The sequence below is a fragment of the Streptomyces endophyticus genome, assembly GCF_035798155.1.
GTDB classification, from domain to species: domain Bacteria; phylum Actinomycetota; class Actinomycetes; order Streptomycetales; family Streptomycetaceae; genus Streptomyces; species Streptomyces endophyticus.
Map to the genome: position 1 here is coordinate 1 of NZ_JAOZYC010000128.1, position 56,726 is coordinate 56,726.

Here is a 56,726-nt window from a genome sequence, read left to right on the forward strand (position 1 = left end):
ACCGCCGCACCGGGCAGCCGCGCCCCAGCGGGCAGCCGGCGGCGATGCGGCGCGACGGCGACCGGCTCCGCTTCGTCGGTGCCGCGACCCGGCGGATCGCCCGCGGCCTGGACCTCGACGAGATCGTGATGGGCCTGTGCCGGGCGACCGTGCCCACGTTCTCCGACGCGATCCTCGTGTATCTGCGCGAGCCGCTGCCGGTGGGCGACGAGCGGCCGACCGGGCCCATGGTGCTGCGCCTGCGCCGCACCGACCGGATCCCGGACTCCACCGACTCCGCCACCGACCCGGACACCGACGGCGCGGGCCTCACGGTCCCCCTCACTCCACAGCTGGAACTGACCGCGGGAAGCGCCGAGTTGTGCGAGGTGCGCTCCGGTGGCGCGCTCGCCGAGGTGCTGCGCGGTGTGCGTCCGGTGTTCGCGGACTCGGCCGCGGCGCTCGCCGCACTGCCCGAACTCCTGGGCTCGGACCGGGCGTTGCCGAGCGGCCAGCGCGCGATCCTGGCCCCGCTGCGCGGCCGGCGCCGGGTGATCGGGGCCGCGGTGTTCCTGCGCCGCCCCGACCGGCTCGCGTTCGACGCCGACGACCTGCTGGTGGCGGGGCAGTTGGCGACGCACAGCGCGCTCGGCATCGACAAGGCGGTGCTGTACGGGCGCGAGGCGTACATCGCGGACGAGTTGCAGCGCACGATGCTGCCGGAGACGCTGCCGCGCCCGACCGGGGTGCGGCTCGCCTCGCGCTATCTGCCTGCGGCGGAGACGGCGCGGGTCGGCGGCGACTGGTACGACGCGATCCCGCTGCCCGGCAGCCGCGTCGCGCTGGTCGTGGGCGACGTCATGGGCCACTCGATGACGTCGGCCGCCATCATGGGCCAGCTGCGCACCACCGCGCAGACCCTCGCCGGACTCGACCTGCCCCCGCAGGAGGTCCTGCACCACCTCGACGAGCAGGCCCAGCGGCTCGGCACGGACCGCATGGCGACCTGCATGTACGCCGTGTACGACCCGGTCGCGCACCGCATCACCATCGCCAACGCCGGGCATCCGCCGCCCGTCCTGCTGCACCTCGGCGGGCGCTCCGAGGTGCTGCGCGTGCCGCCGGGCGCCCCCATCGGCGTCGGCGGCGTCGACTTCGAGGCGGTCGAGCTGGACGCCCCGGCGGGCGCGACGCTGCTGCTCTACACGGACGGGCTCGTCGAGTCGCGGCTGCGGGACGTATGGACCGGGATAGAGCAGCTGCGCGAACGGCTCGCCGCGACCGCGCAGTTGACCGGTCCCGACCATCCGCCGCCCCTTGAGGCGCTGTGCGACGACGTCCTCGACATGCTCGGCCCCGGCGACCGGGACGACGACATCGCGCTGCTCGCCGCCCGGTTCGACGGGATCGCGCCGAGCGACGTCGCGTACTGGACCCTGGAGCCGGAGGACGCGGCGCCGGGCCGGGCCCGCAGGCTGGCCCGCAGCGCCCTGGACCGCTGGGGCCTTGAGGAGCTCACGGACTCGGTCGAGCTCCTGGTGAGCGAGGTCGTGACGAACGCGGTGCGCTACGCCACGCGTCCGGTCACCCTGCGCCTGCTGCGGACCGACGTGCTGCGCTGCGAAGTGGGCGACGACGTACCGCAGTTGCCGCGGCTGCGGCAGGCGCGGGCGACGGACGAGGGCGGTCGCGGGCTCTACCTGGTGAACCGGCTCGCCCGGCGGTGGGGCGCGACGCGCCTGTCCACCGGCAAGGTCGTCTGGTTCGAGCTTCCGGTGCCGTAGATATGTGGCCATGTGCCACTACTGCGGATGCCGTGAGATCCCGCTCATCAAGGAGTTCATCGCCGAGCACGAGCGCGTCACCGACGCCGCGGGTGACGCGCTGCGGGCGTTGGAGCGCGGCGACGTGGCGGCCGCACGGACGCTCGTCGTCGCGATGGCGCGGGAGCTCTCCTCGCACTGGAAGGGCGAGGAGGACGGCCTGTTCGCGGTGATGCGGGACGATCCGGAGTACGCCGACTACATCGACGCTCTGGTCGCCGAGCACCGCGAGCTCGGCGCGCTGCTGCCCACCCTCGACCTCACGGACCCCGGCGACGTACAGCGTCTGAAGGACGAGACGGACGAACTGCACCGGCACATCGCCAAGGAGGAGGACGGCCTCTTCCCCGCGTCGCTGACGGCGCTGTCCGGGGACGGGTGGGACGCGTCGATGGCGGCGTGGCGCGCGGCGCATCCCTGGCAGGGCGCCTGAGCGGTCAGAACCCCACCGGCACATACCCGGCGGCCCGCCCCCGGTCGTCGAGCACCCGCCCCATCCGCTTCACCGTGCGCAGCGTCACCGTGCGGTCCTCGACGCGCAGGGCGGGGAACCGGTCGTCCAGGGCGGCCTCCAGGGTGGCCATGCCGTCCAGGTCGCGGAGCCAGACCTGGAAGAGCAGGTTGCAGGAGCCCGTGACCGAGGTGCACAGGCGCATCTGCGGGAGGCGGGCGAGGGCCGATCCCGTGCGGTCGAGTTCGCCGTGCGGGACGGTCGCCCGGTATGTGGCGAGGGCGGGCCAGCCCGCCAGTTGCTGGGCCAGATCGCAGCGCAGCAGGATCTCCCGGTCGCGCAGTTCGCGCGCGAGCCGGCGCCGCACGGTCGACTCGCCGACGCCGACGGCCTCCGCCAACTCGGCATATCCGGCACGGCCGTTCGCGCCCAGCTCCCGAAGGAGCGCCAGGTCGACCTCGTCGCGGGGCCGGAACGGGCGCGAGGGCGCGCCGGGCCCCGGCCCCGCCGTGGTGAGCCGCGCCCGCCCCGCCCGGTCGAGGGCGCGCACCTTCCAGCCGCTGCCCTCCTGGTAGAGCCGCATGCTCAGCCGGGTCCGCGTGCCGCGCACGCCCGGCAGCCGCCCCAGGTCGTCGCTGACCCGGCGCCCGAGCGCGGGCAGATCGGGCGCCGCGACCGAGAGCAGCAGATCGTAGTCACCGACCACGTGCTCCGCGCTGAACACCCAGGGAAGCCGGACGAGCCCGGCGGTCAGTTCCTCCAACTCGCCCGGTGTGCAGGTCACTTCCACGTAGGCGACCGTGGCCGTCGTCGGTCCCGCGTACGCCGTCACCCAGGCGAGGCCCGCCCGTTCGAGGCGGGTCCAGCGGCGGGCCGCGGTCGTCGCGTCGATACCGACGGCCGGGCCGACCCGGCTCCACGGGGCGCGCGGGTCGGTCTGGAGGGCGTCGATCAGGGCGAGATCGGCCTCCTCGAAGGCGGCGGATTCCGGCACCAGGCCGTACAGGCTGCCGTTTTCCAGCAATTGAGGCCCCTTCTCGCACGGCGGCCGGAGTCTGTCCCCACTTCCGAGCCGCCCCCCACACCAGCACGCCCACTCTAGAAGGAGTGCCTGTGGTCCCACCCTCGCAAGGCCCCGCACGTGAGCGTCTCGACAAGGGCGCCAAGCTCACGGTGACGCTGCTCTTCGCCGCCTGGCTGATCGACTACATCGACCGTCTGGTCATCAATCTGGCACTGCCCTCGATCGGCCACGAATTCGACCTCAGCCGCGCCCAGCAGGGCCTGGCGGTCTCCGTGTTCTTCGTGGCGTACGCCGTCTGCCAGATCCCGGGCGGGATGCTCGCCGACCGGTACGGCGCCAAGCGCGTCACCTGCTGGGCGCTGCTCATCTGGTCCGCGTTCACGGCACTCACCGGGCTCGCGGGCTCCTTCGCGATCCTGCTCGTGGTGCGCTTCCTGTTCGGCATCGCCGAGGGCATCTTCCCCGGTGCCTCGATGAAGGCCGTGAGCGAGCGGACCACGCCGGGCCAGCGGATGAGCGCCAACGGCGTCGTGCAGTCGTCGAACGCCGTGGCCGCCGTCATCGCCCCACTGATCGCCGCACCGCTCATCGCCCACTTCGGCTGGCGCTCGGCCTTCTTCACCGTCGCCGCAGTCGGCGTCTTCGTGTACGCGGCCGTCCGCCTGTGGCTGCCGGAGCGGGAACGGACGGAGGCCGACGCACGGCCCACCGGCTCCACCCGCACCGTGCTTCGCTCGGGGACCATGTGGGCGTTCGCCGGGATGTTCTTCGGCTACGACATCATCGTGTGGGGCCTGAACACCTGGGTGCCCTCGTACCTCAACCAGGAGCGCGGGCTCGCGCTGACCTCGGCGGGCGCGCTGTCGATCCTGCCCGCGGGCGCCGCGACCGTCGCCGTGATCGTCGGCGGCCGGCTCGCGGACCGCTTCGAGGGCAACCAGCGCAAGATCGTGGTGCCCGCGATGACGGTCTCCTCACTCGCCCTGATCCTCATGGCGACGGCTTCCGGCACGGCCGCGTTCATCGGCTGGATGACGGTGGCGATCGCGTCCGCCTCGCTGGGCTACATGCCGATCTTCGCGGTGCCGCTGCGCAGCCTGCCGCCCGAACTGACCGGCGCGGCCGCCGGGTTGATCACGTTCGGCGGGCAGGCCGGTGGCGTCGTCGCGCCGACCGCGATGGGGCTGCTCGCGGACTCGGCCGGGTTCGGCGCCGCGTTCGGCTTCCTCGTCGTCGGCGCGGTGCTCGCCGCGGTCCTCGCCTGCGTCACCCCGCAGACCACACTCACCTTCCGCCGGGCGCTGCGGCTGCCCGCCGAGCCCGAGCCCACCCCCGTACCCGTCCAAGGAGAGGCCCGATGACCGACACCACCCTCGACAGCCTGCTGCCGTCCCTGCGCGAGCTCTACCGGGACCTGCACGCCCACCCCGAACTCTCCCTCCAGGAGACCCGCACCGCCGGGATCGTCGCGGCCCGGCTGCGCGAGCAGGGCGGCTGGGAGGTGACCGAGGGCGTCGGCGGCACCGGCGTCGTCGGGGTGCTCCGGAGCGGCGAGGGCCCGACCGTGCTGCTGCGTGCCGACATGGACGCTCTGCCCGTCCTGGAGGCGACCGGCCTGCCCTACGCGTCCGTGGCGCGCGGTACCGACCGCGACGGCAACGACGTGCCGGTCATGCACGCCTGCGGCCACGACATGCACGTCACGTGTCTGCTCGGCGTGACGGCGCTCCTCGCGGCGGAGCGGGACGCCTGGCGCGGCACCGTCGTCGCCGTGTTCCAGCCCGCCGAGGAGATCGGCCGGGGCGCCAGGGACATGCTGGACGACGGGTTCGCGGAGCGTTTCCCGAGGCCGGACGTGTGTCTCGGGCAGCACGTCGGGCCGTTCCCCACGGGGGTCGCGGTGACCCGGCCCGGAGCGGTGATGGCGGCCTCCGACAGCTACCGCGTACGCCTCTTCGGGCGCGGCGGGCACGGTTCGACGCCCGAGTCGACGGTCGACCCTGTGGTCCTCGCGGCGGCCGTCGTGATGCGCCTGCAGACCGTGGTCTCGCGCGAGGTCGGCGCCTCGCAGACGGCCGTCGTGACGGTGGGCTCGATCCACGCCGGCACGAAGGAGAACATCATCGCGGACGAGGCCGAGCTGAAGCTCAACATCCGCTCGGTCGACCCGGTGGTGCGCGAGCGGGTGCTCGCCGCGGTGCGCAGGATCGTCCGGGCGGAGGCGGAGGCCTCGGGCTCGCCCAAGGAGCCGGAGTTCACCTCGCTCGGCTCCTTCCCCGTCACGGAGAACACCGACGACGCCACCGCCACGACGATCGACGGGCTGCGCGGGGCGCTCGGCGAGCACGGTGTGCTGGTGCTGCCGCAGCCGATCAACGGCAGCGAGGACTTCGGCCTGTTCGGCAAGGAGCTCGGCGTGCCCTCGGTGTTCTGGCACTTCGGCGGGGCCGACCCGGCCGCCTTCGCGGGGCTCGACGCGGGCACGCTCGCCTCGCGCGGCCTGCCCGCCGAGATCCCGGTGAACCACGCGCCGCAGTACGCGCCGCTTCAGGACCCCACGATCGAGCTGGGGGTGCGGGCCTTCCTCGCGGCGGCCCGCACCTGGCTCGGCTCCCCCGAGTAGCCCGCGTCAGTCTCTGCCGTTCCCGTTCCCGCCGCCGTTCTCCGGCTCGACCGGGTCGTCCGGCCAGCTCGCGGTCGGGCTGTCGGTCGGGACCGGGAGCGTCTGCGTCGGCTCCGTCGTCGGCGTCTCGCTCGTCGGTGTCTCGCTCGGCGACGACTGGGTCGGCGTCGGCTCGGTCGACTCCGACTTGCTCGGCGTCGGGTCGGTGGAGGGCTCCTCGGTCGGGGTGGCCGGGGCGGTCGTCGTGGGCTGGACGGCCTTGCCCATGTCGGTGTCCAGGTCGAACTTCCCGTTCGCACTGGACGAGTTGAAGGTGTACTGCGCCCAGATCTGGGCCGGGAAACTGCCGCCGTCGACACGGGGCAGGCCACCGGCGCCCTCCATGGACACGTGTGCGCCCGCCTCGGACGACTTCAGCGCGCCCTCGCCGAACAGGCCCACCGACGTGACCAGGTCCGGCGTGTACCCGGTGAACCAGGCCGACTTGTTGTCGTCGGAGGTACCGGTCTTGCCGGCGACCTGCTGGCCCTCGCGGACCGCGTTGTCGCGTACGGAGGTCTTCGCCGTGCCGTCGTCGACCACACCGGTCAGGACCGAGGTCACCGAGTCGGCGGCGCCGCGGCTGATCACCTGCTCGCCGACGGCGTCGTCGAGCGGGATCCTGTCGCCCTGCTTGGACACCGACTTCACGATCTGCGGCGTGACCTTCTTGCCGTGGTTGTCGAGCGTCGCGTAGACACCGGCCATCTCCATCGGGCTCGCGCCCATGGTGCCGAGGGTCTGCGCGGGGAACGGCTTGAGGTCGCCCGAGTCCATGCCGAGCTTCTTCGCCGTCGCCATGACCTGGTCCATGCCGACGTCGACGCCGAGCTGCGCGAAGACGGAGTTGATGGACTTGTTCATGGCGGTCTGGAGGGTGACCGGGCCGTAGCTCTTCTTGTCCTCGTTCGGCGGGGCGAAGCCGACCTTCTCGCCGTTGTCGACGACCGGGCGCCTGCTGGTGCCGTCGTAGATCGTGTCCGCGGTGATGTTCTGGCCGGACTGCGTGGTGGCCTTGTCCTCCAGGGCGGCCGCGAGGATCAGCGGCTTGAAGGTGGAGGCGGGCTGGTAGTCCGTGCGCGTCGCGTTGTTGACGTAGTGCTCGCTGAGCCCTTCACCGCCGTACAGGGCGAGGACCTTGCCGGTCTTCGGGTCGACGGAGACGGCGCCGGCCTGCACGCGCGCGTCGGCCTTCTTGTCCTTGCGGTCGAGCTTGTCGTTGAGCTGCTGCTTGACCGACTTCTCGAGCTGCTTCTGCTTGTTGCGGTTGATGTTGAGGGTGACCGTGTAGCCACCCGCGTCGAACTGCGCCTCCGTGAGGTTCAGTTCCTTCATGACCTCGTCGCGCGCGGCGGTGTAGAGGTAGCCCTCCTGGCCCTGGAGCCCGGAGGCCGCCTTCGGCGGGATCGGCTTGTCGAACGTCATGCCCTGCCGGTCGCTCGCGCTCAGCCAGTGCATGCCGACCATGTTGTCGAGCACGTAGTTCCAGCGCGCCTTGGCCAGCCGCTTTCCGGTGTCGGAGGCGAGCGCCCAGTCGTACTGATTGGGGGCCTGGAGCAGCGCGGCGAGATACGCGCCCTGCGGCACGGACAGCTTCGAGGCGTCCTCGCCGTAGTAGGCCTGGGCGGCGGCCTGGATGCCCCAGGCGCCGCGGCCGTAGTAGCTGGTGTTGATGTACCCGGCGAGGATGTCGTCCTTGGACTGCTTCTGGTCCACCTTCAGCGAGATGACCAGTTCCTTGAGCTTGCGGGAGACGGTCTGTTCCTGCGTCAGGTAGTAATTCTTCACGTACTGCTGGGTGATCGTGGAGCCGCCCTGCTTGCCCTTGCCCATGACGGTGTTGAGCATGCCGCGGGCGGTGCCCTTCAGGTCGATGCCCTTGTCCGTGTAGAACGTCTTGTTCTCGGCGGCGACGAAGGTGTGCTGGACGCCCTCGGGCACCTCGGCGAGGTCGACGAGCTCCCGGTTGACCTTGCCGGTGCGGGCCATCGTGGCACCGTCGCTGTACTTGTAGACGTTGCTCTGCACCTGGGCGTCGGGGTTGCCCTCGGGTACGTCGATCACCAGGTACAGCACGATGAACGCGCCCATGCACAGCAGCACGAGCCCGAAGAACGTGCCCAGGAGCTTCTTCCAGGTGAAGAAGCGGCGTATGCCCGACGGCCGCGCCGCGCGCTTGCGCGCCTTCCTCGCATCCGCTCGGCCCATGACCTCAGTCGCTCCGCTTCTTGTCCTTGTCCGTGTACGCCTCGGCGTACGGGTACGAACCCAGTTCTCACGATCGTGCTGAATCGGCTCAAGAACCTAACCCGTCACTTATGTCGAATCTTCGTCGATTCGGCCATATCGGACGTGACAATCAGCACCCACCCCATGGGAACCGACGAGTGAGACGTGCGGATGGTTGCCGAGCGCGATAAAGTGATATCACTTTGCTAGACCACGTTCGCGGCAGCGCGGCGACGAACGACCAGCTCAGAGAAACGGGGACAGTCATGCCCGAGACGGACGCCACACCCAGCACTCCCGACGTACAGATGCCGAGGGCGCACGTACGCGAGTTCACGGCCCAGAGCATCGGCGGCGGACTCGCCCTGCTGCTCGGCCTCATCGGCCTGATCGTCGGCGGAGCCCTGATCGCGATCGCCGGCTCCACCGACTCCGGGGGCGCCAGGGGTGCGCTCATCGCGATCGGCGTCGTGGTCGCGATCGGCTCGGTCTTCGCCATGGCGGGGCTGAACATGGTGGCGCCGGGCGAGGCCCGCGTCGTCCAGCTCTTCGGCCGCTACCGGGGCACGATCCGCACGGACGGCCTGCGCTGGGTGAACCCGCTGACCTCGCGCACGAAGATCTCGACCCGCGTGCGCAACCACGAGACGGCGGTCCTCAAGGTCAACGACGCGTACGGCAACCCGATCGAGCTCGCCGCGGTCGTCGTCTGGAAGGTCGAGGACACGGCCCAGGCGAGCTTCGAGGTCGACGACTTCCTGGAGTTCGTCTCGACGCAGACCGAGGCGGCCGTCCGGCACATCGCCATCGAGTACCCCTACGACGCGCACGACGAGGCGGGCCTGTCGCTGCGCGGCAACGCGGAGGAGATCACGGAGAAGCTCGCCGTGGAGCTCCACGCGCGCGTGGAGGCGGCCGGCGTCCAGATCATCGAGTCCCGCTTCACGCACCTCGCGTACGCCCCCGAGATCGCGTCGGCGATGCTCCAGCGCCAGCAGGCGGGCGCGGTCGTGGCGGCCCGCCGCCTGATCGTCGACGGGGCGGTGGGCATGGTCGAGGACGCGCTCGCCCGCATCACCGAGCAGGACTTCGTGGCGCTCGACGAGGAGCGCAAGGCGGCGATGGTCTCCAACCTGCTGGTCGTCCTGTGCGGCGACCGCGCGGCCCAGCCCGTCGTGAACACAGGAACGCTCTACCAGTGACCCCGCCCCCTGACCGCGAGCGCCGCCCAGCACGCAAACAGGTCCTGCTGCGGCTCGATCCGGCGGTGTACGACGCGCTCGCGCGCTGGGCGGGCGAGGACCTGCGCTCGGCCAACGCGCAGATCGAGTTCCTGCTGCGCCGGGCCCTCAAGGAGGCGGGGCGTCTGCCGGGCTCGGCGGGCCCCCTGCCGAGGCGGGGCCGCCCCCCGTCCAGCGAGACCGACTGAACGCCACGGGGCTCCGCCCCGGACCCCGCGCCTCAAACGCCTGCGGGGCTTGATGGGCCAGCTATACACACCGCGTATACGCGGTGTGTATAGTCCCTCGCATGTCCATCGGCCACACCCTCCTCGGGCTGCTCGAATCCGGGCCCCGCCACGGTTACGACCTCAAGCGCACCTTCGACGAGACGTTCGGGCACGACAAGCCGCTGCACTACGGGCAGGTCTACTCGACCATGTCCCGCCTCCTGAAGAACGGCCTCGTCGAGGTCGACGGGATCGAGGCCGGCGGCGGCCCCGAGCGCAAGCGGTACGCGATCACCGACGCCGGCGTCACCGACGTACAGCAGTGGCTCGCGACGCCGGAGAAGCCGGAGCCGTACCTCCAGTCGACCCTCTACACCAAGGTCGTCCTCGCCCTGCTGACCCGGCGCGACGCCACCGACCTCCTCGACGCGCAGCGCGCCGAGCATCTGCGCCTGATGCGCATCCTCACGGACCGCAAGCGCAAGGGCGACCTCGCCGATCAACTCATCTGCGACCACGCCCTGTTCCACCTGGAAGCCGATCTGCGCTGGCTGGAACTGACCGCCGCGCGCCTCGACAAGCTCGCCGCGGAGGTACGTCCCTCATGAGTTCGCCCACCACTCCCGCCGGTTCCCTGCTGGCCGCGACCGACCTGCACAAGACGTACGGTCCGACCCCGGCCCTCGACGGCGCCTCCTTCTCCGTCCACCCGGGCGAGGTCGTCGCGGTCATGGGCCCGTCCGGCTCGGGCAAGTCGACGCTGCTGCACTGCCTCGCCGGGATCGTCCCGCCGGACTCCGGCACCATCACGTACAACGGCCGCGACCTGACCGCCATGTCCGACGCGGAGCGCAGCGCGCTGCGCCGCGGCGAGTTCGGCTTCGTGTTCCAGTTCGGCCAGCTGGTCCCGGAGTTGACGTGCGTCGAGAACGTCGCGCTGCCGTTGCGCCTGAACGGCGTGAAGCGCAAGGAGGCCGAGCGCCGGGCCGTCGAATGGCTCCAGCGCCTGGAGGTCGACGACCTCGCGGGCAAGCGCCCCGGTGAGGTCTCCGGCGGCCAGGGCCAGCGCGTCGCGGTCGCCCGCTCCCTCGTCACGGGGCCGCGCGTGCTGTTCGCCGACGAGCCCACCGGCGCCCTGGACTCGCTCAACGGCGAGCGCGTCATGGAGCTGCTCACGGACGCCGCCCGCAGCACCGGCGCCGCCGTCGTCCTGGTCACCCACGAGACGCGGGTCGCCGCCTACTCCGACCGCGAGATCGTCGTGCGGGACGGCAAGGCCCGGGACATGGAGTTCGCCCGATGACCCTCCTCGACGACCGCCCCGCCCAGGCCCCGCCCGCACCCGCGGAGCCCGGCCTCGCGGGCCGCCTGCGCGACCTCGCGCTCGGAGTCCGCTTCGGCTTCTCCGGCGGCCGCGAGGGCTGGATCCGTACGCTGCTCACGGCGCTCGGCGTCGGTCTCGGCGTCGCCGTGCTGCTCGGCGCCGCGTCCGTGCCGAACTTCACGAGCGGCCGCGACGCCCGCTACGACGCCCGCTCGATCGACTTCAGCGAAGAGAGCGTGAAGCCGTCGGACCGCACGCTGCTCACGCTCGACACCTCCTCCTCGTACCGGGACGTCTCGGTCGGCGGCTTCATGCTGAGCGCCGACGGCGAGCACCCCGTCCTGCCGCCCGGCGTCGACAAGCTGCCGGGCCCCGGCGAGATGCTGGTCTCGCCCGCGCTGCGCGACCTCCTCGACTCCCCCGAGGGCGAACTGCTCAAGAAGCGCTACGACTTCCGCGACGTCGGCACCATCCACGAAGCGGGCCTGAGCGACCCCTTCGACCTGTACATGTACGCGGGCAGCGACAGCCTGAGCACCGACCGCGGCGCCACCCGCGTCGACGGCTTCGGCCGAGCGGGCAACGACAACCCGCTCGACCCGGCCCTGGTGCTGATGATCCTGCTGGGCTGCGTGGTGCTGCTCGCGCCCATCGCCATCTTCATCGCGACCGCCGTACGGTTCGGCGGCGAGCGGCGCGACCGCAGACTCGCCGCGCTGCGACTCGTCGGCGCGGACGCGCGGATGACGCGGTGGGTGGCCGCCGGTGAGGCGCTGTTCGGCACGCTCGTCGGTCTCGCGTTCGGCCTCGTCGCCTTCTTCGCCGGGCGGCAGGTGTTCGCGCACGTCGAGGTGTGGCGCCTTTCGGCGTTCCCCGACGACTTCACCCCGGTGCCGGTGCTCGCCGCGGTGGTGCTGCTCGCGGTGCCGCTGTCCGCGATCGCCGTCACGGTGTTCGCCCTGCGGTCCGTCGCGATCGAGCCGCTCGGTGTCGTACGGGGCGGGCGCGTGCGCGGCCGCAGGCTGTGGTGGCGGCTGCCCGTCCCCGTCATCGGCGTCCTGGTCCTGTTCCTGTCCAGCTTCGGCGAGGGCTCGTCCCAGATGGACATGGCCGTGATCGCGGGAGGCGTCCTGCTGACCCTCGTCGGCATGGTGCTGGTTCTGCCCTGGCTGGTGGAGTCCGTCGTGAGCCGACTGCGGGGCGGCTCCGTGCCCTGGCAACTGGCGACCCGCAGGCTCCAGTTGAACAGCAGCGCCGCCACCCGCGCGATCTCCGGCATCACCATCGCGGTGGCCGGCGGCATCGCCCTTCAGATGTTCACCGTCGGCATCAACGACAGCTTCAACAGCTCGACCGGCCAGGACCCCAAGCGCGCCCAGATCGGCGCGAACACCGACTTCCCGAGCGGTGCGCTGGCCGACCGGATGGTCCAGGAGTTCCGGACCACCAAGGGCGTGCGAAAGGTCATCGGCACGGTCAGCACCTCGGCCGAGCGAGTGGGCGCCAAGCCGGGCGCGGACGGCTACGCCCCGTCCGTCTCGCTGTCCGTCGGCTCCTGCCCCTCGCTGCGCGAGCTGGCCCACCTGCCCTCGTGCTCGGACGGCGACGTCTTCCGGGTCACCCGCTCCCACGACTCCTACCTCGACGGTGAGTTGGAGAAGGTCGCCGTGCCCGGCGGGCGGCTCGTCGTGGACAACCCCGAGGACGCGGGCCGCACCGGCCTGAAGCCGGTGCACTGGAAGCTGCCCGGGGACGTGCGCACCGTCGACTCCCGGAAGGACCCGGCGGGCGAGTACTACGGCGGTATCCTCGCCACCCCCGGCGCCCTCGACCCGGCGACCCTGCACACCGCGTCGACCAGCGCGCAGATCCAGATCGACGAGAGCGTGCCCGACGCGGCGGACCAGGTCCGCAACACCGCGTTCGCGGTCGACCCGGGCATGCACGTGTGGACGTACGAGCTGGCGACCCGCGACAAGGAGTACGCGAGCATCCGCACGGCCCTCTTCACGGCCGCGGCCCTCACCATGGTGATCATCGCGGCGTCGATGCTGGTCTCGCAGATCGAGCAACTCCGCGAGCGCAGGCGGCTGTTGTCGGTGCTCGTCGCCTACGGCACGAAGCGCTCGACGCTCGCCTGGTCCGTGCTCTGGCAGACGGCGATCCCGGTGGTCCTCGGCATGGCGATGGCCGTGACGGGCGGGCTGACGCTCGGCTGGCTGATGCTGCGCCTCGTCGGCAAGCCGGTCACCGACTGGCTGCTGTTCCTCCCCCTGAGCGGGGTGGCGGCCGCCCTCATCGCAGTGGTGACCCTCCTGTCCCTGCCTCCGCTGTACCGCATGATGCGGGCGGAGGGCCTGCGGACGGAGTGACGCTCAGCCCTCACCAACGATGCGAACCGGCAGGCCCCGCAAGGCGGTTCGCAGGGCCTGCGCCAGCTCCTTGTACTCCGCGGAGCGCGCCGCCCCCGTGCGCATGGCGAAGGCCACGCGGCGCGCGGGGGCGGGCTCCGCGAAGTACCCGGTGAGCAGTTGGCTGCTCCGGCTGGTCTCGACGGACACGGCGGTGCGCGGCAGCAGCGTCACTCCGAGGCCGCCCGCGACGAGCTGGACCAGCGTGGCGAGCCCGGCGGCGGTCGTGGCGACGGGGGCGTCGTCGCGACCCGCCTCCCGGCAGATGTCGAGGGCCTGGTCGCGCAGGCAGTGCCCCTCGTCCAGGAGCAGCAGGTTCAGCTCCCGCAACGCTTCACGCGGAATCCCTTCCCGGCCGCCGAGCCAGTGGTCGAGCGGCGTGACGAGCACGAAGTCCTCGTCGAACAAGGGCAGTTCACTCACCCCCGGCATCCCGAGCGGCACGGCGAGCAGCAGCAGATCGAGTCGCCCCGCCCCCAGGCCCTCGATGAGCGAGGACGTCTGCTCCTCGTGCACCTGGAGGTCCAGGTCGGGATACGTCTCGTGGACGAGCCGCAGCACCGTCGGCAGCAGATACGGCGCCACCGTGGGGATCACGCCGAGCCGCAGCACCCCCGTGAACGGCGCCCGCACCGCCTCGGCCTCCTCGACGAGCGCGCCGACCTCGTCGAGCACGACCTTGGCCCGCACCGCGATCCGCTCCCCGGCCGGCGAGAGCAGCACCTTTCTCGTCGTACGCTCGAGAAGGGTCACCCCCAGCGTCTCCTCCAGCGCCGAGACCGCGCCCGACAGCGCGGGCTGGCTCATCCCGATCGCCGCCGCCGCGTCCCGGAAGTGCAGATGCTCCGCGACCGCGGCGAACGCCCGCAGCTGCGCCAGGCTCGGCTGCCTGCGCCGGGCCCCCACGGGCTTTCCGTTCTGTACGGCCACTGATAGCCACCTCCGATCAACATGACCGAGTCTAGCTATTTCCGTAATCAATGCACCCTGTGCCACGATCTTCAACAGTCCAACCCATGGAAACAGCCCCAAAAGGGATGCTTCCTACTGCAAGGAGTTCGTGTGCTCACTGTCGGTGACAAGTTCCCCGAGTTCGACCTGACTGCCTGTGTCTCGCTGGAGAAGGGCGCTGAGTTCGAGCAGATCAACCACAAGACCTACGAGGGCAAGTGGAAGATCGTCTTCGCGTGGCCCAAGGACTTCACCTTCGTGTGCCCCACCGAGATCGCCGCGTTCGGCAAGCTGAACGAGGAGTTCGCCGACCGTGACGCCCAGATCCTCGGCTTCTCCGGTGACTCCGAGTTCGTGCACCACGCCTGGCGCAAGGACCACCCGGACCTGACGGACCTGCCCTTCCCGATGATGGCCGACTCGAAGCACGAGCTCATGCGTGACCTCGGCATCGAGGGCGAGGACGGCTTCGCGCAGCGCGCCGTCTTCATCGTCGACCAGAACAACGAGATCCAGTTCACGATGGTGACCGCCGGCTCCGTCGGCCGTAACCCCAAGGAGGTCCTCCGGGTCCTCGACGCCCTCCAGACGGACGAGCTGTGCCCGTGCAACTGGACCCAGGGCGAGAACACCCTGGACCCGGTCGCGCTGCTGGCCGGTGAGTGAGCATGGCCCTCGATGAGCTGAAGTCCGCCGTTCCGGACTACGCCAAGGACCTGAAGCTGAACCTGGGCTCGGTCATCGGCAACTCGGACCTTCCGGCCCAGCAGCTGTGGGGCACGGTCCTGGCGACCGCCATCGCCTCCCGTTCCCCGCGCGTGCTGCGCGAGCTGGAGCCCGAGGCGAAGGCGAACCTGTCGCCCGAGGCGTACACCGCCGCGAAGTCGGCTGCCGCCATCATGGCGATGAACAACGTCTTCTACCGCACGCGTCACCTGCTCTCGGACAACGAGTACGGGACGATGCGCGCCGGTCTGCGGATGAACGTCATCGGCAACCCGGGGGTCGACAAGGTCGACTTCGAGCTGTGGTCCTTCGCGGTCTCGGCGATCAACGGGTGCGGGATGTGCCTCGACTCGCACGAGCAGGTGCTGCGCAAGGCCGGTGTCGACCGTGAGGTCGTGCAGGAGGCCTTCAAGATCGCGTCTGTGATCCAGGCGGTCGGCGTCACGCTCGACGCGGAAGACGCGCTGGCCTGATCCAGCCCCTGCGGCGATTGAGCAGCGGGGTCCGGGGCGGAGCCCCGAGGCGTAAGGAACGGGGGCCGGAATCATCCGGCCCCCGTTTCCCATGTCACGGGGCGCTGCCCCGGACCCCGCGCCTCAATCGCCGGCGGGGCTTGAATTGACTGCCGTCGCGCCCCTGGGTTCCGGTGTGTGAGCGAGGTGGGCCTCCCGGGACCACGCCCGGAGGTAGACGACGACCGTGTTCGTGACCGCCACCAGTGGCACCGCCACCACCGCTCCCCCGATCCCGGACACCATGCCGCCCGCGGCCACCGCGAGGACGACGGCAAGAGGATGCACCCGTACCGCGCGGCCCAGGATGAACGGCTGCAGGATGTGGCCCTCGATCTGCTGCACCGCGAGCACCACGCCCAGCGTCATCACCGCGGTGAACACGCCCTGCGTCACCAGCGCGACGACCACGGCGAGCGCGCCGGAGACGACGGCGCCCACCAGCGGGATGAACGCGAACAAGAAGATGAAGACGGCCAGCGGCACCGCCATCGGGACACCGAGGAAGAAGATTCCGAGGCCGATGAAGATGGCGTCGATCAACGCCACTATCACCGTCCCGCGGACGTACGCCGTGAGCGTGCGCCAGGCGCGCGGCCCCGCGCCCGCGATGCCGGGACGGGCCTGCGCCGGGACGAGCCCCAGGGTCCACTCCCAGATACGCCGGCCGTCGTAGAGCAGGAACAGCGTCGAGAACATCGTGAGGAGTACGCCCGTCAACGCCTCGACGATGACGGTGACGCCTTCGAGGCCGGCCGACGTGATCTCGTCCGTGTTCGCGCCGACCGCGTCGCGCAGTGACTTGGCGATGTCGTTGATCTGACCGTCGGTCACGTGGAACGGGCTGTTGAGCAGCCATCGGCGCAGATCGTCGATGCCGTCCTGGACCTGTTCGGACAGCTGGTCGATGTTCTCCTGGACCTGCCAGACCACGAACCAGCCGACGAGCCCCATGATGACGAAGCCGAGAATCGCGGTCAGGGCCGTGGCGAGGCCGCGCGGCACGCCGCGCCGCATGAGGCGGGCCACCGTCGGCTGCAACAGCGCGGTGATGAGCAGCGCCGCGATGAACGCGAAGATCACCAGCTGCACCGAACTGATGACCTTCATCAGCACCCAGAGCGTCCCGGCGAGGACCAGGAACCGCCAGCCCGCCTCCGCGGCCACCCGAAGGCCCCACGGCAGGGCGACGACCGGCTCGGGCCGCGGGGCCACGGTCGGCGCGTACGCGGGCGGGGCGGGCACCCGGCCCGTGTCGTGCTCGGGTGCTGGTTCGTCCGGGCCCCGGGCGCCCGGATCCGGGTCAGGAGCTCTGGCCGGGGCGCCCCTCGGCGGGGCCGACAGCTCGTCCTCCTCGGCCCGCTCGGCCTCCGCGCGGCGCTCGTCCAGGCGCTCGCCCATCTTGTTGATTCCCGCACCGAACCGGCCGAGCCACCCTGGAACTCGCGACATCATCCGTCCTCTTTGAGCCTGTGGCACCGACCGTATCGCGTGGAAACGCCGAAACCCCTCACCGTGAGGACGGTGAGGGGCTTCGCGAGGTTGCGAACTACTGGTTGCTCAGTACCAGTTGTTGGCCTGCCAGAACGACCAGGCCTCGCAGGGGCTGCCATAGCGGTCGTTCATGTAACCGAGGCCCCACTTTATCTGTGTGGCCGGGTTGGTCTGCCAGTCCGCGCCCGCCGACGACATCTTCGTTCCGGGCAGCGCCTGGAAGAGACCGTAGGCACCGGACGAGGCGTTGGTGGCCTTGTAGTTCCAGGTGGACTCGTGGTCCACGATGTTGCTGAAGCACTGGAACTGTCCGGACGGCACCATCTGACGGGCCATCGACTGAACCTGGGCGACGCTGTACGAAGCCTGGGATGCGAAGTCGGAGGCGTCTCGGGTGGCCGAACGGCTGGCGGCTGCCTTCTTGGCTGCCTCCCGCTCCTTGGCCTCCTTCTCCGCCTTCTCCTTTGCCTCCTTGGCGTCCTGTGCGGCCTGCTGCTTGGCGACCGCGTCCTCGGCTGCCTGCTTCCGGGCGGACTCCTCGGCGGACTTCTGCGCAGCCGTGTCGGCCGCGATGGCCTGGGTCTGCGCCTGCTGCTTCAGCGACGAGGTCTGCACCTGCGCCTGCTGACCAGCAGGGATGTCTGCGAGGAGGGTCGAGTCGCTCGCCGTTGCCTCAGCCTCCTGAGAGGGCTGACCGGTGCTGCCCGAGGCAACACCAACGACGGCGCCGACTGTGGTGACCGCGGTGGCCGAGACCACTGCGAATCCCCGGACCGAAATCCGGCTCACACGGTTTCCTTCCAGCATCGCCCGCTTGAGGTGACCGTCGCGGACGCAATCGTGCCCCTGGCACTGGTCTCCCAACTGCGGGGTCACGGGAGACACGGGCCCGGTGGGCAACTCCCGCGAGGGGAGAGCCGCGTGGTACTCGGGCGGCATACGACGGCCTCTATGTAGTTCAGATGCAGCTGGTGCTGCGGTGGTTTCGTACCGCTGGGGGCACGCAAGTGTCGTATGCGGGGCCTGACAGGACCGTGACTCTGCCGCATCGGAGCATGGCAAGGCAATTCCCCACCGCGTGGCAAACGTCACACCCCGTTTGCCCCAGGGGTTTTGCGGAAACGAGCACACGCCGCGACGCCGCCCGGCTAGGCTCTCGGACCTTGCCGAACGGCGCCAAAAAGGGTGAACAGCCCCTATACGGGCTAGATCTGAACGTCCTCCAGCATTTCGGTCACCAGGGCCGCGATCTGCGACCTTTCCGATCGGGTGAGCGTGACGTGCGCGAAGAGCGGATGTCCCTTCAGCTTCTCGACGACCGCGACCACCCCGTCGTACCGGCCGACACGGAGGTTGTCGCGCTGCGCGACGTCATGGGTGAGGACGACACGCGAGTTGGCCCCGATGCGCGAGAGGACCGTCAGAAGGACGTTCCGCTCCAGGGACTGCGCCTCGTCCACGATCACGAACGCGTCGTGCAGCGAGCGGCCCCTGATGTGGGTGAGCGGCAGGACCTCCAGCATCCCCCGGGCGGTGACCTCTTCGATCACCTCGCGCGATGTGACGGCGGACAGCGTGTCGAAGACCGCCTGCGCCCACGGCCCCATCTTCTCGGCCTCGGATCCCGGCAGATAGCCGAGCTCCTGCCCGCCGACCGCATAGAGGGGACGGAAGACCATCACCTTCTTGTGCTGGCGCCGCTCCAGGACGGCCTCCAGGCCCGCGCAGAGCGCGAGCGCGGACTTGCCGGTGCCGGCCCGGCCGCCCATCGAGATGATCCCGATGTCCGGGTCGAGCAGCAGATCGAGGGCGATTCGCTGCTCGGCGCTGCGCCCCTTGAGGCCGAAGGCCTCCCGATCGCCGCGCACCAGGCGGACGTTGCCCTCGGGTGTGACGCGGCCGAGCGCCTTGCCGCGCTCGGACTGGATCGTCAGACCCGTGTGCACGGGAAGGTCGGCGGCCTCGGGAACGTAGAGGGTGTCCTCTTCGAAGAGGAGGTCGACCTGCTCGGCGGGCAGCGTCAGTTCGGACATGCCGGTCCAGCCGGAGTCCGTGATGGCGAGTTCGGCGCGGTACTCCTCGGCGAGGAGGCCCACGGAGGACGCCTTGATCCGCAGCGGCAGATCCTTCGACACGACGGTGACGTCGTATCCCTCGGCCTGCAGATTGCGGGCGACCGCCAGGATGCGGCTGTCGTTGTCACCCAGGCGGTAGCCCGAGGGCAGCACGCTGGGGTCGGAGTGGTTGAGCTCGACGCGCAGGGTGCCGCCCAGTTCGCCGGTCGGGATCGGCGCGTCCAGGCGTCCGTGGCGGATCCGGTAGTCGTCGAGCAGGCGCAGTGCCTGCCTGGCGAAATAACCCAGCTCCGGATGGTGCCGTTTGGCCTCCAATTCCGTGACCACGACGACAGGAAGGACAACTTCGTGCTCGTCGAAACGGGTCATGGAGTTCGGATCGGCCAGCAGGACGCTGGTGTCGAGTACATAGGTGCGCCGGTCGGGCTTGGGAAGGCGCTTGTTACTGGTCACCACGGAAGGACGTACCCCCTCGGATGAGGTCGGGGAGCGACGGATTTTCGGGGCCGGTTCATCGGCCGCGATGCGCGGGCCGAGAACCGGCCCTCCAAGTCGTCGTCCGTACCCATCTGCGTACGGTCGTCCTGGTGCAAAGGGCCTCCCGGGCGGACGGGCCTTGCCGTCCGCTGAGATGCGGTGTCCTTGGTTCGGGCACCGACTTGGAAGGCTTATTCCCTCGAACAAGCGCCGCCATGCAAAAGCACATGGCGGCGCGTTCGTTAACTCCCGATGACGTACGTCTCTCGGTGACCGGCGTCAGCCGCCGAAACGGCGGTGGCGCACGGCGTAGTCGCGCATCGCGCGCAGGAAGTCCACCTTGCGGAAGGCCGGCCAGAACACGTCACAGAAGTAGTACTCGGAGTGGGCCGTCTGCCAGAGCATGAAGCCGGACAGCCGCTGCTCGCCGCTGGTGCGGATGACCAGGTCCGGGTCGGGCTGCTCCTTGGTGTACAGGTGCTTGCCGATGGCGTCGACGGTGACGGTGTCGGCGACGTCCTCGAGCGAGTTCCCCTTGTCCGAGGCGTCGAGCAGCATCGAGCGGACGGCGTCGGCGATCTCCTGGCGGCCGCCGTAGCCGATCGCGACGTTGACCACTATTCCGTCGCGGTCCGCGGTGGACTCCTCGGCCTCCTTGAGCACGGCCTGCAGGCCCGACGGGAGGATGTCGGTGTTGCCGACGTGCTGCACGCGCCAGCGGCCGTCCTCGGCGAGCGTGCGCACGGTGTCCTCGATGATGCCGAGGAGCGGGACCAGCTCCTCCTGGGGGCGGTCGAAGTTGTCCGTCGAGAGCAGCCAGAGCGTGACGACCTCGACGTCCGTCTCGCTGCACCAGCCGAGGAACTCCTCGATCTTGGCCGCGCCCGCCTGGTGGCCCTCGGCGGTGGTGGATCCGGCGGCCTTGGCCCAGCGGCGGTTGCCATCCATGATGACGCCGATGTGCTTGGGCACCTGGGCGTGGTCCAGGTGGCCTTCCACCCGGCGTGCATACAGCCCGACGAGCAGGTTGCGCAGCTTGTCGCGCAGGTTCACGGTCTTTTTGCCCTCCGTGCAGATGGAAGTCCCGAAGGCGGAAGCCTACTCGGGGGTAGCCAGGTGTCAGCTATGGGGTGTCAGTGACCTGACGTAGCTTCGTGTCCATGAACGACACCTCTCCTTACGTCGCCTCGGCGGGTCGGTACGGTTCCATGGAGTACCGGCGCACTGGCCGCAGCGGCCTGAAGCTCCCCGCCGTTTCCCTCGGACTGTGGCACAACTTCGGGGACGACCGCACACTTGCGTCCCAGCGCTCGATCCTGCGCCGCGCCTTCGACCTGGGCGTCACACACTTCGACCTCGCGAACAACTACGGGCCGCCGCCCGGCAGCGCCGAGCTGAACTTCGGCAAGATCTTCGCCCAGGACTTCGCGCCGTACCGTGACGAACTCGTCATCTCGACCAAGGCGGGCTACCGCATGCACCCCGGTCCGTACGGGGAGTGGGGCAGCCGCAAGTACCTGATGTCGTCCCTCGACGCGTCCCTGAAGCGGATGGGCGTCGACTACGTGGACATCTTCTACTCGCACCGCTTCGACCCGGACACTCCTCTTGAGGAGACGATGGGCGCGCTCGCCTCCGCGGTGCGGCAGGGCAAGGCGCTGTACGTGGGTGTGTCCTCGTACAGCAGCGAGCAGACGGCCGAAGCGGCGCGCCTGCTCCGGGAGATGGGCGTTCCGGCGATCATCCACCAGCCCTCGTACTCGATGCTCAACCGCTGGACCGAGGACGACAACCTGCTGGACACGCTGGAGGCGGCCGGGATGGGCTGCATCTCCTTCGCGCCGCTCGCGCAGGGCCTGCTGACCGGCAAGTACCTGAAGGAGATCCCGGAGGGTTCGCGCGCGACGCAGGGCAAGTCGCTCGACCCGAACCTGCTGAGCGACGACGTCGTCCGCCGGCTGAACGGGCTTAACGACATCGCGCAGCGCCGCGGCCAGTCCCTCGCGCAGCTCGCGCTGAGCTGGGTGCTGCGGGACGAGCGGATGACGTCGGCGCTGATCGGCGCCTCCAGCGTCAAGCAGCTGGAGGAGAACCTGGCGGCGCTCGAAGGCCCGAAGCTGACCGATGAGGAGCTGACCGAAATCGACTCGTTCGCCGTCTCCACGTCGGGCACCAACATCTGGAACGGCCGCCGCTGAACTCCCGTACCGGGAGCAGGGGTTCGCCCGGACAAGACCGGGACAAGAAAAACGGGCCGGTCCGTGGGGGGGGATACGGACCGGCCCGAGGGGGGGGTTTCCACCATAACCCTTCGTAAGTGCCGCCGCTCGCATCGGCGTGCACAACTACGCTCCGAAGTCGTCCGACGACGCCTGGAGGGGGCTTTCAAGCCGCCTCTCAGCAGGTTCGACGGGGTTCGCGGCCCGGATTCGCGCGGGTCCGCGCCCCTGGCGTGGCGTCCCTCTCCCGTGTCACACGCGGGGTTGACACGCGGGCGACCCTCCGGGACCCCGCCGCGAACGAATGGCGGGATTACGGCCGGGTACCGCGCAGCCCCCTCCGCCGCGCGGTACCGACGCGCAGCTTTGCTCACGCGAATTGCCGTTGGTCTGAACTTACGTGATTCTTAGGCGGCATTCGATCGCGTATCGATAACGATCCGGATCGCTTGCTCAGCGTGTCCAGGCGCGCTCGCGCAGCAGGCGCAGGCCGTTGAGGCCGACCAGGACGGTGGAGCCCTCGTGCCCCGCGACACCGAGCGGCAGCGGCAGGTGCCCCGCCAGGTCCCAGATCACGAGTCCGGCGATGAACACACCGGCGATGACGAGGTTCTGGACGACCAGGCGGCGCGCACGCCTGGACAGTGCCACCGTGCGCTCCAGGGCACCCAGCTCGTCCCGCACGAGGACAGCGTCCGCGGTTTCGAGGGCCAGGTCCGAGCCGCCGCGCCCCATGGCCACACCGGTGTGCGCCGCGGCGAGCGCGGGCGCGTCATTGACTCCGTCGCCGACCAGGAGGACGGTGCGGCCGGCGTCCGCCAACTCACGTACGGCGTGCGCCTTTCCGTCGGGCAGTAGACCTGCCCGTACGTCGCCCGGGGCGATACCGACCTGTTGGGCCACGGCGGCCGCGGCGTGTTCGTGGTCGCCGGTGAGGAGCAGTGGGGCGGTGCCGGTGCGGGTGGCCAGCGCGCGGATCGCCTCCGGCGCGGTGGGGCGGAGGGTGTCGGTGAGGGTGAGCCGGCCCGCGAGGGTGCCGTCCACCAGGACGGCTACCTCGGTGCCGGGGGTGGTGGTGGCTTCGACGCCGAAGTGGTGCGGGGAGCCCGCGGCGATGGTGATGGGGGCGTTGGCGCGTTCGACCTTGCCCGAGACGCCCTTTCCAGGAGCCGACTCGAAAGCCTCGACGGGGTGGAGCGGCAAGCCCCTGTCGTGGGCCGCCGTGACGATCGCTCGGCCCACCGGGTGTTCGCTGTGCTGCTCCACCGATGCCGTCAGGGTCAGCAACTCGGCTTCTGTGTACGGGGGTTCGGGGCGGACCTCCGTCACTTGGGGGACGCCTTCCGTCAGTGTTCCCGTCTTGTCGAAGGCGACCGTGTCGGTGCGGCCGATGCGTTCCATCACCACCGCCGACTTGATGAGCACGCCGTGGCGGCCCGCGTTCGCGATCGCCGACAGCAACGGCGGCATCGTCGCGAGGACGACGGCACACGGGGAGGCCACGATCATGAACGTCATGGCCCGCAGGAGTGCGTCCGTGAGCGCGTCGCCGAAGGCGAGCGGGATCAGGAAGACCGCGAGGGTCGCGGCGACCATGCCGAGCGCGTAGCGCTGCTCGACGCGCTCGATGAACAGCTGGGTCGGCGCCTTGGTGCGGGTGGCCTCCTCGACCAGGGCGACGATGCGCGCGATGACCGTGTCGGAGGGGTCGCGCACGACGCGGACGCGCAGCGCGCCGGTGCCGTTGAGGGTGCCGGCGAAGACCTCGTCGCCGACGGTCCTGGGCACGGGCAGGGGTTCGCCGGTGATGGTGGCCTCGTCGACATCGCTGGCGCCGTCGACGACGCGGGCGTCCGCTCCGACGCGTTCGCCGGGGCGGATCAACAGGACGTCGTCGATGGCGAGTTCGGAGGCGGGGACGGTCTCCTCCGTCCCGTCGGAGGTGAGGCGGGTGGCGGTCGCGGGGGCCAGGTCGAGCAGTCCGCGCACGCTGTCCTCGGTGCGGGCGGTGGCGAGGGCCTCCAGGGCGCCGGACGTCGCGAAGATCACGACGAGCAGGGCGCCGTCCATGACCTGCCCGATCGCGGCGGCGCCGAGCGCGGCCACGACCATCAGGAGGTCGACGTCCAGGGTCTTCTCGCGCAGCGCCTTGAGGCCTTCGAGCCCCGGCTCCCAGCCCCCGGCCACGTACGCGACGGCGTACAGCGGGCCCCACAACCAGGCGGTGGTGCCCAGGAGTTGGAGCGGCAGGGCGAGGAGGAAGGCGACGGTCGCGGCCGCCGCCCAGCGCGCTTCGGGGAGGGCGAGCAGCGGGGTGCGGGCGCCGTGGGTGGCGCGCGGCGCGGCGGGGGCGGCCGCGACGGCCTCGGCCGGTGCGGAGGCGGACACGGGTGCAGGCATGGGCCTCACGATACAGGAACACATGAAGACCTATTCATGCATGCCATGGCGGACGGTCGTCACCTGGATACGATGAGCCCATGGGCCATGGAATCGACCACAAGAGCAGCACTCGCGAGCGGCTCGACGCCGTGGGCGCGGCCGATGTCGCGGCGACGCTCCAGGCCCTCGCGACCCCGTCGCGGCTGCGCATCCTGGCCCGCCTGCAAGAGGGGCCGTGCGCGGTGGGCGACCTCGCGGAGGCGGCCGGTCTGGAACAGTCCGCGTGCTCGCACCAGCTGCGGCTGCTGCGCAATCTGGGCCTGGTCAGCGGTGAGCGCAAGGGGCGCTCAATCGTTTACGCGCTGTATGACGACCACGTCGCGCAGCTTCTCGACCAGGCGCTTTTCCATGTGGAGCACCTGCGCCTCGGACTGCGCGACGAGGCGTAGTTTCCTGCGGTCGCGCCGCCCTCAGTGCAAGGCGAGGCGGATGCCGGCGATGCGGCCCCCCTCGTCGAAGCCGATCTCGGCCGGGACGGAACCGGGCAGCTCCGCGGTGATCTGCCCGCCGTTGTCCCGGTACGCCACCCCGTGGTGGTCGAAGAAGCCCGCGACCAGACGTTTGGCGTCGACACCGAGCAGGCCCTCGGCCTGCACGAGCGTGCGCGGCAGGGTGACCGGGTCGAGGGCGGCGCGCGGCACCTGCGGGTCCTCGGGCAGGAAGTAGACCTGGGTCTCGGGGTTCGCGGGCACGCTTATGTAGCCGGGGGCGCCCGCCACACCCATCCCCGCGAAGGCGAGGGTCTCGGCGGCCCGCCGGGGGTCGGGGAAGCCGGACAGGTCGATCACCTGGGTCGTGAACTCGGCTATCCCCTGACTCTGGCCGAAACGCCCCACCTGTTCGGAGAGCGCCGCGACGGGCGTGCCGCGCAGTTCGGGGTTGGCCCAGCCCCACATCCACGACCGCTGGGCGGCGTCATAGGTGCCGAGGACCCCGACGCGCAGGTCCACGTTGCCCTGCCGGTAGCGGCACGTCGGCAGATCGGCCGTCCACGATCCGTCCGGCAGGAACGCCATGAGGGCTTCTAGCTGAGCGCCACCCCACGCCGCGTGCCGCTCGGTCTCGTAAAGGAAAGCTTGGCTGAATTGCGTGTGGCTCATGGGGCGGGACCTTACGCGAGACAGCTGTACAGGCCAGAGTTGCGGCGGTGCCCGAGGCTCCGGCTATGGCCGGCTACGGCTTGCGGGCCTCGATGAGATGGCGGGTGCTGTGGGCCACGAACGCCCCATCCCTCTTGATCTGCTCATGCAGGGCCCGGAGTTGGGGCTCGTAGGCGTCAACGGTAAATCCCGGCACCATCCATACGACCTTACGCAGAAAGTGGACAACGGCCCCGATGTCGTGAAACTCGATGCGCAGCCGCTCGGCACGCAGGTCGACGATCTCCAGACCGGCGTCCCGCGCCTCCTGAGTCTCGGTCTCCGGGTCACGGCCGTGCCTGACCTGCTCGGGCTGCGGCCCCAGGAAGTACTCGACCAGCTCGAACACGCTGCTGGGGCCCACGTGTTGGGCGAAGTACGTGCCGCCGGGGCGCAGCACGCGGGCGATCTCCGCGAAGTGCGCCTTGACCGGGTGGCGGGCGGTGACCAGCTCGAAGGCGGCGTCGGCGAAGGGCAGCGGGGCGTCGTCGGGCGAGGCGACGACGACCACGCCCCGTGGGCCCAGGAGGCGGGTGGCCTTCTCGACGTTCGGGGGCCAGCCCTCGGTCGCGGCCATCAGGGGCGGCAGCTGCGGGGCCAGATTCAGCACCTCGCCGCCACCGGTGTGCAGATCGAGGGCGGATTCCACGACGGCGAGCCGCTCCCCCATGAGGCGGGCATAACCCCACGACGGGCGCTCCTCGGTGGCCCGTCCGTCGAACCAGGAGAAATCCCAGCCCTCGGTGGGTGCGGCGACGGCCTCGGCGACGAGCTCGTCGTAGGGGCGGTCCCCGTGGAGGGGAGGGTGGACGGGAGGGTGGAGGGGACGAAGGTTGTCGGAAGTGGTCATGCTGCGCATGATCGCAGTCACACGGGGTCGGATTCATCTCGGTTTCGCCTGTCCTAGGGGTAGCACCAGGGTGTGGCCGGGGGTTGCCCCTCTTCCGTAAAACAGGGGGATCGCACGTACCCTTGGCGTTCCCCACCGGCATTCCCCAGCCCCCATACCTCCATCAGGCCCGTCCGTCCTACCGCCTCACCGCAGAAATGCGAGCACATGTCCGTACGTTCCGCGATAGCGACCTGGCTGACCCGCCTCTACTTCTCCCGGCTGCGCAGGAAGGGGGGAAGTCTCGACCTGTCCGTGCTGTCGAGACTGCCCGACGCCGTGCTGCTGCCGCTGCGCCGCGACGGCGTGGATCCGGTCCCCGAGATCGGCGCGCTGCGCGACCGCGAACCCGTCAGCAAACTGCCGATGCCCGGCATGACGGTGTGGCTGGTGTCCGGCTACGACGAGGCGAAGGAGGTCCTCGGCAACGCGAAGGCGTTCAGCAACGACTTCCGCAACCTGGTGGGGGTGGGCGGCGCCGAGGCCGAGCAGCACCCCGGCGGCCTCGGCTTCTGTGACCCGCCGGACCACACGCGGCTGCGCCGCCTCCTGACGCCCGAGTTCACGATGCGCCGCCTCTCGCGGCTCACGCCGCGCATCCACGCGATCATCGAGGAACAGCTGGCACAGCTGGAGAAGGCGGCCCAGGAGTCGCCCGACGGCACGGCCGACTTCGTCGAGCACTTCGCGATGCCGGTCCCCGCGCTCGTCATCTGCGAGCTGCTCGGCGTCCCGTACGAGGAGCGCGACGCGTTCCAGCAGTTCTCGGTCGCCCGCTTCGACGTGCTGGGCGGCGCGGGTGCCTCCTTCGGCGCGGTCTCCCAGTCGCTCGACTACCTGCGCGGCGTCGTCGCGGAGCAGCGCCGCGACCCCGGCGAGGGCCTGCTCGGCATGCTGGTGCGCGAGCACGGCGACAACATCACCGACGAGGAGCTCACGGGCCTCGCGGACGGCGTCCTGACCGGCGGCCTGGAGACGACGGCGAGCATGATCGCCCTCGGCACCATGATCATGCTCAAGGACCGCGAACACTTCACGGCGCTGCGCGACGCGGAGGACCCGGCGACGGTCGCGGCCCCCTTCGTCGACGAACTCCTGCGCCACCTCACGGTCGTCCAGACCGCCTTCCCGCGCTTCGCACGCGAGGACACCGAGATCGGCGGGGTACAGCTCGCCGCCGGCGACATAGTCATCGTCTCGCTCAGCGCGGCGGACCGCGATCCCCGCCTGGGCGCGGAGGGCGACGACATGGACGCCTTCCTCCCCGCACGCCCGCCCACCTCCTCCCACCTGGCGTTCGGCTACGGCATCCACCGCTGCATCGGCGCGGAGCTCGGCAAGATGGAACTGCGCGCGGCCTTCCCCCAACTGGTGCGGCGCTTCCCGGAGTTGCGACTCGCGGTGGAGCCGTCGGAGCTGGAGTTCCGGAAGCTGTCGATCGTCTACGGGGTGGAGCGGCTACCGGTACGCGTGGGGTGACCACGCTCCGGGGCTCCCATCGGGGGTTAGGGGACTGTGACGCCTGACCACGATCTGTTCGTGGTCAGCCGTCACAGTCCCCTAGGTTCTCGGCCCTCAGTCGCCCTTCGGGAGGGAGACCTCCACCCGGCGGTTCTTCTTGCGGCCCTGTTCCGAACCGTTGTCCGCGATCGGGTAGTCCTCGCTGTAGCCCCGGACCTGGAACGTGATGTCCGCGCCCTGCGCGCCGAGCGCCGCGGTCAGGGCGTCGTGGACGGCTTCCGCGCGGTTCTTGGAGAGCTTGAGGCCGTGGGCGTACGAGCCGAGGTCGTCGGTGAAGCCGAAGACGCGTACGGAGCTTGCCTTTTGGTTCTCGATCTCGTCGGCGATCGCCTGGATCCGGGAACTTCCGTCCGGGTTCAGCTTGGCGCTGTCCTTGGGGAAGAGGACCTCGGCCTGGAGGGCGAACGTGACGTCCTCGTTGGTGTCCGTGCGGCGTTCCTCGCCGGAGAGGTCCTCCACGACCGACTTGATGTCCAGGACCTTGGCGGGGGCGAGCGTCGCGCCGTCGGCGAGCTTCAGACCGGGATTGTTCGCGTCCACCGAGGGCGGCGGAGAGCTGCTGGTGCTGCCGGGCGGGGCGCCGGTGGGCTCGTCGTCGGCGTGGGCCACCACCACTCCGGTGGTGAGCAGGAGGGCGGTTGCGGCGGTGAGGACGGTGGCGGTCGTGGCAGTTCGGTGGCGTCGGGGCATGGTTACTCGCCCTCGGTGAGGTTGAGTTGGGCCGGAGGCATGGTGGGGACCTGGAGCTGGACGGACTTCGTGCCCTCGGGTGGGGCGGGGAATTGGGCGAACCAGTCGGCGCTCTTGCCCTGGTCGATACCGCCCTCGAATTTCGTGCACAGGCATCGGCCCTGGGTGTCGCGGAGGACCAGGTATTTCTTCTTGCCTTCCTGGTCCACCAGGCTCGCCCCCGCGACGGAGCCGCCGTTGCCCCGGAGTTCGGTCTCGTCGCTCTTCCAAGTCGTACCGAGCCACAGCGCGGACGTCCCGTTGGTGACCGTGCCCGTGATGTTGAGGAAGCCACCCTGGTCACGCGTCGCCGACGTGACGGCGAGCGTGATGCCGTTGCTCTTGACCTCCGCCAGCGTCTTGTCCGTCGCGGGCGCCGAGGGCTTCGACTTGCTGTCGCTGCCCTGCTGCGCAGGAGCCGAGGACTTCGCAGCGTCCCCCTCGTTCTTGTCGCCGTCACCTCCGCAGCCCGCCATGGACAGGACCAGGCCGGCCGCGATCGTCGCCGCGGCCAGTGCCCGGCGGGTGGTCGTCGTACGCCGAAGGTTCATCGCTGCGGCTTCCCTCTCTCGTCAGTCGGCAAGGTGGACGGCGAACAGGTCGGACGCGTCCGGCAGGTCGTCCAGGTTGAAGTCCTCGGGGTCGAAGTCCACCGTCGTACCGTCACAATCGAGCTCCAGGGGCTTCTTCGGGTCGGCGTCCAGGGGGACGTCGCAGCGTGGCTGGACCACCGCCGTGGCATGGGCCTTCGCCCGCTGGTTCTCCGTGCCGGGGATGATCGTGTCGCCCACCGTGTGGAGGGTCTCCACGCCGACCTCGTAACCCGGATAGCCGTTGACCTTCCTGAAGGCCGGGCCGTTGACGACCTGGGCGTCGTTGGCCGCTGCCAGGCGACTCGCTGCGGCCCCCGACGCACTGTCGTCCTCGGGATCACGGCCATCCAGCCAGTCCAGCCAATTGCCTTCTCCCTCAAGTGCGTCGCCCAACCCCAGCATCAACTCGTCACGAGCGGACTGGGCCGCCGCCAACGCGGCTGCGTCAGCGGCGGACTGAGCACCGTTGCGGGCGGATGCCGCCTGGGCGAAAGCGAAGAAGGCGAACGCGGCGAACAGCAGAATGCCGGTGAGCCAGATGTAGATCGGCAATGTGGAGCCACGATCGCCTCGCGGCAGGCGGCTGCTCAGCCGCCGCCCGTAACGCGGCCCACTGCGGTGCCAATGGCCGTACCGATCTTTCCGTCCAATCCCAGCTGATCGATCGCGACGAAAATCCCCGCGATCAGAATCATCAGCCCCGCGTACTCCACAAATCCGGCCCCGGAATCCCGCCGAGCCCCCCGAACCCGCTCTCCCAGCGCGTTGGTCCACGTCACCCACACCCCGAGCAGTTTGTCCCTGATCACGGGAGCCCCCTTTCACCACTTCCGGCACTTTCGCCAAGGCAACCAAATCAACACACGCAACGCACGTGGAGCGCAACCCTCTGCACTCGTATTCGCCAAGTAAGGGGTCGCGCTTGACCGGAAGTTGTCGGCGCGTTGCCCTGTTCGCCATCGCCGCCCTCCGCTCCACGTCTCTCAACGGCCCAATATCGAGCCGAAGTTCGTACCCGACCCCAAGAACATCCCCGTTCCGATCAGAATCATCGTCGCCGGCAGCATGAACACCAGCGTCACCATCGTCGCCTTCGGGATCGTCTTCGCCGCCCTGCGGCGGGAGTTCTGGGCGTCGGTGCGGCGCATGTCCGTGGCGAGTTGGATGAGCGTGTCCGCGATCGGGGAGCCCAGTTCCTCGCCCTGTTGGAGTGCCGATACGAACTGGGCCACCTGCTCGGAGGCATTGCGGCGGCGGAGTTCGTCGAAGGCCTGGCGGCGGGGGACGCCCATGTCCATCTGGCGCAGGGTGATGCGCAGTTCGTCCGCCCACGGGCCCTCGTACTTCTCCGAGACGCGGTCCAGCGCCTGGCGGAAGCCGAGGCCCGCCGAGACCACCACCGCGAGGACGTCCAGGAAGTCGGGGAGCGTGCGGTCGATGACTTCCTTGCGGTCGCGGACCGCCTGCCAGATGAGCGCGTCCGCCGCCAGTGCGCCGAACGCGAGGGTCAGGAGGCCGAAGAGGGGGCTGTCGGCGGAGAGGAAGATCAGGCCCATGACCAGGCCGAACGCTCCGTAGACCGCGCGCCGCGCCGCGTAGCGGTCGATCGTCAGGCCGCCGGGGTTGCCCGCCATGTCGATCTTCCGGCGCTTCGCGTCGACGCGGCGCTGTCCCATCAGGCGCAGCACCAGCGGCGCGAACCGCATGCCGATGCGGTCGACCGCGGAGCCGGTGGCGGAGACCCGGCCGGCGCCCACTTCCAGGGCCAGCGCCAGGTCGCTGGGGACCTTGGCGTCCGCCCGGTACATGCGGACTCCGAGGAAGATGCCCAGGGTCGCCGCCCCTGCCAGGGCCGCGAGGAGTATGCCCGTCATTGTTGTCGTCACGTCTCCTCACACCTCGATTCGGCCGAGGCGGCGGATCACGAAGAAGCCGATGCCGTAGAGGGCGAGGGAGATGAGGATCAGGGTGCGGCCCACTCCCGATTCGGTGACGCGCGCCAGCGCGCCGTCGTTCGAGGAGTTGATCAGGAGGAGGGAGCCGAGGCCGAGGAGCGGGACCGTGAAGGCCGTCGCGTTGACCTCGGAGAGCATCGTGCGGATCTCGCGGCGGGTCTCCTTCCTGTCCTCCAGCGTCTTTGTGAGGTTCCGGAGGGAGGAGACCACGGTGCCGCCCGCTTTGTTGGACAGGACCAGGGTCGTGACGAGGACGACCAGTTCGCGGGAGGGCAGCCGGGTCGCGAGTTCGTCCAGGGCGTCGTCGACCGAGCGGCCGAGCGCCAACTGGTCCGCCACCCGGGAAAGTTCCTCGCCCGCGGGCGCTTCCAGTTCCTCCGCCGCCATGGCGAGGGAGGTACGCAGGGCCAGGCCCGCGGCCGTCGCGTTCGCCAGGAGGCGGGCCACGTCCGGGAGTTGGTTGATGAAGGCCTCGATGCGTTTCTGGCGTTGCCAGTTGAGGAAGATGAGCGCGCTGTAGACGGTCACCAGCGCCGCGATCGGGCCGAAGAACGGTGCGAGGGTCGAGGCCGCCAGCAGCCACAGGACCGCCGCGACCACGGCCACGTAGACCGAGAACTCGCCCGCCGTCACGTCCAGGCCCGTCGCCGACAGTCGCAGGTGGACCCAGCGGCCCAGGCGGGTGCGGCGCAGGCGGCGGTCGATGGCGGCGAAGCGGCGGGCCCGGCCGCCCGCGCCTGCGGCGGGGGCACCGCCCGCCGGGTACGCGTCCAGGCGGTCGACCAGGTCCTGGCGGCGGGCCCGGCCGGAGGACAGCACGTGGGCGGCCGCGATCGCGAGGACGCAGGCGAGGACCGTGGCGAGCAGGGCCAGCAGGACAGGGGTCGTCATCCTGTCGCCTCCCTCGTGTTGAGTACGTCCACCGACTCCACGACACCGAACGCCGGTGGCACCGCCTCCCCCGCCACGTACAGCCGGTCGGCGAGGAGGCGGGGCAGCGGGAGGTGTTCGTAGTAGCCGCGGACCCGGCGGATCTCGTCGTCCGTGGCGCCGGAGACGTAGGGCTGCGCGACGAAGCGGGTCGCGGTCGCGATCCTGAACTGTTCGCGGCCGTGGGAGAGGAGGAGGGCGATCTCTGTGATGCGGCGGGAGCCGTCGGCGGCGCGTGTGAGCTGGATGAGGATGTCGACCGCCGAGTTGATCTGGTCGCGCAGCGCCTCGAAGGGGACGTCGACCTCCGACATCGAGCCGAGCGTCTGGAGGCGGGTCAGGGCGTCCTCCGCCGTGTTCGCGTGAACCGTGGCGAGCGAGCCGTCGTGGCCGGTCGACATCGCCTGGAGCATGTCGAGGGTCTCGCCGCCGCGGACCTCGCCGACGATGATGCGGTCGGGGCGCATGCGCAGGCTGTTGCGGACCAGGTCGCGGATGGTGATCTGGCCCTTGCCCTCCACGTTCGCGGGGCGGGACTCCAGGCGGATCACGTGGTCCTGCTGGAGCTGGAGTTCCGCCGAGTCCTCGATGGTGATGATGCGTTCGTGGGGTGGGATGAGGGCGGAGAGGGCGTTGAGGAGGGTGGTTTTGCCGGAGCCGGTGCCGCCGCTCACGATGATGTTGAAACGGGCGCGGACGCACGCCGCGAGGAACATCAGCATGTGCTCGTCGAGCGAGCCGATCTCGAGGAGTTCGGCCAGGCTGTACGCGCGTGGGAAGCGGCGGATCGTGAGCGTGGCGCCGGTGAGCGAGAGCGGCGGGATGATCACGTTGACGCGTTCGCCGGTGGGGAGGCGGGCGTCGACCATGGGGTTGGACTCGTCGACGCGGCGGTTCACGGTCGAGACGATGCGTTCGATGGTCTGCATGAGCTGCTCGGAGGATGTGAAGCGGAGGGGGAGCTGTTCGACCCTTCCGGCCCGCTCCACGAAGATCGAGTCCGGGCCGTTCACCATGATTTCGGTGATCGACGCGTCCGCGAGGAGGGGTTCGAGGATGCCGAGGCCGAGGGCCTCGTCCACGACGCGGCGGATGAGTTGGGTGCGTTCGGTGGAGGAGAGGACCGGGCCCTCGCGGCTGATGATGTGGCCGAGCACGCGCTCCAGACGGACCCGGCGTTCGGCGGCCTGGAGGGTCGACATCTCCGCGAGGTCGATCTCTTCGAGGAGCTTGGTGCGGTAGACGGCCACCAGGCCCTCGTCGCGGTCGGCGGGCGTCGCGGTGCCGGGGCCGCCGTCCGCCGGGTCGCGGGTGGCGATCACCCGTGAGCGAAGGCTCATGTCCTCGCCACCTCAACTTCCTGCGTCTGTATGGTCGTTCGGCATCGTCGCGCTGCGGTGGACGTACCAACCGTCGCCGAACAGCGGGATGACCGGCGGTACGTGAACGGTGACCGTGTACGTCACCGTGTCCTCGCCCACGGCCCCGACCGCCTCGGGCCTCAACCAGGAGCTGGTGGAGGCGGCGGCGGCCGTCTGGGCGGATCCGGGGGTGAGGGATTCGGCGCGGGCCGCTGCGCGGGCGGCGGATCCGGCCTGGTTCGCTCCGTATCCGACGAGGCCGAGTTGGATCGCGGCCATGCCGATGACCAGGAGGAAGGGGAGGAAGCCGGCGAACTCCAGCATGGAGACTCCGCGGTCGCCGGACGGGTTTCGGCGCGGCGGGGTTGACGCCTCGGGGCTCTGCCCCGGACCCCGCGCCTCAATCGCCGGCGGGGCTTGATGGCTCACCGGTCCGCCTCCGTCGCCGCGCCTGCCTCGCCCGTGACCTTCCAGCCGGGGTTCACGCCCGGGAAGAAGAGGGGGACGTCCACGTCCACCGTGGCTCGGGTGACCGTGCCGTCGTCCGTGCAGGTGATCTGGGCGTCCTGCCACGCCCCCGGCAGGTTCTTGCGGCCCGCCGTATCGCAGGCCCCGGCCATGTCCCCGGTCCCCGCGGCAGCGGATGTCGCTGCCCGTGCCGCCTCGTCCGCCGCGTTGCCCGCCAGGGAGTACGTGTAGCCGTACAGGACGCACTGCCACATCAGGGCGAGGACGACCAGGACCAGGGGGAACATCGCCGCGAATTCGAGGGTCACCGCGCCCTTGTCGCCGCGGCGGCGGGCCCGGCGGCCCGACGTCGGGGGTGCGGGCGTGGCCACGAGGTCGAGTTCCGCCGCCAGCGCCCACATCGCCTGCTTGACCGTCGAGCGGTTGTCGAGGTCCTGCATGCGGCCCGCGTCGACCGCCGCCTGGAGTTCCTTGTACGCGGCGGGGATGGAGGTGCGGGCCGTTTTTGTGCCTGTTACGCGTTCCACCAGCGTCGGCTGGATCTCCGCCGAGCGGGCGTGCCGGTTCACGACCGTGAGGGTCTCCTCCGCCTTGCGGATCTGGAGGCGGTCCCAGAGACGGACCATGCGTTTCGCCGCCCGTACCGCCACGACGTCCGGGGTGACCAGGAGGACTGCCTGGTCCGCGAGTTCGATGGCCGTGGTGTTCGCCGCGCCCATCTGCGTACCGCAGTCGATGATCACTACGTCGTAGCGGGCGCGCAGGGCGTGGATCACCTGGCGGGCCACGCGGTCCGTGATGTCCTCGCCGCGTTCGCCGTCGGCGGGGGCCAGGAGCAGGTCGACGCCGGACTCGTGGGAGAAGGCGGCGTCCTGGAGGACGCGGGGTGTGATGTCGCGGATCGCGGAGAGGTCGGCGACGGAGCGGCGGAACTGGACGTCGAGGTAGGAGGCCACGTCGCCGGACTGGAGGTCCAGGTCCAGGAGGGCGGCCGTGCGGCCCGACGCACGGGTGGCGAGGGCGAGTTGGACCGCGGTGACCGTCGTTCCCACGCCGCCCTTCGCGCCCGTCACCGCGATGACCCGGCCGCCGCCGCCCGCCGGGACGAGTTCCGTTCCCGTGCCGCCCGCGAGGTGCCGGCGCATGCCTGCCGACCAGGCGGCCGCCGCGTGTACGCGTTCCGCGAGGGCGTCGTAGCCGAGGGGGAACGCGACGATGCCGCGCGCTCCGCTGTCCATCGCGGCGGTGAGGAGGGCGGGGCCGGTGTCCGCGGTGAGCAGGACGACGCCCACCGCCGGGAAGCGGAGGACCAGGTCGCGGATGAGGTCGAGCGCGGGGACGGGGCCGATGCGGTCGTGGACCAGGACGACCTCGGGGAGCTCGTCCAGGGATTCGGCGGCGAGTCCTGCCAGGGTGTCGAGGAGGGCGGTGGCGTCGGGGACGGGTGGGGCGGGTTCGGCGTCGGGGAGTTGGGAGAGGAGGGTGGTGAGGGCCCTCGCGGTTTCCGGGTCCGATACCGCCGGGAGGATTCGGGTGGTCATCGGCGGGACGCTCCGTTCCGCGGCGACGGGGTTGACGTCTCGGGGCTCCGCCCCGGACCCCGCGGGCTCTCGTCCAAGAGCGGGGCTTGAGGTGCCCGAACCGGCGCCGAGACTTGAAAGGCCTGAGGTGCCCTCACTTGTCGCCCTCCAGCGTGTACGACCTGTCCTCCGGGGAGATGCCTTCGTCGTCGCCCGGGGCGACCAGGGCCAGGCGTACGTGGGTTGCGAACGACTCGGCGTAGGCCACTCGTTGGGCGTCCGCGGGGCCGAGGGCGAAGGTGATCGGGACCGCCTCGCCCTGCCTGCGGGTGGAGTTCTCGCTGTCCGCGGCGCCCTGCTGGTCGATCGGGGTCAGCTTGCCCACGTCGATGACCCCGGCGTTCTCCACGATGACCTTGGACTGGTCGCGTTCCTTGTCGTTCTCGGCCTTGAAGGTGGCGTAGATGTTGACCTTCGAGCCGGGGTTGATCTTCCCGGCGACGCCGGTCTCCGCGTCGATCATGATGGCGATCTCCTGCTGGCCCGCCGCCAGCTTCGGGCGGTCGACGATCATGTCGGACTGGAGCAGGGAGCCCTTCTTGAGCTGCGTGACGGCGATCTTGCCGCGGATGTCGCCGAGGTCGGTGACGGCCGTGTCCGACAGCCATCGCTTCGGCATCCGCACCTTCTCGAACTGGTCCGCCGCGAGCTGCTTGTACGGGGACACGTCCTGTTTCAGCTCGTACGCGTCCACCTCCGGCGCCACCTTCGAGTTCACGTCACGGATCACGGCGAGCACACCGGCGAACGCTCCGATGGCACACAGGGCCGAGACGACCAGGAGTATGACGCCGCGGCGCTGACGTGAGTTCATGGACCGAGGAACCTCGTTGGTAGGGGTCAGTGGTGGGAAGCGCGTGGGAGTGCCGTTCGGGTCGAGCCCGCCGCAGGTGTGAGCGCCGAGCGCGCCATCGCGCCCGTGCCCTCGGGTGGCGGCTCGCCGGCCAGCGGCGCGGAGCAGAACCCGCAGCGGTCGCCGATGAGTTCGAGGCCGCACCAGTGGCACTGCTCGCGGCGGACGGACGAGACCAGTTGGTAGAGCACGGAGATGTCGGGGATGGCCGCCGCGAACTCGACGATCCGGCCGGGGCTGCCCGGCTTGCCCGTCGCCCACCACCGCGCCGACTCGGCCGGCAGCCGCGTCCGCGACACGCTCTGCACCCGCCAGGCGGGGGCGAGGACTCCGGTGAGCCAGTCCGGGGTGTGCTGGCCGACGGCGTAGACCATGCGCGTCCCGAAGGCGGGGCCTGTCGGGGTCTCCGAGCCGGTCAGGCGCAGGAGTTGGGGCTGCGGTGAGGCGACCACCGCGAACTGGGCGTTCGGGGACCAGGACTTCGCGTGCGCCTTCAGGGAGACCGGGACCCGGTCCAGTTTGGCGACGGAACCCACGACCGCGCCCGCGTGGACGTAATGCGCGAGCAGGCGGGCCGCCGACGCCAGCACCCCGGGGCTGAAGTCGCAGATCGACAACTGGCGCAATTGCAGGGCGAGGACGGCGAGACCGAGGGGCGGGAGCGCGGGGCGCAGGATCGCGATTCGGTCGGTTTCCAGCACGGAACGTATCGAATGCAGTCGGTGCACGGTCGCGTCCGGCGCCGAATCCGGGCAGAGCACGATCACGTAGCCGTGCTGTTCGATCAGTGTGTGGACGTCGGTCAGGGCGCGGTCGAGCGGATACTTCTGCTGCGGCTCGCCCACGGGCAGCACGGTGGCGGTCGGTGTGTGCCGGTCCGGTGAGGCGAGGACCAGGTCGGGGTCGGTCACGGCTATGGCGGTCGGCACGCGTGAACCCCCCGGTCGTCGCTCTGCGTCCCTCCAGCAGCACCTCGCGGTTGCCGCTGCCTCAGCACCATATCCACGCAGCCGCCCCGCAACACCCCACTTCGCACTGTTCACAGGGCGATGGGCGCGGGTTGGCGGCGGGTTGGCGAAGAAGCGTCGGTGTCACCTCTTGACAAGCGCATTGGTCTGGACCAGTTTGTACGGCCAGCAGCTGCTTCCCCAACTCCCCCCACATCTCCCCCACTTCGGTGCCGGAGACCTCCCCCCACTTGGAGGAAGAAATGGCGCATTCCTATCGCAGACGGTCCCGGCTCGGCGTGCTTCTTGGCGCGTTCACGGCGGCGGCACTCGCCGTGGGCGGCCTCGCCACGACAAGTACAGCGAATGCGGCAAGTACGACAGAGAGCTCCACGGCCGCCGTTCCCGCGCACGCCGTCACCGGCTACTGGCAGAACTTCAACAACGGCGCGACCGTGCAGAAACTCGCCGACGTCCCGGCCGCGTACGACATCGTTGCCGTCGCCTTCGCCGACGCCACCGCGACGCCCGGCGCCGTCGACTTCACGCTCGACTCGGCGGGCCTCGGCGGCTACACGGAGGACGCCTTCAAGGCCGACATCAAGGCCAAGCAGGCGGCGGGCAAGTCCGTGATCATCTCGATCGGTGGCGAGAAGGGCACCATCCAGGTCAGCGACGCGGCTTCGGCGTCGGCGTTCGCGGACTCCGTGTACGCGCTCATGCAGGAGTACGGCTTCGACGGGGTCGACATCGACCTGGAGAACGGGCTGAACTCCACCTACATGGCACAGGCGTTGAAGTCCCTCGCCGCAAAGGCGGGCAGCGGGTTCGTGCTCACCATGGCGCCGCAGACCATCGACATGCAGTCGACCTCGGCCGAGTACTTCAAGACGGCGCTCGCGGTCAAGGACATCCTCACTGTCGTCAACATGCAGTACTACAACAGCGGTTCGATGCTGGGCTGCGACGGCAAGGTCTACAGCCAGGGGTCGGTGGACTTCCTGACGGCGCTCGCCTGTATCCAGTTGGAGGGCGGGCTCGATCCCTCCCAGGTCGGCATCGGCACGCCGGCCTCGTCGAGCGCGGCGGGCAGCGGTTACGTCGCCCCGTCGGTCGTGAACGACGCCCTCGACTGCCTCGCCAAGGGCACGAACTGCGGCTCGTTCAAGCCGTCGAAGACCTACCCGGGCCTGCGCGGCGCGATGACCTGGTCCACCAACTGGGACGCATCCTCCGGCAACGCGTGGTCCTCGGCCGTGGGGCCGCACGTCGATTCCATGTAACCCCCGAACGGGCAGCGCCGCCGCTCCCCCGGCGACGCTGCCCCATGAGCCTCAACGCCCGCGTCTCACACGGGAGTTGAGGTGAAGGTGTTGTGGGGGAGCCTGCTCGTACCCCGCCGACCCCATGCACGAGTGGTGCACTTGACCGTAGTGGCCCACTCACATACGGGGGTGCGATGAGATGAGCCAGGCGGTCGGTGCTGTCGAGACATGCGGAGCGTGCTCCGCGACAACCGTTCGGGGCGCCGCGTTCTGCGGAGAGTGCGGGGGCGCCCTGCCGGACCGCGGGGCAGCGCGCGTGCCCACTGTTCCCTCCTGGGGCAGGGGTACGGATCTGACGCGGTACATGTGCGCCGCGGTCTTCCTCGACCGGGACTACGCCGATTCGCTGATCAAGGAGGTCGCCGCCGAGCCGCACCTGGGCGTGGCGCCCGCTCCCGGATGCGACGTTCCCGTGGTGCTGCGGTACGCCTACGAGGCCAATGCCCGGCGGCACGCCAGGGATCTGCTGCTGGCCGTCGAGTGCCTGGCGCTGATCGGGATGCTGCTGACCGGCAACGTCGCGAACGCCTTCTTCCTGCTCCTGCTCTTCCTCGCCTGGCTGACCGTCCTGGTGTTCACCCTGTCCACCACGTACGGCGAGCGGCTCCAGCGGCTGCGCCCCGACCGGTTCGACCCGGGAAAGGCGCCCGCGCCGCCCAACGACGACGCCGCGCGGCGGCTCCGGGAGATCAAGGGGTACGCCGACGGGAACGTCACGGCGTACAGCGGCTTCTCCCCGTTCGCCGCGTACGGCACGGAACTCGACTCGTGGTCACTCCTGTTCGACGTGACGCGCTCCGGGGTCGACGCGGTCACCCCGGCCGAGTTCGACGTCGCGGACCTGTACGCGCACGTGGCCTCCCGGGTCGGATCGCTCTCGCTGCCCTGCCTGGAGATCGAGGAGCGGGTCTTCGTCGAGGGCTCGGCGGTGCGGTTCGACGAGCGGTTCCTGCCCGATCCGCTGGGGCGGCCCGTCGCCGACCTCGGCTCCGACCGGGTGAGCGCCCTGAAGCGGGTGCCGGAGGACGCGGCACGGCCCTATCTCTCGGTCCATTCCACCGGTTGGGGCGGGGAGTTGGTGACCTCGGTGTTCCTGCGGTTCGTCCGCTCCGACTCCACCCTGTTCGTGGAAGCGGTGCCCACGGTCCTGTGCCCGCTGCGGGACCGCTACCGGGCCATCGACTCGCTCATGCCGAGCCCGTCGCCGCGCGAGTTCCTGACGGCCCTGGGGCAGGCCGCGTTCAGCACGCCGTTCGTGCTGCTCGCCGCGCCGTTCCGGGCCGTCACCGGGTTCTCCCCCGACTTCCGTATCAAGCGCAGACTGCGCAGACAGCACCGGCAGATCGCGCAGCTGAAGATGTTCGACTACGGCGCGCGCCAGGGCGTGCGCAGGCTCGCCTCGGCCGACGAGCACCGCCGCCACTTCCAGCGGACCGACTCCGGGATGGTCCTCAAGGCCGTCGAGCGGCGGGTCCTCGACGCGCTGGTGGAGTTCGCGGAGGCCCATGACATCGATCCGGGGGACCTCAAGCGCCGCCAGGAACTGATCATCAACAACGGCATCATCGCCACCGCGGGCGCCAGCGTGGAGTCCAGCTCCGTCGCCTCCGGCGACCGGTCCCGGATCTCGGCCATCCTCGGGAAGATCCCGCGGCCCAACACGGACTGACCACCTGCACAGGACCGACAGAGGGACAGGAACGGACATGGACGGACGCAGCAACGACGGCGTGATCGCCACGGGGAACGCGAAGGTCACACACACGGTCGTGGCCAGCGGCAGCAACGCGCGCGTCGACTTCCGGACGGTCGCCCCCACGGACGGGGCCGGCGGCTCGGAGCGGTTGACCCCCGCGCAGATCAGCGAGCTGCTGGCCCGCCTGATCGAGGAACTGAACGCGTCGGACCACCCGGAGCGCGCCGATCTGGCGGAGTTCGCACAGAACGCGCGTGACGAGCTGGCCGCACCCGAGCCCCGTCTGGGCGCGCTGCGGCGGATGGCACGGAGCCTGGTGGATGCCGTTCCGGGGTTCGCCGCACTGGCCTCCCTGACGGTGACCATCGAAGAAGCCGTACGAGGCCTGTAGGCGACGGGCATGCGTTACTGCATCCACTGCGGCGTACGCGTCCAGGAGCCGGAGCGGCCGCTCTGCACCGGCTGCGGGCGCCCGCACGAGGGCGAGGCGCCACAGGCCCCCCGGCCCGCCGCCCCTGCCGACGCCCCGGAGTACATGCGCGTGGGCCCGACCAGGCTGCCGCGCTGGCTGCCCGCGGCCCTGGTCGCCGTGGTCGTCGTCGCCGGTGTGGCGGTGGGGGTGACCCTCGCCAACAGCCCCGACGACTCGCAGGGAAGCGGGCCGCAGGCGGTCCCCATGACCCCGGCGATGACGAGCGACACCGCCGACGACACCTACGACCCGGCCACCGAGATCCCTTCGTACTCCTCCGAAACCGAGGCGACCGAGGAGACCGACGAGCCGGAGGAGACGGAGACGGCGGAGGACGAGTCCGTCGTCACGATGTACTACGACTACATCAACGCCGGTGATTTCGAGGCCGCCTGGGACCTGGGCGGCTCGAACCTGGACGCGGGCTCCTTCGACGCCTGGTCGGCGGGGTTCGACACGACGGACCACATCAGCGTCGAGGTGGCCGACCAGGGGGCCGGCGAGCCGGCGAGGTCGACGCGCTGATCTCGGCGTCCCAGACGGACGGGACGGTGCGCACGTACCGGGGCACGTACACCGTCCAGGACGGCGAGATCGTCGACGCGGAGGTCCAGGAGGTCTCCTAGGGCCTGTCGCCCAGGGCTTGTCGCCTAGGCCTTCAGAAGAAGTCCGCCCAGGGCACGTCCCAGATCTGCTTCACGCACAGGACGACGAACAGCAGGCCCGCGACGGTCAGCATGCTGTTACTCAGCCAGCCGTTGCGCCAACTCGCCGGGGTGCGCGAGGAGTTCAGGAGCCAGACCAGGGTGAGCGCCAGGAACGGCATGAAGGCCGCGCCCAGGACTCCGTAGATGATGACCAGGCGGAACGGCTGGCCCTGGAAGAGCAGGACGATCGGCGGGAAGGTCATCCACAGCAGGAAGGCGCGGAACGGCCAGCCCTTCTCGCGGTCGCCGCTCGCCACTTCCTCGCCGGTGACGACGCGGGAGAGCCGGTAGCGCTCGACGAAGTCGGCGAACATCAGGCTCACGCCGTGCCAGACGCCGATCAGCGAGGTGAAGGACGTCGCGAAGAAGCCGACCAGGAAGAGCTTCGCCGTGGCCGTGCCGTACTCGGCCTCAAGGATCTTGGAGAGGTCGACGAGGCCCTTGTCGCCCTCGGCGATCGCCGTGTGGGACGAGTGCAGCAGCTCCGCGCCGACGAACAGCATCGCCACGACGAAGATGCCGGTGGTGATGTACGCGACCCGGTTGTCGAGCCGCATCACCTTCATCCAGGAGGTGTTGGTCCAGCCCTTCGCGTTGACCCAATAGCCGTACGCGGCAAGGGTGATGGTGCCGCCCACGCCACCGATCAGGCCCAGCGTGTTGAGGACCGAGTCCTTCTCGTCGGGCAGGACGGGGAGCAAGCCCGCGAAGGCCTCGCCGAGGTGCGGGGTGACACGGATCGCGAGATAGACGGTGACGACGAACATGACGCCGACGAGCACCGTCATGACCTTCTCGAAGACGCTGTACTTGTTCAGCCAGACGAAGACCAGGCCGACGATGCCGCAGAGGATCGCCCACGGCTTGATCGACCACTCGGCCGGGAACACGTCGGGGAACAGCGCCTGAAGGGGCAGCCCGCTCGACGACATCGCGGCCGCGCCGTACACGAAGCCCCAGACCACCACGTAGATCACGAAGAAGTACGTGGTCCACTTGCCGAGGCTCGCCCAGCCGTCGAAGAGGGTGCGCCCCGTGGCCAGGTGCCAGCGGCCCGCCGCCTCCGCGAGGCTGATCTTGACGAGGCAGCCGAGGACCGCGGCCCAGAGCAGGGTGTAACCGAAGTTGCTGCCCGCGATGAGGGTGGCGACGAGGTCGCCCGCCCCGACGCCCGTCGCGGCGACGACGATGCCGGGGCCGATGTATTTCCAGCTGGACTTTCGGGGGTGCGGTTCGGAGGAGGTGGTGATGCCGGTTCCTGGGGTGCCCGTGGTGTCCGCCATGAACACCAAGGGTGCGCAAAGACGGGCCGCTGGCAAGAGGCCCGTCAGGAACTCATTCCTCGAAGTACGTGTCGAGCGCCTTGTCCAACTGGTCCGTCCACTCGGCGAGGCGGGCCTTGTCGGGCGCCTCGACGTCGTTCGGGAACCAGCGGCTGTTGGGCATGTGGACCGTCACCGTGAGGCGCTTGCGCACGGTGCCGTACTCGACCGCGCTGATCTCGTCCCAGGTGAAGTCGGCCTCCTGGTCGTCGAGCGTGAAGCGGACGCCGGTCGCGTCGACGGTGATGGAACCCCGGCGGTCCTCGGCCTCCATGGCTGGGCCGTCGGCTTCGGGTTCCTTCCCGGGGGAGGCCTCCGGGGGCTCCTCCCGCGTGGGCTCCTCCGCCTCCGGCTCCGGCGTCACCTCCTCCGCCGGTTCCGCGGCCTCTGTGGCCTCCTCGGACTCCGACTCCCGAACAGGGGGCGTCAGGCCAGGGATGTGCGCCGGGTCGAAGCCGGCACCGGTGACGGGCGTGACCTTCTCGTTCTCCATACGCTGCTCCACGGGCGGAAGTATGGCGGACAAGCCTGTGCCGCACCTCCCCCAGGGGGGTGCGGCACAGGTGCGCGACGCGGCGCTAGACGAAGAAGCTGAGCACCAGGGCCACCACGAATCCGGCGATCGAGAGGACCGACTCCAGGACCGTCCACGAGCGCAGGGTGTCCCGCTCGGAGATCCCGAAGTACTTGGAGACCATCCAGAAGCCGCCGTCGTTGACGTGCGAGGCGAAGATGGAGCCCGCCGAGATCGCCATGATGACGAGGGCCGTGTACGGCTGCGAGTAGTCGCCGGCCTGGAGCAGCGGGCCCACGATGCCGGCCGTGGTGACGATGGCGACCGTCGCCGAACCCTGCGCGACGCGCAGCACCAGCGAGATCAGGTACGCCAGGACCATGATCGGCAGACCGATGCTGCTGAACGTGTCGGACAGCGCCTGCGCGATGCCGCTGGCCTGCAGGACGGCGCCGAAGACCCCGCCCGCGCCGACGACGAGCAGGATGTTGGCGACCGGCTTCAGCGACGCGGTGGACACCGTCTCCAGGGACTTGCGGGACCAGCCGCGGCGCAGGCCGAGCAGGTAGTACGCGGCGAACAGCGCGAGGGTGAGCGCCACGAACGGGTTGCCGAAGAACTCGATGACCGAGCGGGCCGTGGAGGGGTCCATGGCGATCGAGGAGAAGGTCGCGGCGAGGATCAGCACCAGCGGGATGGCGATGATCGTGAAGACGATGCCGAGCGGGACCGGGTCCTCGCGGGGCGTGATGCCGTCCTTGCGCTGCTCCTCCGCGAGTGCGGCCTTCGCCTCGTCGGCGGCCTCGACCATGTCCTGCGGAACGGGCACGAAGATCTTCTTGCCGATCCAGGCGGCCCAGCCCCACGCGGCGAGCACGGCCGGGATGCCGCAGACGATGCCCATGAGGATGACCCAGCCGAGGTCGACGTGGAGCAGACCGGCCGCGGCGACGGGCCCCGGGTGCGGGGGCAGGAACGCGTGCGTCATCGACAGGCCCGCGAGCAGCGGCAGGCAGTACAGCAGGATCGACTTGCCGCCGCGCTTGGCGGCCGCGTAGACGATCGGCGCGAGCACGAAGATGCCGACGTCGAAGAAGACCGGGATGCCGAAGATGAGTCCGGTGAGGCCCATCGCGACGGGGGCGCGCTTCTCGCCGAAGAGTGTGATCAGGCGGGACGCGAGGACTTCGGCGCCGCCGGACACTTCGAGGATCGCGCCGAGCATGGTGCCCAGGCCGATGATGATCGCGATATGTCCGAGGGTCCCGCCCATGCCGTCCTCGATGACGGAGGTGGCGGTGGACTTCTGGACGGTGCCGAAGAGTTCGGTGACGGAGAGGCCGGCGGCGAGGCCGACGGCGATGGAGACCGTCAGGAGGGCCACGAAGGGCTGCAACCGGGCCTTGATGATCAGGAAGAGCAGCAGCACGATGCCGAGGACGGCAACGGTCAGCAAACCGGCCGTGCCGGGTATCAGGAGGAGCAGACCACCGGTGTGCTCAGGCGCGTCCGCGGCGGCGGACGTGAGGGGGGCGTACGGGGACATCGTTGACCTCGTAAGTACATGTGGGGATGCGGGGCTTTTCCAGGGTTTTCAGGCAGGAGGGATCGCGGTGCGGCGCCCCGCGGGGCGCCGCACCGTGGCGCGGAGGGGGTGGCTCAGCTCAGGACGGCGAGCGCGTCGATCTCGATGAGCAGGCCCTTGGGCAGACCGACGTAGACGGTCGTACGGGCGGAGGCCGGGGCCTTGAGGCCCTGCTCCTCGAAGTACTCGTTGTAGATGGCGTTCATCTCGGCGAAGTGGTCGACGTCCGTCAGGTAGACGCGCATCATCATGACGTCGTCCCAGCTCGCGCCGCCCTCTTCGAGGATCGCCTTGACGTTGGCGAACGTCTGGAGGGTCTGCTCCTTGAGGGTCGGGCCCGCGGGGGTCGGGGCCTTGCCCTCCTCGGCCGGCAGGAAGCCGACCTGGCCGGCGACCTGAAGGATGTTGCCCTTCTTGACGCCGTGGGAGAACTTCGCCGGCGGGGTGGTGTGGGTGGAGGGCGTGAGGGCGGTCTTCTCGGACATGTGAACTGGCTTCCTTCGGAGGGGTGTTACTTGGGAGGGGTACCGGAGTAGTCCCGGCTGATGGCTTCCGCCGTGCGGCGCACCAGCGGGAGCAGCGTGAGGAGTTCCTCGGCGGTGACGACGACATTCGGCGCGGAGACCGACATGGCGGCGACGACCCGGCCGTCCGCGCCTCGGATGGGGGCGCCGACGCAGTTGATGGACTCCTCGTGGCCACCGAGGTCGGTGGCCCAGCCCTGTTCGCGTACCTTCTCCAACTCCCGCAGGAACGCTGCGGCGTTGGGGGTGGAACGGGCCGTGTACATGGGGTAGTCGAGCTTCTCCGCGATGGCGCGGCGCTCGGCATCGGAGAGGTCGGCGAGCAGCAGCTTGGCGACGGCGGCCACGGTGATGGCGACCGGCTTGCCGACGCGCGAGTACATGCGCACCGGGTAGCGGCTCTCGACCTTGTCGATGTAGAGGACCTCGTTCTCCGCGTACACGGCGAGGTGGATGGTGTGCCCGACCTTCTCGTTGAGTTCGACGAGGTGGGCGTGGGCGATCTCGCGGACGTCGAGGTTCTCGACGGCCTCCTGGGCGAGCGCGAAGAGGCGGGCGCCGAGGCGGTAGCGCTGGTCGGACTGGCGGTAGACCAGGCCGTGCTCGTGGAGGGTGCGCAGCAGGCGCAGCGCCGTGGACTTGTGCACGTCGAGGCGGTCGGCGACCTGGCCCAGGTCGGCGGGCCCCTCGGCGAGCAGCGGCAGGATGCTGAGCGCGCGGTCGACGGTCTGGCTCATGGCGTACGTACCTCCTCGGCGGTCGGCTCGTCGGTGGCGTCGGCTGCCGCCCAACCGGGGCCGACGTGCAGTGTCCCCCACTGCGCGGCGTCGAGGCCGACGAGGCGGTCGGCCCGGGCGCGGCTCGGGGGTGCGGCGAGGTCGCCGGGCTCGGTGAGGGCGACGGCGGCCCAGAGGTGGCCGTGCCGAAGGCGTTCGGCGACGGGCAGCTCGCGCAGCGTGGCGGAGAGGAATCCGGCGGCGAAGGCGTCGCCCGCACCCACGGCGGCGACGACGTCGACGCGCGGGGAGGGCTCCTCGTGGCGTCCGTCGGCGTCGTACGCGATCGCGCCGTCGGCGCCCCGCTTCACGACGAGCAGCGCGGGCTCCGGGAGCGCCGCACGGATCGCGTCGGGTCCGCCGGTGATGCCCCAGGCGTCCTCGGCCTCGTCGTCTCCGACGAAGACGATGTCGGCGCCGCGCGCGAGTTCCAGGAGTACGCCCGGACCCTCGGCGGAGCCGGACCACAGGCCGGGCCGGTAGTTGACGTCGAAGGAGACGAGGGGGCGGCCCGCGCGCGGGGCGGTCAGCTCGCGCAGCAGGTCGAGGCAGCCGGCGGAGAGCGCGGCGGTGATCCCGGACAGGTGCAGGATCCGGCCGGAGCGCAGCGCGTCCAGGTCCAGGTTGGCGGTGGACATCGCGGAGGCGGCGGAGCCGGCGCGGTAGTAGGCGACCTCGTGGGCGGCGGTGGCCCGGTCGCCCGCCGTGCGGAAGTAGATGCCGGTGGGCCGGTGCAGATCGCGCCGGACGGCGGAGGTGTCGACGCCGTACGCGCCGATGGCCTCCACGAGGTGGTCGCCGAACCCGTCGGCGCCGACCCGGCTGACCCAGGCGGAGCGGTGCCCGGCGGCCGCGAGCACGCACGCCACGTTGGACTCGGCGCCGCCGATCCCGCGATCGAACGAGGGCACGTCGGCGAGCCGCCCCGGCACGGACGGCCGGAACGTGACCATGGACTCACCGAGCGCGACTACATCGGCGCCATCGACGGCGCTGGTCGGTACTGCGGGTCCGGTGGCGGTCACGGTGGGTCGCACTCCTCGCGGCAGGGGACTTCGGGCTCCGTTGACCCGACGTTGGCTCGGATGTTAGACAGCATGAAGCGACATACGCAATGACCGTTGCAAATGGTGCAACGGGCTGCCTGGAGGAGGCGCCGTGACCGCCCAGAACGCCTATCCCGCCGAGTCCGCCGGGTCAGCCGCCGAGCGCCGCATCGCTCGCCTTGAGGAGCTGGCGACGGAGCGGGTGGACTTCCGCTTCAAGGGCCTGCCTCCCGAGGCCGACGGCGCCACGATCGGCGAACTGGCCGCCCGCCGCCTGAACCTCTTCACGGACGGCTTCACCACGCCCGTCCTCGCCCTCTCCGCCGAGCGCCTGGAGCACAACCTCGCGCTCATGGAGGCCTACTCCACCCGCCATGGCCTCGCCTTCGCCCCGCACGGCAAGACGTCGATGGCCCCGCAGCTCTTCCACCGGCAGCTCGAACACGGCGCCTGGGGCATCACCCTCGCCGTGCCCCACCAGGTGCGCGTGGCGCGGGAGTTCGGCATCGACCGGATCTTCCTGGCGAACGAGCTGGTCGACGCGGCGGCGCTGAAGTGGCTCTCGAAGGAGCTCGACGCCGACCCGTCCTTCCGCTTCATCTGCTACGTCGACTCCGTGCGCGGCGTGGAACTGATGCAGGCCGCCCTGGCCGAGGCCGGCGCGGACCGCCCGGTCGACGTGGTGGTGGAGCTCGGCGCGGGCGACGGCGCGCGCACCGGGGCCCGTACCGAGGCGGACTGCGCGGCGATCGCGGACGCGGTGGCGGCCTCCTCCGAGCTGCGCCTCGTCGGTGTCGCGGGCTACGAGGGCGAGGTGCCGGACGCCGACGGCGAGCGGGTGCGCGCCTGGCTGCGCCGACTGGTGGCGCTCGCGGCGGACTTCGACAAGGCGGGCCGGTTCGAGGGCCTCGACGAGATCGTGGTGAGCGCGGGCGGCTCCGCGTGGTTCGACGCGGTGGCGGACGTGTTCGCCGAGATCCCCGAACTGAGCGTTCCTGTACTGAAGTTGCTGCGCTCGGGCGCGTACGTATCGCACGACGACGGCCACTACCGGCACCTGACCCCGTTCAACCGGGTCCCGGAGGAGGGCGCGCTTGAGCCGGCGTTCCGGCTGTGGGCGCAGTTCGTGTCGCGGCCGAACGACGGCCAGGCGTTCACCAACGCCGGCAAGCGGGACGCCGCGTACGACATCGACCTGCCCGAGGCACAGGTCGTCCGGGACGCGCGGACCGGCGAGGTCCGCGAGGCCGCGGGTGTCGCGGTGACCGGGCTCTCCGACCAGCACGGGTGGGTTCGCACGGAGCCGGGCGCGGATGTCGAGGTGGGTGACTGGCTCGGGATGGGCCTTTCGCACCCGTGCACGTCGTTCGACAAGTGGCAGCTGATCCCCCTGGTGGAATCGGACGGCACGGTCGTCGACTACATCCGCACGTACTTCTAGCCCCACCGGCACGGCCGACCGCGCCGCCTTGGGCAATCTGCCGCCTTGGGCGGCAGGGTGGGCAAGGCGGCACCCCGGCGCCGCGCGCCGACACGACGACCCCGGCCCCGCCGCCTACGCCTCGGGGCTCCGCCCCGGACCCCGCTGCTCAATCGCCGCAGGGGCTTGATCTGCCCACCCCCAGAGAGGCACCCCCCATGGACCTGGTCATCCGCGACGCCCGCGTCATCGACGGCAGCGGCAGCGCCTCGTACCGAGCCGACGTGGCCGTCACGGACGGCCGGATCGCCGAGATCCGCCGCGAGGGAGACGGCCCCCGCCCCACCGGCACCCGCACCATCGAGGCCGAGGGCCTCGCCCTCTCCCCCGGCTTCATCGACATGCACGCGCACAGCGACCTCGCCGTGCTCCGCGACCCGGACCACAGCGCGAAGGCCGCCCAGGGCGTCACCCTCGAAGTGCTGGGCCAGGACGGCCTCTCGTACGCGCCCGTCGACGACCGCACCCTCGCCCAGGTCCGCCAGGCGATCACGGGCTGGAACGGCGACGGTTCGGACATCGACTTCGACTGGCGCACGGTCGGCGAGTACCTGGACCGCATCGACCGGCAGGGCATCGCGGTGAACGCCGCGTACCTCATCCCGCAGGGCACGGTCCGTATGTACGCGGTCGGCTGGGACGACCGCGACGCGACGCCGGCCGAGCTGGAGCGCATGAAGCAGCTCGTCGCCGAGGGCATGGAGCAGGGCGCGGTCGGCATGTCGTCCGGCCTCACCTACACCCCCGGCATGTACGCGAAGGACGCCGAACTCACCGAACTGTGCCGGGTGGTGGCCTCGTACGGCGGCTACTACTGCCCGCACCACCGCAGTTACGGCGCCGGGGCGCTCGACGCGTACCGGGAGATGGTGGAGTTGACCCGCACCGCGGGCTGCTCCCTGCACCTCGCGCACGCCACCATGAACTTCGGCGTGAACAAGGGCAAGGGAGTCGACCTGCTGGCCCTCCTCGACGAAGCCATCGCGGACGGCGCCGACATCAGCCTGGACACGTACCCGTACACCCCGGGCGCGACAACTCTCGTGGCGATGCTGCCGAGTTGGGCCAACGAGGGCGGCCCCGACGCCACCCTCGCCCGACTGAAGGACGACGAGACCGCCGAGCGGATCCGCCACCACGTCGAGGAGATCGGCGCGGACGGCTGCCACGGCGTGCCGATCGAGTGGGACAGGATCGAGATCTCGGGCGTCTCCGACCCGGGCCTGGCCTCCTGCGTCGGCAAGACCGTCGCGCAGGCCGCCGCCGAGCGCGGCGAGGCCCCGTGGGTCACCGCCCGCCGCCTGCTGATCAACGACAACCTCGGCTCGTCGATCCTCCAGCACGTCGGCCACGAGGAGAACGTCCGGGCGATCATGCAGCACCCCGTGCACACGGGCGGCAGCGACGGCATCCTCCAGGGCTACAAGCCGCACCCGCGCGCGTACGGCACGTTCCCGCACTACCTGGGCCACTACGCCCGCGACCTCGGCGTCATGTCCCTGGAGGAGACGGTCGCGCACCTCACATCGCGCCCGGCCGCCCGCCTGCGCCTGCCGGACCGCGGTCTGGTCCGCGAGGGGTACCGCGCCGACCTGGTCCTGTTCGACCCGGAGACGGTCGCGGCGGGCTCCACCTTCGAGGCGCCGCGCACGCTGCCGGTCGGCATCCCGCACGTCCTCGTCGACGGGAAGTTCGTGATCGAGGACGGCAAGCGCACGGACGTCCTCGCGGGCCGGTCGGTGCGCAGGACCGTCTGATCACCGCACGCCGTGCGGCCGGAACTGGACACTGATCCGGCCGCCGGCCGCGCGGGCGGACTTGGGGATCGCGTGCTCCCAGGTCCGCTGGCAGGACCCGCCCATGACGATGAGGTCGCCGTGCCCGAGCGGTCGGCGCACGACGGGACCGCCTCCGACGGGCCGCAGCACCAGGTCCCGCGGCGTGCCCACTGACAGGATGGCGACCATCGTGTCCTCGCGGGCCCCGCGCCCGATCCGGTCACCGTGCCAGGCGACGCTGTCCCGCCCGTCCCGGTAGTAGCAGAGGCCCGCCGTGCTGAACGGCTCGCCCAACTCCCGCGCGTAGTACGCGGACAGCGCGTCCCGCGCCGCGTCGAGCACGGGGTGTGGCAGCCGCTCCCCCGCCCCGTAGAACCTGAGCAGCCGCGGCACGTCGACGATCCGCTCGTACATCTGCCGCCGCTCGGCCTTCCACGGCACGCCGCCCGCGAGGTGTTCGTACAGCTCGTCGGCCCCGCTCAGCCAGCCCGGCAGCACGTCGATCCAGGCGCCGTCGCCGAGCACGGTGCGCCGCACCGCTTCGAGCGACCCGAGCGCCGTCTCCTCGGCCTGGTCGAACAGCGATCCCTGAAGCATGGCCCCACCGTAGCGAACGTTTCGAACATACGCGCGATTAGACACGACGCGCGGATCACTCGGAGGCCAGGCGTGGCCCATCTCACCTGCCCCGCCGACCCGCCGCATCAAAGCCGCACCCACCCCGGAACCCGCCGTTCCGGAGGCATCCGGCACCCCGTGCCACCGCTTCCGAAACCGGCACCGACGGCGCCGCCCCACCGGCCGACAAAGGGTGCGCGGCATCCCGAAACACGGCCGTAAAGTTTGGGGATGCAGCTCATCCAGTCGACCAAGCTCTCCAACGTCTGCTACGAGATCCGTGGCCCGGTTCTCGAGGAAGCGATGCGGCTGGAGGCGGCAGGACACCGCATCCTGAAGCTCAACACCGGCAACCCGGCGGCGTTCGGCTTCGAGTGCCCACCGGAGATCCTTGAGGACATGCTCCGCAACCTCGGGGACGCGCACGGCTACGGCGACGCCAAGGGCCTGCTCGCCGCCCGCCGCGCGGTGATGATGCACTACCAGACCCTCGGCGTGGAGACCGACGTCGAGCACGTCTTCATCGGCAACGGCGTCTCCGAGCTGATCGTGATGGCGATGCAGGGGCTGCTCGACGACGGCGACGAGGTGCTCGTCCCCGCCCCGGACTACCCCCTGTGGACGGCCGCGGTCTCGCTCTCCGGCGGCACCGCCGTGCACTACCGCTGCGACGAGCAGGCGGACTGGATGCCGGACCTCGCCGACATCGAGCGCAAGGTGACCGACCGCACCAAGGCGATCGTCATCATCAACCCCAACAACCCCACCGGCGCCGTCTACAGCGACGAGATGCTGCGCGGCCTCACCGACATCGCCCGCCGCCACAACCTCCTCGTCTGCTCCGACGAGATCTACGACAAGATCCTCTACGACGACGCCACGCACACCCCGACCGCCGCCATCGCGCCGGACCTGATGACGCTCACGTTCAACGGCATGTCGAAGGCGTACCGCGTGGCCGGCTACCGCGTCGGCTGGATGGCGATCTCCGGCCCGCGCGCGCACGCGGAGTCGTACATCGAGGGCCTGACGATCCTGGCGAACATGCGCCTGTGCGCGAACATGCCGGGCCAGCACGGCGTCGTCGCGGCGCTCAGCGGACGCCAGACGGTCAACGATCTGGTGCTGCCCGGCGGGCGGCTGAAGGAGCAGCGGGACGTCGCGTACGAGCTGCTCACCCAGATCCCGGGCGTGACCTGCGTGAAGCCCAAGGGGGCCCTGTACCTCTTCCCGCGCCTCGACCCGAAGGTCTTCAAGGTCAAGGACGACCGGCAGATGGTCCTCGACCTGCTGCGGGCCGAGAAGATCATGGTGGTGCACGGCACCGGCTTCAACTGGCCGGAGCCGGACCACTTCCGCGTCGTCACGCTGCCCGACACCCGGCAGCTGACGGAGGCGGTGACCCGGATCGGGAACTTCCTGGACGGCTACAGCCAGCCGTGACAGCGGCCGTGACACTCCTAGTTTGGACAGGTTCTAACTTAGACACGATCTAAGGTACGATGGAGGCCAAGCTGACACGCATGCCCTGGAGGCCTCCCATGTACGAGCCGATCCGCACCAAGTCGGTCCACTCGACGGCGGCCGACAGCGGCGAATTCCCGCACCGCACCCGCGAGGAGGAGCTGGACATCCAGCTCGCCGGGCACCTGGCCGCACTCCTCGCCGTGACGGACGAGCTGCGCCACCTCACGCCGGGGACCGACCTGGACGAGGCCGCGGAGAAGCTGGCCGCGCAGGTCGCGCGGTTGCGCGGGGGCCTGGCGCCGGTCCGCGCGACGGTGGCCGCCGCCATCCACGAACCCGGTATCGACGCGCTGCACCAGCGGGCGCACGCCCTCGCGGGCCGCGCCCTGGTGGTCGCTGCCTCCCGGGCCGACACCGCCGCCGCGATCCTGGCGGCACAGCGCATGGAAGCGCACGCGCTCGTCGCCGCCTAGGCGAAGCAGGCGAAGCACGAGTGGGCCCCCCCCCGCACGCGGCGCGTGCGGGGGCCCACTCGATTCCGGACGTCAGCCGAGCCGGTCCACCAGCTTGCGGTACTCGTCCCACAGCTCCTTCGGCGTGTGGTCACCGAAGGTGTTGAGGTGCCCGGGAACGAGCGACGCCTCGTCGCGCCACGCTTCCTTGTCCACCGTCAGCAGGAAGTCCAGGTCCGCGTCGGCCAGGTCGAGGCCCTTCGTGTCCAGGGACTCCTTGGTCGGCAGGACGCCGATCGGCGTCTCGACACCCTCGGCGCGGCCGTCGAGGCGGTCCACGATCCACTTCAGCACGCGCGAGTTCTCACCGAAACCGGGCCACACGAACTTGCCGTCCGCGTTCTTCCGGAACCAGTTGACGTAGTAGATCTTCGGGAGCTTGGCGGCGTCCTTGCCCTCGGCCACCTTCACCCAGTGCGCCATGTAGTCGCCCATGTTGTAGCCGCAGAACGGCAGCATGGCGAAGGGGTCGCGGCGCAGCTCGCCGACCTTGCCCTCGGCGGCGGCGGTCTTCTCGGAGGCCACGTTCGCGCCGAGGAAGACGCCGTGGTTCCAGTCGAAGGACTCGGTCACCAGCGGCACGGCCGTGGCGCGGCGGCCGCCGAAGAGGATCGCCGAGATCGGCACGCCCTTCGGGTCCTCCCACTCGGGCGCGATGATCGGGCACTGCGAGGCGGGGGTGGTGAAGCGCGCGTTGGGGTGCGCGGCCGGGACGCCCGAGTCCGGGGTCCAGGAGTTGCCCTTCCAGTCCGTGAGGTGGGCGGGCGTCTCCTCGGTCATCCCCTCCCACCACACGTCGTTGTCGTCGGTGAGCGCGACGTTCGTGAAGACCGAGTTGCCCCACAGCGTCTTCATGGCGTTGGCGTTGGTGTGCTCGCCGGTGCCGGGCGCGACGCCGAAGAAGCCGGCCTCGGGGTTGATCGCGTACAGCCGGCCGTCCTCGCCGAACCGCATCCAGGCGATGTCGTCGCCGATGGTCTCGACGGTCCAGCCGGAGATCGTGGGCTCCAGCATCGCGAGGTTGGTCTTGCCGCAGGCGCTCGGGAAGGCGGCGGCGACGTACTTCGACTCACCGCTCGGCGGCGTCAGTTTGAGGATCAGCATGTGCTCGGCGAGCCAGCCCTCGTCGCGCGCCATGACGGACGCGATGCGCAGGGCGTAACACTTCTTGCCGAGCAGGGCGTTGCCGCCGTAGCCGGAGCCGTACGACCAGATCTCGCGGTCCTCGGGGAAGTGCGAGATGTACTTCGTGGAGTTGCACGGCCACGGCACGTCCGCCTCGTCGGGACCCAGCGGGGCGCCCAGCGTGTGCACGGCCTTCACGAAGAAGCCGTCCTCGCCCAGTTCGTCGAGGACCGGTCGGCCCATTCGGGTCATCGTGCGCATGGAGACGGCCACGTAGGCCGAGTCGGTGATCTCGACGCCGATCGCGGAAAGCGGCGAGCCGAGCGGGCCCATGCAGAACGGGACGACGTACATGGTCCGTCCGCGCATCGAGCCACGGAAGATCCCCCCGTTCCCCTCGTTGCCCCGGAAGATCTCCCGCATCTCAGCGGGGGCCTTCCAGTGGTTCGTGGGGCCCGCGTCCTCCTCCTTCTCGGAGCAGATGTACGTACGGTCCTCGACGCGCGCGACATCGGACGGGTCGGAGGCGGCGTAGTACGAGTTGGGGCGCTTGATGGGGTCGAGCTTCTTGAACGTCCCCTTCACGACGAGCTCCTCGGCGAGGCGCTCGTACTCGGCCTCGGAGCCGTCACACCAGACCACACTGTCCGGCTGCGTCAGTTCGGCGATCTCGTTGACCCACGAGATCAGTTCCTGGTGGTTCGTCGGGAGGGTGTCCAGGGAGGGAGCCGCGATGTCGCGCGCCACGATCGCTCCTAAATGAGGGTCTTTGAGGTTGATTGCCCCGTGGGGGCTGCGACCCGGACGCTGCGCCTCCCAGTCCACTGGAGCTCAGTGGGCGCTCATCCGGTGCCGACCGCACTCATTTGATCATCCGACCGAAACGCCCATCTGTCCAGGGGGCCTCACAGGTGAGCGAAGTGAGCATCACCACTCAGCGGGTCCGTTACCTACGGTCGCGTAGGTACCATGCGGGGATGAGCGTCGCCACCGAGCAGCCAGAGTTCCCCGCCGGCCAGCCCTCCGTGCTGAAGCCAAGACTGCGCGGCTGGCTGCATGCGGGCATGTTCCCCGCCGTGCTGATCTCGGGCATCTTCCTCACGGCGCTCGCGGACTCGACGCGCGGCCGGATCGCGTGCGGCATCTTCGTGCTGACGGCCTGCCTGCTGTTCGGCGTGAGCGCGCTCTACCACCGGGGGAACTGGGGGCCGCGCGCGGACGGCGTGCTGCGCCGCCTCGACCACGCGAACATCTTCCTGATCATCGCCGGTACGTACACGCCGCTGACGATGCTGCTGCTGCCGGGCGCCAAGGGTGACGTGCTGCTGTGGAGCGTCTGGGCGGCGGCCGCGGCGGGCATCATCTTCCGCGTGTTCTGGGTCGGCGCCCCGCGCTGGCTCTACACGCCGTGCTACATCGCGATGGGCTGGGCCGCCGTCTTCTTCCTGCCGGACTTCATGCACACGGGCGGCATCGCGGTGCTCGTCCTGGTGATCGTCGGCGGGCTGCTCTACAGCGCGGGCGGCGTCATCTACGGCATCAAGCGCCCGAACCCCTCCCCGCGCTGGTTCGGCTTCCACGAGGTCTTCCACTCGCTCACGCTCGCCGCTTTCATCGTGCACTACGTCGGCATCTCGCTGGTGGCGTACCAGCACGGCTGACCCTTCCTTCCCTTTCCTCACATGGCCGCGGCTCACCAGCCGCGGCCATTTCGCGTTCCCGGGAGGAACCACGGATTGACAGAGACTATGAATTGAGAGCTACTCTCATTTCATGGTTACTGTCACTCCACAGGTGGGGGCGCTCCCCGACCCCCGGCGCTGGTGGGCCCTCGGGGCCCTGGTCGCGAGCATGCTGGTGCTCGGTTTCGACATGACGATCCTCAATGTCGCGCTCCCGACGATCGCCGAGGACCTCGGCGCCACCACGGGCCAGCAGCAGTGGATGGCGGACGCGTACATCGTGGTGTTCGCCGCGCTGATGCTCCCGGCGGGACTGCTCGGCGACCGGTTCGGACGGCGCCGGATACTCATCGGCGGGCTCGGCGTCTTCCTCGCCGCGTCCCTGGTGGGCGCCCTCGCGAGCGACGTGAACTGGGTGATCGCGGCCCGCGCGCTGATGGGCGTCGGCGGCGCCTTCGTCATGCCCCTCGCCCTGTCCGTCATCCCCTCGCTCTTCGCACGCGAGGAGCAGACGAAGGCCATCGGGGCGATCTCCGCGGCCTCCGCGCTCGGCATGCCTCTCGGCCCGATCATCGGCGGCTGGCTGCTCGACCACTTCTGGTGGGGCTCGGTGTTCGTACTGAACGTGCCGATGGTCGCGATCGGCATCACCGCCTGCCTGTTCCTGCTCCCCGAGAGCCGGGACCCGGCCGCGCCGAAGGTCGACCCGCTCTCCACCGTGCTCACCGCGCTCGGCCTCGGCGCCCTCATCTACGCGATCATCGAGGGCCCCGCGAAGGGGTGGTCGAGCGCCGTCGTCATCGGCGGATTCGTGGCCGCCGCCGTCCTCATCGGCGCGCTGGTACTGCGCGAGCGGCGCGGGGAGCGCCCCATGCTCGACCTC

53 protein-coding genes (1 of these 53 running past the window's edge) are annotated in these 56,726 nt (G+C 70.3%); 24 read left to right on the forward strand and 29 right to left on the reverse strand.

The window, feature by feature from the left end; all coding sequences use genetic code 11:
* Together OKJ99_RS21225 and OKJ99_RS21230 are read left to right on the forward strand one after the other, a co-directional pair.
* On the forward strand, positions 1–1,763 hold a 1,763-nt coding region (locus OKJ99_RS21225; RefSeq protein WP_326018616.1), incomplete at its 5' end, for an ATP-binding SpoIIE family protein phosphatase.
* Between the two features lie 10 nt (positions 1,764–1,773).
* A complete protein-coding gene (locus OKJ99_RS21230) occupies positions 1,774–2,235 on the forward strand; it encodes a hemerythrin domain-containing protein (RefSeq protein ID WP_326018618.1) in 462 nt (153 codons plus the stop codon).
* Positions 2,236–2,239: 4 nt separating this feature from the next.
* Here the strand turns inward: OKJ99_RS21230 and OKJ99_RS21235 are convergent, their stop codons facing one another.
* Entirely contained in the window at positions 2,240–3,277 is a 1,038-nt protein-coding gene (locus tag OKJ99_RS21235) for an Lrp/AsnC family transcriptional regulator (protein WP_326018620.1), read from the reverse strand.
* Positions 3,278–3,366: 89 nt separating this feature from the next.
* On the opposite strand from OKJ99_RS21235, the gene OKJ99_RS21240 reads away from it, so the two are divergent.
* Both OKJ99_RS21240 and OKJ99_RS21245 read left to right on the forward strand, forming a co-directional pair.
* Positions 3,367–4,638 carry an MFS transporter gene (locus OKJ99_RS21240; protein ID WP_326018622.1) on the forward strand — a complete coding sequence of 424 codons (1,272 nt, stop codon included), beginning with the start codon at positions 3,367–3,369 and terminating at the stop codon, positions 4,636–4,638.
* A complete protein-coding gene (locus OKJ99_RS21245; protein ID WP_326018624.1) occupies positions 4,635–5,900 on the forward strand; it encodes an amidohydrolase in 1,266 nt (421 codons plus the stop codon). Before OKJ99_RS21240 ends, OKJ99_RS21245 begins: the two co-directional genes overlap by 4 nt.
* A 6-nt stretch (positions 5,901–5,906) precedes the next feature.
* Here the strand turns inward: OKJ99_RS21245 and OKJ99_RS21250 are convergent, their stop codons facing one another.
* On the reverse strand, positions 5,907–8,147 hold the full coding sequence (locus tag OKJ99_RS21250) for a transglycosylase domain-containing protein (RefSeq protein ID WP_326018626.1): 2,241 nt from the start codon (positions 8,145–8,147) through the stop codon (positions 5,907–5,909).
* Positions 8,148–8,434: 287 nt separating this feature from the next.
* On the opposite strand from OKJ99_RS21250, the gene OKJ99_RS21255 reads away from it, so the two are divergent.
* From OKJ99_RS21255 to OKJ99_RS21275, 5 genes are all read left to right on the forward strand, one after another.
* Positions 8,435–9,370, forward strand: coding sequence for an SPFH domain-containing protein (locus tag OKJ99_RS21255; RefSeq protein WP_326018628.1), 936 nt, complete (start codon positions 8,435–8,437; stop codon positions 9,368–9,370).
* Positions 9,367–9,597, forward strand: a complete 231-nt coding sequence (locus tag OKJ99_RS21260; protein ID WP_326018630.1) for a hypothetical protein — start codon at positions 9,367–9,369, stop codon at positions 9,595–9,597. Before OKJ99_RS21255 ends, OKJ99_RS21260 begins: the two co-directional genes overlap by 4 nt.
* Positions 9,598–9,698: 101 nt before the next feature.
* Complete coding sequence (locus OKJ99_RS21265; RefSeq protein WP_326018632.1) at positions 9,699–10,226, forward strand: PadR family transcriptional regulator; 528 nt, start codon at positions 9,699–9,701, stop codon at positions 10,224–10,226.
* Positions 10,223–10,921 (forward strand): ABC transporter ATP-binding protein, encoded by a 699-nt coding sequence (locus OKJ99_RS21270; protein ID WP_326018634.1) that lies wholly within the window; start codon positions 10,223–10,225, stop codon positions 10,919–10,921. Before OKJ99_RS21265 ends, OKJ99_RS21270 begins: the two co-directional genes overlap by 4 nt.
* Positions 10,918–13,314: an FtsX-like permease family protein gene (locus tag OKJ99_RS21275; RefSeq protein WP_326018636.1), complete on the forward strand. Its 2,397-nt coding sequence runs from the start codon at positions 10,918–10,920 to the stop codon at positions 13,312–13,314. Before OKJ99_RS21270 ends, OKJ99_RS21275 begins: the two co-directional genes overlap by 4 nt.
* Before the next feature lie 3 nt (positions 13,315–13,317).
* On the opposite strand, the gene OKJ99_RS21280 is transcribed toward OKJ99_RS21275, so the two are convergent.
* Positions 13,318–14,283 carry a LysR substrate-binding domain-containing protein gene (locus tag OKJ99_RS21280; RefSeq protein WP_407700734.1) on the reverse strand — a complete coding sequence of 322 codons (966 nt, stop codon included), beginning with the start codon at positions 14,281–14,283 and terminating at the stop codon, positions 13,318–13,320.
* Between the two features lie 132 nt (positions 14,284–14,415).
* Between OKJ99_RS21280 and OKJ99_RS21285 the strand changes: the two genes are divergently transcribed.
* A complete protein-coding gene (locus OKJ99_RS21285) occupies positions 14,416–14,970 on the forward strand; it encodes a peroxiredoxin (protein ID WP_326018638.1) in 555 nt (184 codons plus the stop codon).
* 2 nt (positions 14,971–14,972) lie between these two features.
* On the forward strand, positions 14,973–15,503 hold the full coding sequence (locus OKJ99_RS21290; RefSeq protein WP_326018640.1) for an alkyl hydroperoxide reductase: 531 nt from the start codon (positions 14,973–14,975) through the stop codon (positions 15,501–15,503).
* A 123-nt stretch (positions 15,504–15,626) separates the two neighbouring features.
* On the opposite strand, the gene OKJ99_RS21295 is transcribed toward OKJ99_RS21290, so the two are convergent.
* From OKJ99_RS21295 to OKJ99_RS21310, 4 genes are all read right to left on the reverse strand, one after another.
* A complete protein-coding gene (locus OKJ99_RS21295; protein ID WP_326018642.1) occupies positions 15,627–16,994 on the reverse strand; it encodes an AI-2E family transporter in 1,368 nt (455 codons plus the stop codon).
* A 108-nt stretch (positions 16,995–17,102) separates the two neighbouring features.
* Positions 17,103–17,825 carry an aggregation-promoting factor C-terminal-like domain-containing protein gene (locus OKJ99_RS21300; RefSeq protein WP_456115192.1) on the reverse strand — a complete coding sequence of 241 codons (723 nt, stop codon included), beginning with the start codon at positions 17,823–17,825 and terminating at the stop codon, positions 17,103–17,105.
* A gap of 416 nt (positions 17,826–18,241) precedes the next feature.
* Positions 18,242–19,567 carry a PhoH family protein gene (locus OKJ99_RS21305; RefSeq protein WP_326018644.1) on the reverse strand — a complete coding sequence of 442 codons (1,326 nt, stop codon included), beginning with the start codon at positions 19,565–19,567 and terminating at the stop codon, positions 18,242–18,244.
* A gap of 300 nt (positions 19,568–19,867) precedes the next feature.
* Positions 19,868–20,641, reverse strand: a complete 774-nt coding sequence (locus tag OKJ99_RS21310; RefSeq protein ID WP_326018646.1) for an isoprenyl transferase — start codon at positions 20,639–20,641, stop codon at positions 19,868–19,870.
* 107 nt (positions 20,642–20,748) lie between these two features.
* Between OKJ99_RS21310 and mgrA the strand changes: the two genes are divergently transcribed.
* Positions 20,749–21,786 carry an L-glyceraldehyde 3-phosphate reductase gene (gene mgrA, locus OKJ99_RS21315; protein ID WP_326018648.1) on the forward strand — a complete coding sequence of 346 codons (1,038 nt, stop codon included), beginning with the start codon at positions 20,749–20,751 and terminating at the stop codon, positions 21,784–21,786.
* A 474-nt stretch (positions 21,787–22,260) separates the two neighbouring features.
* Here mgrA and OKJ99_RS21320 read toward each other — a convergent pair whose 3' ends face one another.
* Positions 22,261–24,207 (reverse strand): heavy metal translocating P-type ATPase, encoded by a 1,947-nt coding sequence (locus OKJ99_RS21320; protein ID WP_326018649.1) that lies wholly within the window; start codon positions 24,205–24,207, stop codon positions 22,261–22,263.
* 80 nt (positions 24,208–24,287) lie between these two features.
* Between OKJ99_RS21320 and OKJ99_RS21325 the strand changes: the two genes are divergently transcribed.
* Complete coding sequence (locus OKJ99_RS21325; RefSeq protein WP_326018650.1) at positions 24,288–24,638, forward strand: ArsR/SmtB family transcription factor; 351 nt, start codon at positions 24,288–24,290, stop codon at positions 24,636–24,638.
* Between the two features lie 21 nt (positions 24,639–24,659).
* Here the strand turns inward: OKJ99_RS21325 and OKJ99_RS21330 are convergent, their stop codons facing one another.
* Both OKJ99_RS21330 and OKJ99_RS21335 read right to left on the reverse strand, forming a co-directional pair.
* Positions 24,660–25,349, reverse strand: coding sequence for a DUF6882 domain-containing protein (locus OKJ99_RS21330; RefSeq protein WP_326018651.1), 690 nt, complete (start codon positions 25,347–25,349; stop codon positions 24,660–24,662).
* Positions 25,350–25,422: 73 nt separating this feature from the next.
* Positions 25,423–26,238: a class I SAM-dependent methyltransferase gene (locus OKJ99_RS21335; protein ID WP_326018653.1), complete on the reverse strand. Its 816-nt coding sequence runs from the start codon at positions 26,236–26,238 to the stop codon at positions 25,423–25,425.
* Between the two features lie 207 nt (positions 26,239–26,445).
* Here OKJ99_RS21335 and OKJ99_RS21340 point away from each other — a divergent pair, with 207 nt between their 5' ends.
* On the forward strand, positions 26,446–27,756 hold the full coding sequence (locus OKJ99_RS21340; protein WP_326018654.1) for a cytochrome P450: 1,311 nt from the start codon (positions 26,446–26,448) through the stop codon (positions 27,754–27,756).
* A gap of 96 nt (positions 27,757–27,852) precedes the next feature.
* On the opposite strand, the gene OKJ99_RS21345 is transcribed toward OKJ99_RS21340, so the two are convergent.
* From OKJ99_RS21345 to OKJ99_RS21395, 11 genes are all read right to left on the reverse strand, one after another.
* Complete coding sequence (locus OKJ99_RS21345) at positions 27,853–28,488, reverse strand: OmpA family protein (RefSeq protein WP_326018656.1); 636 nt, start codon at positions 28,486–28,488, stop codon at positions 27,853–27,855.
* A gap of 2 nt (positions 28,489–28,490) precedes the next feature.
* Positions 28,491–29,078: a hypothetical protein gene (locus OKJ99_RS21350; RefSeq protein ID WP_326018658.1), complete on the reverse strand. Its 588-nt coding sequence runs from the start codon at positions 29,076–29,078 to the stop codon at positions 28,491–28,493.
* Between the two features lie 21 nt (positions 29,079–29,099).
* Positions 29,100–29,672 (reverse strand): pilus assembly protein TadG-related protein, encoded by a 573-nt coding sequence (locus OKJ99_RS21355; protein WP_326018660.1) that lies wholly within the window; start codon positions 29,670–29,672, stop codon positions 29,100–29,102.
* A 35-nt stretch (positions 29,673–29,707) separates the two neighbouring features.
* Positions 29,708–29,929: a hypothetical protein gene (locus OKJ99_RS21360; RefSeq protein ID WP_407700735.1), complete on the reverse strand. Its 222-nt coding sequence runs from the start codon at positions 29,927–29,929 to the stop codon at positions 29,708–29,710.
* Between the two features lie 174 nt (positions 29,930–30,103).
* Positions 30,104–30,994 (reverse strand): DUF5936 domain-containing protein, encoded by an 891-nt coding sequence (locus OKJ99_RS21365; RefSeq protein WP_326018662.1) that lies wholly within the window; start codon positions 30,992–30,994, stop codon positions 30,104–30,106.
* A gap of 18 nt (positions 30,995–31,012) precedes the next feature.
* Complete coding sequence (locus OKJ99_RS21370; RefSeq protein WP_326018663.1) at positions 31,013–31,966, reverse strand: type II secretion system F family protein; 954 nt, start codon at positions 31,964–31,966, stop codon at positions 31,013–31,015.
* Positions 31,963–33,345: a CpaF family protein gene (locus OKJ99_RS21375; RefSeq protein ID WP_326018665.1), complete on the reverse strand. Its 1,383-nt coding sequence runs from the start codon at positions 33,343–33,345 to the stop codon at positions 31,963–31,965. The genes OKJ99_RS21370 and OKJ99_RS21375 overlap by 4 nt, the downstream gene beginning before the upstream one ends.
* 12 nt (positions 33,346–33,357) lie before the next feature.
* Positions 33,358–33,690: a TadE/TadG family type IV pilus assembly protein gene (locus OKJ99_RS21380; protein WP_326018667.1), complete on the reverse strand. Its 333-nt coding sequence runs from the start codon at positions 33,688–33,690 to the stop codon at positions 33,358–33,360.
* Between the two features lie 101 nt (positions 33,691–33,791).
* Complete coding sequence (locus tag OKJ99_RS21385; protein ID WP_326018669.1) at positions 33,792–35,375, reverse strand: AAA family ATPase; 1,584 nt, start codon at positions 35,373–35,375, stop codon at positions 33,792–33,794.
* Between the two features lie 133 nt (positions 35,376–35,508).
* Entirely contained in the window at positions 35,509–36,228 is a 720-nt protein-coding gene (cpaB, locus tag OKJ99_RS21390; RefSeq protein WP_326018670.1) for a Flp pilus assembly protein CpaB, read from the reverse strand.
* A 26-nt stretch (positions 36,229–36,254) separates the two neighbouring features.
* On the reverse strand, positions 36,255–37,196 hold the full coding sequence (locus tag OKJ99_RS21395) for a hypothetical protein (RefSeq protein ID WP_326018671.1): 942 nt from the start codon (positions 37,194–37,196) through the stop codon (positions 36,255–36,257).
* Positions 37,197–37,477: 281 nt separating this feature from the next.
* On the opposite strand from OKJ99_RS21395, the gene OKJ99_RS21400 reads away from it, so the two are divergent.
* The 4 genes from OKJ99_RS21400 (at position 37,478) to OKJ99_RS21415 (ending at position 41,232) form a co-directional block, all read left to right on the forward strand.
* Complete coding sequence (locus OKJ99_RS21400; RefSeq protein WP_326018673.1) at positions 37,478–38,497, forward strand: chitinase; 1,020 nt, start codon at positions 37,478–37,480, stop codon at positions 38,495–38,497.
* A 298-nt stretch (positions 38,498–38,795) separates the two neighbouring features.
* On the forward strand, positions 38,796–40,208 hold the full coding sequence (locus OKJ99_RS21405) for a zinc ribbon domain-containing protein (RefSeq protein WP_326018675.1): 1,413 nt from the start codon (positions 38,796–38,798) through the stop codon (positions 40,206–40,208).
* Between the two features lie 37 nt (positions 40,209–40,245).
* Positions 40,246–40,626: a hypothetical protein gene (locus OKJ99_RS21410; RefSeq protein WP_326018677.1), complete on the forward strand. Its 381-nt coding sequence runs from the start codon at positions 40,246–40,248 to the stop codon at positions 40,624–40,626.
* A 9-nt stretch (positions 40,627–40,635) separates the two neighbouring features.
* Positions 40,636–41,232, forward strand: coding sequence for a hypothetical protein (locus tag OKJ99_RS21415; RefSeq protein ID WP_326018678.1), 597 nt, complete (start codon positions 40,636–40,638; stop codon positions 41,230–41,232).
* 133 nt (positions 41,233–41,365) lie between these two features.
* On the opposite strand, the gene OKJ99_RS21420 is transcribed toward OKJ99_RS21415, so the two are convergent.
* From OKJ99_RS21420 to OKJ99_RS21445, 6 genes are all read right to left on the reverse strand, one after another.
* Complete coding sequence (locus OKJ99_RS21420) at positions 41,366–42,697, reverse strand: Nramp family divalent metal transporter (protein WP_326018680.1); 1,332 nt, start codon at positions 42,695–42,697, stop codon at positions 41,366–41,368.
* Between the two features lie 52 nt (positions 42,698–42,749).
* Complete coding sequence (locus tag OKJ99_RS21425) at positions 42,750–43,241, reverse strand: hypothetical protein (RefSeq protein WP_326018681.1); 492 nt, start codon at positions 43,239–43,241, stop codon at positions 42,750–42,752.
* A 73-nt stretch (positions 43,242–43,314) separates the two neighbouring features.
* Entirely contained in the window at positions 43,315–44,796 is a 1,482-nt protein-coding gene (locus OKJ99_RS21430) for a GntP family permease (RefSeq protein WP_326018682.1), read from the reverse strand.
* Positions 44,797–44,909: 113 nt separating this feature from the next.
* On the reverse strand, positions 44,910–45,320 hold the full coding sequence (locus OKJ99_RS21435) for a RidA family protein (protein WP_326018684.1): 411 nt from the start codon (positions 45,318–45,320) through the stop codon (positions 44,910–44,912).
* A gap of 26 nt (positions 45,321–45,346) precedes the next feature.
* Positions 45,347–46,096 (reverse strand): IclR family transcriptional regulator, encoded by a 750-nt coding sequence (locus OKJ99_RS21440; RefSeq protein WP_326018686.1) that lies wholly within the window; start codon positions 46,094–46,096, stop codon positions 45,347–45,349.
* Positions 46,093–47,160, reverse strand: a complete 1,068-nt coding sequence (locus OKJ99_RS21445; RefSeq protein ID WP_326018688.1) for a sugar kinase — start codon at positions 47,158–47,160, stop codon at positions 46,093–46,095. Before OKJ99_RS21445 ends, OKJ99_RS21440 begins: the two co-directional genes overlap by 4 nt.
* Before the next feature lie 190 nt (positions 47,161–47,350).
* Between OKJ99_RS21445 and OKJ99_RS21450 the strand changes: the two genes are divergently transcribed.
* Both OKJ99_RS21450 and OKJ99_RS21455 read left to right on the forward strand, forming a co-directional pair.
* Positions 47,351–48,622, forward strand: coding sequence for an amino acid deaminase (locus tag OKJ99_RS21450; RefSeq protein WP_326018763.1), 1,272 nt, complete (start codon positions 47,351–47,353; stop codon positions 48,620–48,622).
* A gap of 197 nt (positions 48,623–48,819) precedes the next feature.
* The gene (locus OKJ99_RS21455) at positions 48,820–50,418 is read left to right on the forward strand and encodes an N-acyl-D-amino-acid deacylase family protein (RefSeq protein WP_326018690.1); all 1,599 of its coding nucleotides are present in this window, start codon (positions 48,820–48,822) and stop codon (positions 50,416–50,418) included.
* Here the strand turns inward: OKJ99_RS21455 and OKJ99_RS21460 are convergent, their stop codons facing one another.
* Complete coding sequence (locus tag OKJ99_RS21460; protein ID WP_326018692.1) at positions 50,419–51,036, reverse strand: alpha-ketoglutarate-dependent dioxygenase AlkB; 618 nt, start codon at positions 51,034–51,036, stop codon at positions 50,419–50,421.
* A gap of 252 nt (positions 51,037–51,288) precedes the next feature.
* Here OKJ99_RS21460 and OKJ99_RS21465 point away from each other — a divergent pair, with 252 nt between their 5' ends.
* Together OKJ99_RS21465 and OKJ99_RS21470 are read left to right on the forward strand one after the other, a co-directional pair.
* Positions 51,289–52,500, forward strand: a complete 1,212-nt coding sequence (locus OKJ99_RS21465; RefSeq protein WP_326018694.1) for a pyridoxal phosphate-dependent aminotransferase — start codon at positions 51,289–51,291, stop codon at positions 52,498–52,500.
* Positions 52,501–52,598: 98 nt separating this feature from the next.
* Positions 52,599–52,997: an SCO4983 family protein gene (locus OKJ99_RS21470; protein ID WP_326018696.1), complete on the forward strand. Its 399-nt coding sequence runs from the start codon at positions 52,599–52,601 to the stop codon at positions 52,995–52,997.
* Between the two features lie 72 nt (positions 52,998–53,069).
* Here OKJ99_RS21470 and OKJ99_RS21475 read toward each other — a convergent pair whose 3' ends face one another.
* Positions 53,070–54,908, reverse strand: a complete 1,839-nt coding sequence (locus OKJ99_RS21475) for a phosphoenolpyruvate carboxykinase (GTP) (protein WP_326018698.1) — start codon at positions 54,906–54,908, stop codon at positions 53,070–53,072.
* 230 nt (positions 54,909–55,138) lie between these two features.
* On the opposite strand from OKJ99_RS21475, the gene trhA reads away from it, so the two are divergent.
* Together trhA and OKJ99_RS21485 are read left to right on the forward strand one after the other, a co-directional pair.
* The gene (gene trhA, locus OKJ99_RS21480) at positions 55,139–55,822 is read left to right on the forward strand and encodes a PAQR family membrane homeostasis protein TrhA (RefSeq protein ID WP_326018700.1); all 684 of its coding nucleotides are present in this window, start codon (positions 55,139–55,141) and stop codon (positions 55,820–55,822) included.
* A gap of 112 nt (positions 55,823–55,934) precedes the next feature.
* Positions 55,935–56,726 carry the 5' portion of a DHA2 family efflux MFS transporter permease subunit gene (locus OKJ99_RS21485; protein WP_326018702.1) on the forward strand. The gene runs 768 nt beyond the window's last position, so the window shows 792 of its 1,560 coding nt (coding positions 1–792); it begins with the start codon at positions 55,935–55,937; the stop codon falls past the right edge of the window.

Excerpts from the sequence above, each read along its gene's own strand:
- OKJ99_RS21230 (WP_326018618.1), top strand. The coding sequence starts at position 1,774 with ATGTGCCACTACTGCGGATGCCGTGAGATCCCGCTCATCAAGGAGTTC.
- OKJ99_RS21245 (WP_326018624.1), top strand. The coding sequence starts at position 4,635 with ATGACCGACACCACCCTCGACAGCCTGCTGCCGTCCCTGCGCGAGCTC.
- OKJ99_RS21250 (WP_326018626.1), bottom strand. The coding sequence starts at position 8,147 with ATGGGCCGAGCGGATGCGAGGAAGGCGCGCAAGCGCGCGGCGCGGCCG.
- OKJ99_RS21255 (WP_326018628.1), top strand. The coding sequence starts at position 8,435 with ATGCCCGAGACGGACGCCACACCCAGCACTCCCGACGTACAGATGCCG.
- OKJ99_RS21265 (WP_326018632.1), top strand. The coding sequence starts at position 9,699 with ATGTCCATCGGCCACACCCTCCTCGGGCTGCTCGAATCCGGGCCCCGC.
- OKJ99_RS21270 (WP_326018634.1), top strand. The coding sequence starts at position 10,223 with ATGAGTTCGCCCACCACTCCCGCCGGTTCCCTGCTGGCCGCGACCGAC.
- OKJ99_RS21275 (WP_326018636.1), top strand. The coding sequence starts at position 10,918 with ATGACCCTCCTCGACGACCGCCCCGCCCAGGCCCCGCCCGCACCCGCG.
- OKJ99_RS21290 (WP_326018640.1), top strand. The coding sequence starts at position 14,973 with ATGGCCCTCGATGAGCTGAAGTCCGCCGTTCCGGACTACGCCAAGGAC.
- OKJ99_RS21295 (WP_326018642.1), bottom strand. The coding sequence starts at position 16,994 with ATGTCGCGAGTTCCAGGGTGGCTCGGCCGGTTCGGTGCGGGAATCAAC.
- mgrA (WP_326018648.1), top strand. The coding sequence starts at position 20,749 with ATGAACGACACCTCTCCTTACGTCGCCTCGGCGGGTCGGTACGGTTCC.
- OKJ99_RS21320 (WP_326018649.1), bottom strand. The coding sequence starts at position 24,207 with ATGCCTGCACCCGTGTCCGCCTCCGCACCGGCCGAGGCCGTCGCGGCC.
- OKJ99_RS21325 (WP_326018650.1), top strand. The coding sequence starts at position 24,288 with ATGGGCCATGGAATCGACCACAAGAGCAGCACTCGCGAGCGGCTCGAC.
- OKJ99_RS21330 (WP_326018651.1), bottom strand. The coding sequence starts at position 25,349 with ATGAGCCACACGCAATTCAGCCAAGCTTTCCTTTACGAGACCGAGCGG.
- OKJ99_RS21335 (WP_326018653.1), bottom strand. The coding sequence starts at position 26,238 with ATGACCACTTCCGACAACCTTCGTCCCCTCCACCCTCCCGTCCACCCT.
- OKJ99_RS21340 (WP_326018654.1), top strand. The coding sequence starts at position 26,446 with ATGTCCGTACGTTCCGCGATAGCGACCTGGCTGACCCGCCTCTACTTC.
- OKJ99_RS21345 (WP_326018656.1), bottom strand. The coding sequence starts at position 28,488 with ATGCCCCGACGCCACCGAACTGCCACGACCGCCACCGTCCTCACCGCC.
- OKJ99_RS21350 (WP_326018658.1), bottom strand. The coding sequence starts at position 29,078 with ATGAACCTTCGGCGTACGACGACCACCCGCCGGGCACTGGCCGCGGCG.
- OKJ99_RS21365 (WP_326018662.1), bottom strand. The coding sequence starts at position 30,994 with ATGACGGGCATACTCCTCGCGGCCCTGGCAGGGGCGGCGACCCTGGGC.
- OKJ99_RS21370 (WP_326018663.1), bottom strand. The coding sequence starts at position 31,966 with ATGACGACCCCTGTCCTGCTGGCCCTGCTCGCCACGGTCCTCGCCTGC.
- OKJ99_RS21375 (WP_326018665.1), bottom strand. The coding sequence starts at position 33,345 with ATGAGCCTTCGCTCACGGGTGATCGCCACCCGCGACCCGGCGGACGGC.
- OKJ99_RS21380 (WP_326018667.1), bottom strand. The coding sequence starts at position 33,690 with ATGCTGGAGTTCGCCGGCTTCCTCCCCTTCCTCCTGGTCATCGGCATG.
- OKJ99_RS21385 (WP_326018669.1), bottom strand. The coding sequence starts at position 35,375 with ATGACCACCCGAATCCTCCCGGCGGTATCGGACCCGGAAACCGCGAGG.
- cpaB (WP_326018670.1), bottom strand. The coding sequence starts at position 36,228 with ATGAACTCACGTCAGCGCCGCGGCGTCATACTCCTGGTCGTCTCGGCC.
- OKJ99_RS21400 (WP_326018673.1), top strand. The coding sequence starts at position 37,478 with ATGGCGCATTCCTATCGCAGACGGTCCCGGCTCGGCGTGCTTCTTGGC.
- OKJ99_RS21410 (WP_326018677.1), top strand. The coding sequence starts at position 40,246 with ATGGACGGACGCAGCAACGACGGCGTGATCGCCACGGGGAACGCGAAG.
- OKJ99_RS21415 (WP_326018678.1), top strand. The coding sequence starts at position 40,636 with ATGCGTTACTGCATCCACTGCGGCGTACGCGTCCAGGAGCCGGAGCGG.
- OKJ99_RS21420 (WP_326018680.1), bottom strand. The coding sequence starts at position 42,697 with ATGGCGGACACCACGGGCACCCCAGGAACCGGCATCACCACCTCCTCC.
- OKJ99_RS21430 (WP_326018682.1), bottom strand. The coding sequence starts at position 44,796 with ATGTCCCCGTACGCCCCCCTCACGTCCGCCGCCGCGGACGCGCCTGAG.
- OKJ99_RS21435 (WP_326018684.1), bottom strand. The coding sequence starts at position 45,320 with ATGTCCGAGAAGACCGCCCTCACGCCCTCCACCCACACCACCCCGCCG.
- OKJ99_RS21440 (WP_326018686.1), bottom strand. The coding sequence starts at position 46,096 with ATGAGCCAGACCGTCGACCGCGCGCTCAGCATCCTGCCGCTGCTCGCC.
- OKJ99_RS21455 (WP_326018690.1), top strand. The coding sequence starts at position 48,820 with ATGGACCTGGTCATCCGCGACGCCCGCGTCATCGACGGCAGCGGCAGC.
- OKJ99_RS21460 (WP_326018692.1), bottom strand. The coding sequence starts at position 51,036 with ATGCTTCAGGGATCGCTGTTCGACCAGGCCGAGGAGACGGCGCTCGGG.
- OKJ99_RS21465 (WP_326018694.1), top strand. The coding sequence starts at position 51,289 with ATGCAGCTCATCCAGTCGACCAAGCTCTCCAACGTCTGCTACGAGATC.
- OKJ99_RS21470 (WP_326018696.1), top strand. The coding sequence starts at position 52,599 with ATGTACGAGCCGATCCGCACCAAGTCGGTCCACTCGACGGCGGCCGAC.
- trhA (WP_326018700.1), top strand. The coding sequence starts at position 55,139 with ATGAGCGTCGCCACCGAGCAGCCAGAGTTCCCCGCCGGCCAGCCCTCC.